Origin of the sequence: Streptosporangium sp. 'caverna' (assembly GCF_003203775.1) — a bacterium.
Taxonomy (GTDB): Bacteria; Actinomycetota; Actinomycetes; order Streptosporangiales; family Streptosporangiaceae; genus Streptosporangium; species Streptosporangium subroseum.
On the sequence record NZ_CP029711.1, the window covers coordinates 5,823,099 to 5,880,769 of the forward strand.

The 57,671-nt window shown below is 69.4% G+C and carries 6 protein-coding genes (2 of these 6 cut by a window edge); all 6 read right to left on the reverse strand.

Features of this window, described 5'->3' with window-relative positions:
- Tightly spaced (at most 46 nt apart), the 6 genes in view from DKM19_RS51950 to DKM19_RS52790 form a layout consistent with a single transcriptional unit that may run on beyond the window.
- Window positions 1-3,117, reverse strand: partial view of a type I polyketide synthase gene (locus tag DKM19_RS51950; RefSeq protein WP_110698987.1) — the beginning only. 7,671 nt of this gene lie to the left of the window's left edge; the window shows 3,117 of its 10,788 coding nt (coding positions 1-3,117); it begins with the start codon at window positions 3,115-3,117; the stop codon falls past the left edge of the window.
- 1 nt (window position 3,118) lies between these two features.
- Window positions 3,119-13,660, reverse strand: a complete 10,542-nt coding sequence (locus tag DKM19_RS25870; RefSeq protein ID WP_110698988.1) for a type I polyketide synthase — start codon at window positions 13,658-13,660, stop codon at window positions 3,119-3,121.
- Window positions 13,661-13,706: 46 nt separating this feature from the next.
- Window positions 13,707-19,994 carry a type I polyketide synthase gene (locus DKM19_RS25875; protein WP_110698989.1) on the reverse strand — a complete coding sequence of 2,096 codons (6,288 nt, stop codon included), beginning with the start codon at window positions 19,992-19,994 and terminating at the stop codon, window positions 13,707-13,709.
- Window positions 19,995-20,028: 34 nt separating this feature from the next.
- Window positions 20,029-29,868 carry a type I polyketide synthase gene (locus tag DKM19_RS52780; RefSeq protein WP_110698990.1) on the reverse strand — a complete coding sequence of 3,280 codons (9,840 nt, stop codon included), beginning with the start codon at window positions 29,866-29,868 and terminating at the stop codon, window positions 20,029-20,031.
- 44 nt (window positions 29,869-29,912) lie between these two features.
- Window positions 29,913-45,221 (reverse strand): type I polyketide synthase, encoded by a 15,309-nt coding sequence (locus tag DKM19_RS52785; protein WP_110698991.1) that lies wholly within the window; start codon window positions 45,219-45,221, stop codon window positions 29,913-29,915.
- A protein-coding gene (locus tag DKM19_RS52790) for a type I polyketide synthase (protein ID WP_162641758.1) crosses the window boundary here: on the reverse strand, window positions 45,218-57,671 show its 3' portion. The gene runs 167 nt beyond the window's last position; 12,454 of the gene's 12,621 nt are visible here — the last part of the coding sequence; its start codon lies off the right edge, out of view; its stop codon occupies window positions 45,218-45,220. Before DKM19_RS52790 ends, DKM19_RS52785 begins: the two co-directional genes overlap by 4 nt.

Below are 57,671 nucleotides of genomic sequence, written 5' to 3' on the forward strand. Positions count from 1 at the left end.
CAGCCCTGCGTCGGCCATCTCCCCGTACAGCGAATCCACGTCAATCTGCTCAGCACCGGCCGGGGGCCAGGCAGCGGGGACGCCGTTCTTGTGGTCGCTGCCCGAGACAGGCCCCAGCCGGCCGGAAGCGTGGTGGGTCCAGGATGAGCCGGTGCCTTCCGGCCGCGAGTGGATGGTCAGGCTCCGGCCCCTGTCGTCGTCGGGAGCGCCGACGGCGATCTGGATCTGGATCGCGTCGGTGTCGGTGATGACCAGCGGCGCCTGAAGGGTAAGTTCTTCCAGACGACCGCAGCCCACCGCGTCTCCTGCGCGGACGGCCAGCTCGATGAATGCGGAGCCGGGGAGCAGGGCCATGTCCATGACCCTGTGCTCCGCAAGCCACGGGTGGGTCGCGAGTGACAGACGTCCGGACAGCAGGTACCCGTCCGATCCCGCCAGTTCCACCGCGGCGCCCAGCAGCGGATGATCGGCCGTTCCGAGCCCGGCAGAGACGATGTCCGCGCCCGAGCGGAGGTTTTCCTCAAGCCAGAAGCGCTCTCCCTGGAAGGGATATGTCGGCAGCCCGTCGGCGAAACGACCGCCCCAGGCGTCGAACAGGGGCTTCCAATCAACCGGGACGCCATGCGTCCACAGCGTGGACAGCGCGCCCAGCAGCGTCTCCGCTTGCGGACGCCCTCGCCGCATCGCCGTCGCGAACACTCCGTCATCGACTATCCGCTGTGCCAGAGCCGTCAGCACCCCGTCCGGTCCGAGCTCCAGCCAGCGGGTCACCCCGTGGGCGGCCAGGTCCGCCACCATGTCGGCGAATCGGACCGGTTCCCGGACATGCGCCACCCAGTAGGCAGGGTCGGTGACCCCTTCCGGCAGTCCGGCGAGCGAGGGTGTGTCAAACGACAGTCCGGTCGCGACCTGGGCGAAGTCGTCGAGCATCGGATCCATGAGCGGCGAGTGGAAGGCGTGGCTGACGTTCAGCGCCTTGACCCGTACGCCGTCGGCGCGCCACCGGTCGGCCAGCGCGGACACCGCCGCCTCATCGCCCGAGATGACCACCGATGAGGGACCGTTGACCGCCGCGATCGAGACCCTCTCGGGCAGCGTCTTCGCGACGACCTTCTCCTCGAGTTCGACGGCCAGCATGGCTCCGCCGGCCGGAAGCGCCTCCATCAGCCGGGCCCGGGCGGCGACCAGGGCGCAGGCGTCTTCCAGCGACAGCACCCCTGCCACGTGGGCGGCGGTGATCTGGCCCACCGAATGGCCGTTCACCGCGTCCGGCCGTACGCCCAGCGACTCGACGAGCCGGAACAGGGCGACTCCGACCGCAAAGATCGCCACCTGCGCGATCCCGGTCCGGTCCAGGGAGCCATCGTCCTCGGTGGCGAAGAGCACTTCGCGCAACGGCAGGCCGGTCAGCCCCGCCACGTCGTCGACGGACCCGGCGAACACGGGGAAAAGTTCGTACAGCTCGCGGCCCATGCCTGCCCACTGACTGCCCTGTCCGGTGAACAGGATGCCAAGCTGTCCGGACAACGCCGTTCCGCGCAGGACCGACTTCCCAAGCACGACGGCCCGCTCGTCGAACACCGAACGACACACCAGCGAGGCGCCCACATCCAGTGCCGAAGCGCCGTCGAACTCGCGCGCCTTCCGGATCGCCTCCTCCACGGCCGCGGGAGTCTTGGCCGACACCGGCCATGGCACGGGGAACGCGGGATCTGGAGTGGCGGCCGCCTCCGTCTCCGGCCAGGCCTCGATCACCACGTGGGCGTTGGTACCGCTGACGCCGAAGGACGACACCGCGGCGCGACGGGGCTCGCCGGTCTCCGGCCACGGTTGTGCCTCTGTGAGCAGCCGGACGGCGCCGCCGTCCCAGTTCACGAAGGTTGAGGGCTCGTCGATGTGCAGGCTGCGCGGCACGGTTCCGCGCCGCATCGCCTCCACCATCTTGATCACGCCCGCCACCCCCGCGGCGGCCTGGGTGTGGCCGATGTTCGACTTGATCGAGCCGAGCAGCACCGGCCGCTGCGGATCCCGATCCTGCCCGTAGGTCGCGATCAGGGCCTGGGCCTCTATCGGATCCCCCAGCGACGTGCCGGTCCCGTGCGCCTCAATGACGTCGATGTCCGATGCGGACAAGCCGGCCGCTGACAACGCCTGCCGGATCACTCGCTGTTGCGAAGGCCCGTTGGGCGTCGTCAGGCCGCTGCTGGCACCGTCTTGGTTGACGGCCGAGCCTCGCACTAGCCCAAGCACCCGGTGTCCCAGGCGCTGGGCGTCCGACAGGCGCTCGACCAGGAGCATCCCGGCCCCTTCGCCCCAGCCCGTTCCGTCGGCCGCCGCCGAGAACGCCTTGCAGCGACCGTCGGACGCAAGCCCGCGCTGGCGACTGAAGTAGAAGAACGCGCGCGGCGTGGCCATCACGGTCACGCCGCCTGCCAGGGCGAGATCGCATTCGCCGTTCCGCAGCGCCTGCACAGCCAAGTGCAGGGCGACCAGCGACGACGAGCAGGCGGTGTCGACCGTGACAGCGGGTCCTTCGAAACCGAACGAGTAGGCGATGCGGCCGGATGCGACGCTTCCCGCGCTGCCGGTACCGAGGTACCCCTCGAGCCCGTCAGGCACGTCGGCGCCCACCGCGTAGTCGTGATAGACGACCCCGGCGAACACTCCCGTGCGGCTGCCGCGGAGCGTGACCGGGTCGATGCCGGCCCGCTCGAAAGTCTCCCACGACGTCTCAAGAAGCAGGCGCTGCTGCGGGTCCATCGCCAGCGCCTCTCGCGGCGAGATGCCGAAGAAATCGGGGTCGAACCGGTCCGCGTCGTGCAGGAAGCCGCCCTCGACGGAGTAGGTCTTGCCCGGGCTGTCAGGATCGGGATCGTAAATCCCTTCGATGTCCCAGCCGCGGTTGACCGGGAATCCGGAGATCGCGTCTTCGCCCGCGAGGACGAGACGCCACAGGTCCTCCGGACTGCGGACGGCTCCTGGATAGCGACAGCTCATCGCCACGATGGCGATAGGTTCCCGGCTGGATGCCTCTACCTGCCGCAGCCGCTGCCGAGTCTCATGGAGATCCCCGGTGACCTTCTTGAGATAGTTGAGCAGCTTCTCTTCGTTCTCCATTTCAGGAATCTCCAAATTCGCTGTCGATAAAGTCAAAGAGCTCTTGGCTGGTGGCTGATTCAAGTTTTTCCGTGATCAACTGCCCCTGCTGTTCATCGGTGGCTGTGCCGGCGAGTTTCGCGACCAGCGCTCTGAGCCGGTCCGCGACCCGTTCGCTCGCCGGGCCGGTGATGCCGCGCTCGATGACCGCTTCGAGCTTCGCAAGCTCCTCCATGAGGGGCTGAACCACGGCGTCATCGGTTCCCAGCAGTTCGGTCCACAGGTAGCCGGCCATCACGACGGACGTCGGATAGTCGAACACCAGGGTGGCGGGCAACCGCAAGCCGGTGAGCGCGCTGAGCCGGTTGCGCAGTGCCACGGCGGCCAGGGAGTCGAGACCGATCTCGGTGATCCCCCGCAGGGGGTCTACCGCGTCGGCGCCCGTGAACCCACCCGCCGTGGCCACCTCGGCGCGAACCAGGTCGACCAGGATCTTGTCTTGCTCCGGCCGCGGCACCACCTCGAGCCGGGAACGCAGTTCCGTCCCGGCGTCGCCGTCCGTCCCGGGCCGACCGGAGACTTTGCGGCGCGCCGGCAGGCGGATCAACCCGCGCAGCGCCGGGTGCAGTATTCCGGCGATCGCGTCAGCGCGCATGTCCGCCGCCGACAACCGGACGGGCAGGTATACCGCCGCGTCATCTCGCGTGCCGCGGACCGCTTCGTCGAAAAGAGCCAGACCCTCTTCAAGGGTCAGTTCCTCAAGGACACCACGGCGGCGCCGATCGTGGCCCTCGCCTTCCTGCGGCGTCCACATCCCCCAGGCCAGGGCCTGCGCGGGCAGCCCGCCGGCTTGACGGAGCTCGGCGAGGGCGTTGCACCACGCGTTCGCGGCGGCACCGCTGCCTTGCCCCGGGCTGCCGAGGACCCCGGCGATCGAGGAGAACACGATGAAGGCCGCGAGGTCGTGGTCCGCGGTCAACTCGTGCAGGTGCCACGCCGCGACGGCCTTCGGGGCAAGCACGCCATCGACGCGCTGGCCGGTGAGCGACGTGATCACACCGTCATCGACGGTACCCGCGGCGTGGATGACCGCGCTCAGCCGCCGTCCGGCGAGCAGGTTGGCGACAGACTGCCGGTCGGACAGGTCACAGGCGGCGAACTCGACCCTGGCGCCCGCGCGGGTCAGTTGTTCGGCCAGCTCCTCGGCCCCGGGCGCCTCACGGCCTCGCCGTGAGGCGAGCAGCAGGTCTCGCACCCCGTGCCGGGTGACCAGATGGCGGGCAATCAGCGAGCCGAACGTCCCGGTGCCGCCGGTGACCAGGACGGTCCCGTCGCCGAGCGCCTGGCCCACGGAGCTGGAGTCTTCCGCCGGCGGTACGCGGATGAGCCGGGGCACGAGCGGCGTGCCTTCCCGAACGGCCAGCTGAGGTTCCTTCGCTGCGATCACGTCGTCCAGCAACGCGGGCACCGCCGCTGCGGAGCGTTCGTCCGCGTCCAGGTCGATGAGAGTGATGCTGCCGGGGAACTCGGCCTGCGCCGCCTTGACCAGGCCCCAGACGGCGCTCGCCGCGAGGTCCTGCGGTCGCGTGGGAGCGACCGCTCCGCGCGTGAGGATGACAAGCCTGGTCTGGCCGTCCGCCGAGATGCCGACGTAATGCTGGAGGTCGGCAACGACATCGCGGACCGAGGACTTCAACCCGCTGATGACGTCCTCGCCGTCGTCCGGCGGCCATGGGAGCAGGATCGCCTCGGGCGCGGGCGCAGCGAGCGCGGCCAGGGAGTCGAAGGCGTCGACCTGCCTTCCCGAGGCGCGCAGGGCCTGCGCGACCCCTGACCAGTCCGCGCCGGCCACCGCCCAGCGCTCCAGGCGCGTGCCGGCCTCGCCCTGCTCGTGAGGCTGCCAGCCGATCCGGTAGAGAGACTCCGCCGGCGGGGCGGGCGGCCGCAATCCCGTCACGGGGCCCAAGGTCAGCGCGCCGATCTCGGCGACGAGCTCGCCTGAGTCGTCCATCAGGACGAGCCCGAAGGAGTCCGCGCTGAGCGGCGTTATCCGTACGCGAAGGCGAGTGGCGCCGGACGCATGCAGCGTCACGCCGCTCCAAGCCGTGGGGAGCCGTGGCTGCTCGTCGTCCAGGCAGGCGGCGTGCGCAGCGGCATCGAGGAGCGCCGGGTGGATGCCGAACCGGCCTGCCTCGGCGATGCGGTCGTCCGAAAGCTCGATCTCGGCGAGCAGATCGCCGCCGGAGCTCCACATACCGGTCAGTCCCTGGAACGCCGCCCCGTAACCGAGCCCGCGATCCAGCGCCCGGCCGTAGAAGTCCCCGATGTCGACCGGCTCGGCGGTCGGCCCCGGCCAGGGGGAAGCGGTGGGAGCGGCGGTGTCTTCCCGCCCTGGGCCCGTGGCCAGCACGCCGACGGCGTGGCGGGTCCACGGCGCCGGCTCCTGGTTGGGCTCGCCGGGCTCGGGCCTGGAGCTGATGGCCAGCGGGTGGCGGCCCTCGGGGTCGGCGGGGCCCACCCACATGTGGAGTCGCAGCGCACCGGCGTCTGGCATCACCAGCGGGCTCTCGACGCTGAGCTCCGCCACCGCCGTGCAGTCCACGGCGTCGCCGGCGTGGATGGCCAGCTCGAGGAGCGCGGACGGGGGCAGCACGGCCGTGTCCATGACCGTGTATTCCGCCAGCCACGGATGAGCGGTGCGGGACAGCCGTCCGGTGAAGATGTGGCCGCCCGTGTCGGGAAGGGCGGAGGCGGCGCCCAGCAGCGGATGCCCTCCGGGCTCCAGCCCGGCCGCGGCGAGACCGGCGGTGCCAGGGCCGGTCTCCAGCCAGAACCACTCGCGCTTGAATCGGTAGGTCGGGACGTCTTCGACCCACCGGCCGCCCAGCGCGCGCAGGAGCATTGCCCAATCGACGGGGGTGCCGTGCGTCCACAAAGTGGCCAACGCGGTGAGCAAGGTGACGGACTCCGAACGCCGCGCACGCATCGCCGGCACGAACACCTGACCCTCGGGATCAACGCTCCGCTGAACCAGCGCGCTCAACACCCCGTCCGGCCCCAACTCCAACCACCGGCCCACCCCCCTGGAATGCAAATCCACGACCGTGTCGGCGAACCGCACCGGCTCCCGTACGTGAGCCACCCAGAACTCCGGCTCGTTGACCCGCGGCGGAAGGCCTGCGATGTCCGGATCATGAAACGACAGCCCCTCCAGTACCGCTGCGAATTCTTCGAGCATCGGCTCCATCAACGGCGAGTGAAACGCGTGACTCACCGCCAGCCGCTTGACCCGCACCCCCTCGGCCCGCCAGCCCTCCACCAGCTCATCCACCGCGCCCTCACCACCGGAGATGACCACCGACGACGGACCGTTGACCGCCGCCAGCGCCACACCCTCCGGCAACCGCCCGATGACCTGGTCCTCTGGCAGCTCCACCGCGGCCATCGCCCCGCCCGCCGGCAACCCCTGCATCAACCGCGCCCGAGCAGTGATCAACACACACGCATCCGCCAGCGACAACACCCCCGCCGCATACGCCGCCGCCACCAACCCCACCGAATGACCACTCACCAACGCCGGCCGCACCCCCAGCCACCCCACCAACCGCCACAACGCCACCTCAACCGCGAAGATCGCCACCTGCGCGACCCCGGTCTGATCCAGCGCACCACCCGGCTCATCGGCGGTGAACACCACCTCGCGCAACGGCAGGCCCGTCAGCCGCTCCACCTCGTCGAACGCCTCCGCGAACACCGGGAACCCCGCATACAGCTCCCGGCCCATCCCCGCCCACTGACTGCCCTGACCGGTGAACAACACCGCCAGCTCTCCAGCCGAGGCCGTCCCCTCAACAACCGCCCCATCCACCAGCACCGCCCGATGCGCGAAAACCGCCCGAGAGGCAAGCGAAGCCCCCACATCCGCAGACGACACACCACCAGAGGAAGACAGCAAGGACCGCACCCGCGCCACCATCTCCGCCACCGCGCCCGGCGTCTTACCCGACACCACCAACGGCACCACAGACGGACCGACAGACACCGGCCCAGCCGCATCCACGGCCACCGCCCCCGGAGGCATCCCTTGCGGGGCCGTCTCTTGCGGGGCCGTCTCGTGCGGGGTCGTCTCTTGCGGGGCTGCCTGCTCGATGATCACGTGCGCGTTCGTCCCACTGATCCCAAACGATGACACCCCCGCCCGCCGCACCCGACCCACCTCCGGCCACGGACGCGCCTCGGTCACCAACTCCACCGCACCCGCCGACCAATCCACATGCGGCGACGGCTCATCCACATGCAACGACGCCGGCACCACCCCACGCGCCATCGCCTCCACCATCTTGATCACACCCGCCACACCCGACGCCGCCTGCGTATGACCGATATTCGACTTCACCGACCCCAGCAACACCGGACACCCCGGATCACGCCCCTGCCCATACGTCGCCAGCAACGCCTGCGCCTCAATCGGATCCCCCAACTGAGTGCCCGTCCCATGCGCCTCCACCACATCGACATCACGCTCAGCCAACCCCGCCTGCGCCAACGCCGCCCGAATCACCCGCTGCTGCGACGGCCCATTCGGCGCCGTCAACCCATTCGAGGCCCCGTCCTGATTCACCGCCGAACCCCGCACCACCGCCAACACCCGATGCCCCAACCGCCGCGCATCACTCAACCGCTCCACCAGCAGCATCCCCACACCCTCAGACCAGCCCGTCCCATCAGCCGCCGCCGCGAACGCCTTACACCGACCATCAGGAGACAAACCACGCTGACGACTGAACTCCACGAACGTCATCGGCGTCGCCATCACCGTCACCCCACCGACCAGCGCCTGGTCACACTCACCCGACCGCAGTGCCTGACTCGCGAGATGCAGCGCCACCAGCGACGACGAACACGCGGTGTCCACCGTGATCGCCGGTCCCACCAGGCCCAGCGAATACGCCACCCGGCCGGAGACCACGCTCCCCGCCCCGCCTATCCCTATGTATCCCTCCAGCTCGTCGGGGAGCTCGGTGAGTCCCGAGGCATAGTCGTGGTACATCACCCCGGCGAACACGCCGGTGCGTGACCCGCGAATCGAGGTCGGATCGATGCCCGCCCGCTCGATCGCCTCCCACGACACCTCCAGCAACAACCGCTGCTGCGGATCCATCGCCAACGCCTCACGCGGCGTGATGCCGAAGAACTCCGCGTCGAATTCACCGGCATCATGCAGGAACCCGCCCTCTCGCGAGTACGACGTCCCTCGGTGGTCCGGATCCGGGTGATAGAGCCCCTCAACGTCCCACCCACGATTGACCGGGAACGCGGTGATGCCCTCGCGGGCCTCCGCCACCAGGCGCCACAGGTCCCGCGGCGACCGGACGCCTCCCGGATACCGGCAGGCCATCCCGACGATCGCGATCGGATCATCCGCCGCCGCGGCCGACACCGCGGCCGATGTGGCGGCCGGCTGCCGGTCGGCGCCGGGCAGCTCGGACCGGAGGAAGGCGGTCAGCTCAGCCGGGCTCGGATGGTCGAACACGAGCGTCGCGGGCAACCTCAAGCCCGTCATCGCGGCCAGGCTGTTGCGCAACTCGACCGCCATCAGCGAATCGAGCCCTAGCTCCTTGAAGGACTGTTCGGCGCCGATCTGGCTGGAGTCGGTGAATCCCAAGGCTCGTGCCGCCTGCGAGAGGACCAGATCGAGCACTTCACGATCACGCCGCTCTGGGGGCAGCGCCGCCAGCCGGGCGATGAACGACCCCGGCTCGGGTCGGCCCGCCGGCGCCCTGCGCCGCGGGACGAGGTCGCGCAGCAGAGCCGCGAGTGCTCCGCGTTCCGCCAGGTCCGCCAGCGCGGTCAGCTCGAAGCGTGCCGGTACCAGCAGTGCCTGACCTTCGTCCCGCGCTCGTTGCAAGGCGGAGTCGAAGAGGGCGAGGGCCTCCTCCAGCGCCATCGGCGCCAGGCCGCCCCGTGCCATTCGGGCGGTGGACTCCCGGTCGAGGTGGCCGGTGATGCCGCCGTCGGCCCAGAGCCCCCACGCGAGCGAGATCGCAGGTAGCCCGGCCGACCGGCGGTGCAGCGCGAGGGCGTCGAGGAAGGCGTTGGCCGCGGCGTAGTTCGCCTGCCCGGGACTGCCGAGCAATCCGGCCGTGGAGGAATATACGACGAACTCTTCCAGGCCGGCGTCGCGGGTCAGCTCGTGCAGGTGCCAGGCCGCCTCGGCCTTCGGGCGTAGCACCGTGGCGAGCAGGTCCTCGGTCAGCCCGCCGATGGGCGTGTCGTTGAGCACCCCCGCGGTGTGAATGACGGAGCGGAGCGGGCGGTCCGGCGCGATCGTGGTCAGCAGTCCGGCGAGGGCATGGCGGTCCGACACGTCGCATGCCTCGATCCGCACGTCCGCGCCGAGCGCCCGCAGGTCTGCCGCCAGCTCCGGGGCCCCGGGCGCGTCAATGCCTCGCCTGCTCGTGAGCAGCAGATGGCGGGCGCCGTGGCGGTCCACCAGATGGCGGGCGAGCGCGGCGCCGAGCAGTCCGGTTCCGCCTGTGATCAAGATGGTGCCCGTCCGTCCCTCCGCCTGCCCGGCTGACGGTGCCGCGGACCGTACCCGCTCCAGCCGGGGGGCGCTCACCTGGTCATCGATGACGGTCAGCTGCGGCTCGCCTGCCGTGAGAAGGCCGGCGAGAACCTGGTCGGACAGGGTTGTGTCCGTGTCGATGAGCACGATCCGCCCGGGATTCTCCGTCTGTGCCGACCGGGCCAGTCCCCACACTCCCGCCGTCACGAGGTCGCGGGCATCCCCCACCAGCACCAGCTGCTGCTGATCACCTGCGAGCCATGCCTGGAATGCCCCGAGCATCGCCGCCGTGGACTTGCGCAGTTCCACAGTGATGTCCCGCGCCGGGGTGGGGCCGATGGTGAGCACCACCGTGGCGTCCGGGGACACCGAACCGCCGCCGATCGCCTCGGTCAGGTCGGCCGCGCTGGTGAAACGCGCGAACGTCGGGACGTCTGCGCCGTCCGGGACCGGAACCGGCACGTGGGCGAGCCGGAACATGCGAGCGTGGCCGGCGACCTGCGTCGAGAGGGGCTGCTGGTCGGTGATGGGCCGCGTCGTCAGGGAGCCCACCGAGATGACAGGCACGTCCAGCTCGTCGGTCATCAACAGGGAGATCGCCTCGGGACCGGCGGACGCGAGCCGGACCCTGAGACGGCCGGTGACTCCGGCCGTGTGCAACTCGACATCCGACCAGGCGAACGGCACTCGCGCCTGCGAGCTGTCATAAGGCAGTCCGCCGATGCCGATCGCGTGCAGCGCCGCGTCCAGCGCCGCGGGGTGCAAGCCGTAGCCCGCCGCGTCGCGCCGTACCTGTTCGTCCAGCTGGATCTCGGCGAGGACCCCGCCCTCGTGGCTCCAGGCCGCCCGCAGGGCGCGGAATGCCGGGCCGTACTCCAGACCGAGCTCCCCCATCCGTTCGTACAGCCCGTCGAGGCTGACGGGCGTGGCGTCTGCGGGCGGCCACTGCGCCCAGCTCGCCCGCGGTGTCGCTGCCGGGGCGGTACGCAGCGCGCCGGAGGCGTGACGAGTCCAGGCGGAGGTCTCGGCGGAGTCCGCCGGACGGGAGTGGACGGCGACCGTCCTGTCCCCCTCCTGATCCGGCGCCGAGACGATGACCTGGATCTGGATCCGCCCCTGCTCCGGGAGCACGAGCGGGATCTCCAGGGTCAGGTCATCGAGGAAGTCACAGCCGACCGCGTCGCCGGCCCGGATCGCCAGTTCCACGAAAGCCGTCCCTGGAAGCAGCACGGCACCGCCGATCCGGTGATCGGCCAGCCATGGGTGGCTGGTCAGCGATAGCGTTCCGGTCAGAATCCGGCCGTCGGTGTCTGCGGGATCAAGCGCGGCCGCCAGCAGCGGATGGTCAAGGCCGACGAGTCCCGCCGAACCGACGGCCGCCCGGTCCGCGCCCGCGTCCAGCCAGAAGCGTTGACGCTGGAACGGGTAACCCGGCACCCCGTCGGCGGGGCGGCCGCCCCAGGGGGCGAACAGCGACCGCCATCCGACTGGCACGCCGTGGGTCCACAACCCGGCCAGCGCGGCGAGGAAGGTCTCCACCTGGGGACGGCCCCGCCGCATCACGGGGAAGAAAACGTGGCCGTCTTCGTCGGCTATCTGCTGGGTGAGGGCGGTGAGCACACCGTCTGGCCCCACCTCCAGCCACCGGGTCACGCCCCGGTCGCGCAGATCGGCCACCATGTCGCTGAAGCGCACCGGCTCGCGGACGTGCGCCACCCAGTACCGGGGATCGGTTACCTGGTCAGGCAGGCCGTCGATGGACGGGGCACGGAATGACAGCCCGTGCACGACGGCGGCGAACTCCTCCAGCATCGGATCCATGAGCGGCGAGTGGAACGCGTGGCTGACTGTCAGCCGCTTGACCCGTACGCCCTCGGCCTGCCAGCGCTCCACCAGCTCATCCACCGCCCCGGCCGCACCGGAGATGACCACCGACGACGAGCCGTTGACCGCCGCTACTGCCACCGTTGCCGGTAGCACCCCGGTGACCTGGTCCTCAGGCAGCTCCACCGCGGCCATCGCCCCGCCAGGCGGCAGCGCCTGCATGAGCCGGGCCCGGGCCGCCACCAGTGTGCAGGCATCCGGTAGCGACAGGACCCCTGCCGCGTGCGCGGCCGCGATCTGGCCGACGGAATGCCCGCTCACGGCGTCGGGCCGTACCCCCAGCGACTCCAGGAGCCGGAACAGCCCGACCTCGACCGCGAAGATCGCCACCTGCGCGATCCCCGTCTGATCCAGCGCGTGCGGATCATCGCTGAAAATCGCGTCGCGCAACGGCACGCCCGTCAGCCGCTCAATCGTGTCGACGCATTCGGCGAAGGCCGGGTACGTCTCGTACAGTTCCACGCCCATCCCGGTCCACTGGCTTCCCTGGCCGGTGAACAGCATCCCCAGGCGGCCAAGTGCGGCGTGGCCGCGCACGACCGTCTCACCGAGCACGACCGCCCGGTGATCGAACACCGTCCGGGACAGCAGCGAGATGCCGACGTCCAGCCGCGAGTCCAGAGACCGGTTGCGCAGCTGCCCGACCAGCTCGTCCACCGCCGGTGCGCTCTTCGCCGACACGACCCACGGCACGACCGGCGGCTCGGTGGACTCCACGACCTCGGGCGCGGTGACTTCCTCGAGCACGACATGCGCGTTCGTCCCGCTCATGCCGAACGACGAGACCCCCGCCCGGCGTGGGCGATCCGTCTGTGGCCACGGCCTGGCGTCGGTCGCCAGCTCGATCGCGCCCGCGGACCAGTCCACGTACGGTGACGGTTCGTCGATGTGCAGGCTCTTGGGCACAACGCCCCGCCGCAATGCCTCCACCATCTTGATCACGCCGCCCACTCCCGCGGCGGCCTGTGCGTGACCGATATTTGACTTCAGCGAGCCCAGCAGCAAGGGCTTATCCGGGTCGCGCCCCTGCCCGTATGTGGCGAGCAATGCCTGGGCCTCGATCGGGTCCCCCAGCCGGGTTCCCGTTCCGTGTGCTTCTACGACGTCCACGTCGCGGCTGGTCAGCCCGGCGAAGGCCAGCGCCCGGCGGATCACCCGCTGCTGAGAGGGGCCGTTCGGCGCCGTCAGGCCGTTGCTCGCGCCATCCTGGTTCACTGCCGAGCCGCGAACAAGGGCCAGCACGCGATGTCCCAGCCGCTCGGCATCCGACAGCCGCTCCACCAGCAGTATTCCGGCCCCCTCGGACCAGTTGGTGCCGTCCGCCGCCGCCGCGAACGCCTTGCAGCGCCCGTCTGCCGCCAGCCCCCGTTGACGGGTGAACTCGATGAAGGGCGCCGGCGTAGACATCACCGTCACTCCACCGGCCAGCGCCATGTCGCACTCGCCGGCGCGCAGAGCCTGGCCGGCGAGGTGCAATGCCACCAGCGATGACGAGCAGGCCGTGTCCACCGTCACAGCCGGGCCCTCGAACCCGAACACGTACGAGATCCGGCCGGACGCGACGCTTCCGGCGCTGCCGGTGCCCATCAGGCCGGTTAGGTCGTCCGGGATGTCTTTCACGCGAGACACGTAGTCGTGATGGATGAGCCCGGCGAACACGCCGGTACGGGATCCGCGGAGCGTCACCGGGTCGATCCCGGCTCCTTCGATGGCCTCCCAGGAGATTTCCAGCAGCAGGCGCTGCTGCGGGTCCATCGCCAGCGCCTCACGCGGGGATATCCCGAAGAACGCGGCGTCGAAAAGGTCAGCGTCATATAGGAACCCGCCCTCGCGCTGGCCGGAGGTACCAGCCGACTCAGGATCGGAGTCGAAAAGGGTGTCAAGGTCCCAGCCGCGGTTTGCGGGGAACGGGGAGATCGCGTCCTTGCCCCCGCCGGCTAATCGCCATAGGTCCTCGGCGGAGCCGACACCTCCGGGAAAACGGCACGCCATGCCGACGATGGCGATGGGCTCCCGATTCTTGTCGTCGAGCTCCTTCAGCCGCAGACGGGCGTCCCGGGCGTCGGCGACGGCACGCTTGAGGTAATCGCGAAGCTTGTCCTCGTTCGTCATAATCGTTCCTCGCAGCTCTCGCGTAGCGTGTCTCGTAGGGTGTGGGTCAGCGCACGCCGAAATCCTTGTCGATCAGTTCGAAAAGCTCGTCGTCCGTGGCCGTCTCGAGGTCTTCGGCTTGCGATGCCATGGAGCCCCGGGCATGCTGCCACCTGGCCGCAAGGTCTTGCAGGCGCTGAAGGATCATCGGCAGTTCGGATTCGTCGATCTCCCCGCGTGCGATGGTCTCGTCGAGCCGGTCTATCTCGGCCAGCACGAAGGGGGCGGCGGCCGGCAGATCCTTGAACATCTGATCGGACAGGTACTCGATGAGGATCTGCGGTGATGGATAGTCGAACACCAGCGTCGCCGGCAGTCGCACGCCGGTCGTCGTTTGCAGCTCGTTCCTCAGCTCCACGGCGGTCAGTGAGTCGAAGCCAAGCTCGCTGAACTGACGCTCCGAATCGACCGTCCCGGAGTGGCCGAGTACGGCGACCACCTGCGTAAGCACCGCGTCGGTGAGCGCGCGTCTACGTTCCGCCGGGGGGAGCGTCTCCAGCCTGGCGGCCAGATTCCCCCCGGCCGGCCCCGCTGCGGCGCGTCGCATGCCGGGCCTGGCGAGCGCCCGCAGCACGGGCGGGATCCGCTCAGGCTCCAGCCGACCCGCGTCGACGCGCACCGGAGCCGCCAGCGCATACGGCGCCCCGAGCGAGGTATCGAACAGGCTCAACGCCTCGTCCACCTGAAGAGGTACCAGCCCGCTTTTGGACATGCGGGCCAGGTCGGTCTGGGACAGATGACCGGTGATCGCCGAGTCCACCGCCCACAGGCCCCACGCGAGCGACAGGGCGGCCTTGCCGCACCGGCGACGGTAGGCGGCCAACCCGTCGAGGAACGTGTTCGCGGCGGCGTAGGAGGCCTGGCCGGGTCCGCCGATGATGCCTGTCACGGAGGAGAACAGGATGAACGCCGCGAGGTCCCGGTCCTTGGTCAGCTCGTGCAGATACCATGCCCCGTCGGCCTTCGCACGCAACACCGCGCTGATCCGCTCCGAGGTCAGCGAGCTGATCACTCCGTCGTCGGAGATGCCGGCCGCGTGCACGACGGCGGTGATGGGCCTGTCCTTCAGTAGCGTCGCCAGCGCGTCCCTGTCGGCTACGTCGCAGGCGGCGAACTCGGCGCGGCACCCCAAGTCGGCCAGGTCCGCCGCCAGGTCCGCCGCGCTGGGAGCGTCTACGCCGCGCCGCGATACCAGCAGGAGGTCCGCGACGCCCCGCGCCGCGAGATGCCGAGCCACCAGGCCCCCGAGGACACCGCTGGCCCCGGTCACCAGGACCTGACCAGAACCGAAGCCGGCGGGCTCGGGAATGGAGACGACGACCTTGCCGATGTGCTTGGCCGCTGAGACGTAGCGCAGAGCCCGCGGTGCCTCCCGCACGTCCCAGATTTTCCTCGGCATGTGTTCGAGCACTCCTGCCCGGAAGAGCCGGAGCAGCTCGGCGAACATCTCCGCGATCCGGTCCGGCCCGGCCTCCATCAGGTCGAAGGCCTGGTAGCGGACCCCTGGATGATCGGCTGCGACCTGTGCAGCGTCGCGGATGTCCGTCTTGCCCATCTCGATAAACCGTCCCCCTCTCGGGAGCAGCCGCAGCGAGACGTCCACGTACTCGTGGGCGAGCGAGTCCAGGACCACGTCGACCCCGGCCCCGGCAGTGGTCTGGAGAAACTCGGTCTCGAAGTCCAGCGTCCGCGAGTTCGCGAGGTGGTCCGCATCGATCCCGCTCGCGAGGACGGCGTCCCACTTTCCCGGCGACGCGGTCGCGAAGATCTCAGCGCCGAGATGGCGGGCGAGTTGCACGGCCGCCATGCCGACCCCACCGGCCGCGCTATGTACCAGCAGCCGCTCTCCCGACCGCAGCCCCGCCAGGTCGACAAGCGCGTAGTAGGCGGTCAGGAAAGCCATCGGGACCGATGCCGCCTGCTCGAACGACCAGTCGTCGGGCATCTTGGCCAGCAGCCGCCTGTCGGCCACGGTCACCGTCCCGTACCCACCCTCGACGACGCCCATCACGCGATCGCCGACGCTGAGGTCGTCCACCCCGGCCCCGGTCTCGAGCACCACGCCCGCCGCTTCGCCGCCCATGACCACTCGGCCGGGATACATGCCGAGCGCGAAGACCACATCGCGGAAGTTCACACCGGCCGCGCGGATTCCCACCCGCACCTGGCCGGGTTCCAGTACTCGCCCGGCCTCCGGCGCGGGGACGAACGCTAGGCCGTCCAGCGAGCCTGGCCGCACAGAATCGAGCCGCCACAATCCGCTTGCGGGCGCGATGAGGCTACCGCCGGAGGAGCCGCGCACGAGCCGCGGGATGAGCACCTGGCCGTTGCGGACAGCGAACTGAGGCTCCTCGGCCCCGGACGCCGTCGACAAGACCGCCGACAGCGTGCCGTCGTCGCCGTCCGCGATAGTTTCATCCACGTCCGCCAGGACGATCCGCCCCGGATTCTCCGACTGAGCCGACCGGACCAAGCCCCATACGGCACAAGCCGCGAGATCCGGAAGCGTTCCTTCCAGATCGCTGTCCGTCATCCCGTTCCTGGTCACGATGACGAGGCGGCCGGGAGACTCGTCGGCCAGCCACGACTGCAGCCTGCCCAGTGCCCACTCCGTCGCCTCATGCGCCGCCTGTACCGGGTGCCCGCCGGCAACGGGGCACCAGGCGAACACGTCGTCCACGGCCGCGGTGCTGCCCGTCGCATCGTTCCCCGTCGTGTCCCGCGCCGGGGCCGGTATCCAGTCCAGGCGGAAGATCGACTCGTCATGACCCGCGGATGGAGCACCGGACGCGGCGGGACGCAGCGTCAGCGACTCGATCGTCGCCAGCGGCGTCCCCTCGTCATCGGCCAGGTCCATCGTGACCGCGCCGACGCCGGCGGGCCCGAGCCGGACCCGTAGGGCCGTCGCGCCGGAAGCGAGCAGTTCGACTCCGGACCAGGAGAACGGCAGAAGCGTCTGAACCGATTCGGAGCCGGTGTCCCGCAGCCCGATCGAATGCTGCGCGGCGTCGAGGATCGCGGGATGGATGCCGAATCGACCGGCGTCCTCTCTCCCGTCCTCAGGCAGAGCCACCTCCGCCAGGACGGTCTCCCCATGTCGCCACGCCCGGGTAAGGCCGCGGAACAGCGGCCCATACGGCAAGCCCGCGGCGGCGAGATCCGGGTAGAGCGAGTCCGTCTCCAGCGGCTCGGCTCCGGTCGGAGGCCAGGACAGGAAGTCGAATCGCTCGCGAGCACCGTTCCGCGCGACCTCGCCGCCGGCCAGCATCCCCGTCGCGTGCTGGGTCCAGGAGGACAGTCCGTCGGTGTCGGGGCACGAGTGGATGCTCATCGCGCGCCGGCCCGTCTCGTCTGCGGCGGTCACCGCCACCTGGATCCGCATCCCGCCGGAGTCCGGGATGATCAGCGGAGTAAGGATGGTCAGCTCGTCCACCCGAGCGCAGCCCACGGCGTCGCCGGCGCGGATGGCCATTTCCACGAACGCCGTGCCCGGCAGCAACGTGCGGCCCTGAACGATGTGGTCGGCCAGCCAGGGATGTCTGCTCAGTGAGAGGCGGCCGGTCAGCAGGTATCCATCGGATCCCACGAGTTCCATCGCCGCGCTCAGCAGGGGGTGGTCGACGGCGGTCAGTCCGGCAGACGTGACGTCCGCCGTCTTGCCTGTCGCATCGAGCCAGAACCGCTGACGCTGGAACGGGTAGCTGGGAAGTCCGCCGATCGGGCGGCCGCCCCAGGCGTCGAACAACTTGGCCCAGTCCACGCCGATCCCGTGCGCCCACAGGGTGCCGACCGCGCTCAACAGCGTCTCGACCTGCGGACGGCCCGAGCGCATGCACGGCACGAACACGCCGTCGTCGACGATCCGCTGTGCCAGCGCCGTCAGGACGCCGTCGGGCCCCATCTCGAGCCACCTGGTCACGCCCTGGTCGCGCAGGCCGGCCACCATGTCGCTGAAGAGGACTGGCTCCCGCACGTGCCGCACCCAGTATCCGGGTTCGGTGACCTCCTTGGGCAATCCACCGATCGAGGGCCGCTGGAAGGTCAGGCCGGCGACGACCGTTGCGAATTCCGTCAGCATCGGGTCCATCAACGGCGAATGGAACGCGTGGCTGACCGTCAACGGCTTGACCCGGACGCCGTCGTCTCGCCACCGCTGTGCCCATCGGTCCACGGCGCCGCGCTCGCCCGAGATGACCACCGACGACGGGCCGTTGACCGCCGCGATCGCCACCGCCTCGCCCGGCGCCCGGTTTCCTAGCGTCCGCTCTACGGCGTCGGCGGACAGCTCCACCGCGAGCATGGCGCCGCCGGGCGGTAGTTTCTGCATGAGGTCCGCCCGGGCTCTGACCAGCGCGCAGGCGTCCGGAAGCGACAGCACCCCGGCCACGTGCGCGGCGGCGATCTGTCCGATCGAATGGCCCGCCACAGCGTCGGCTCGAACCCCCAACCATTCGACAAGTCGAAACAGGGCGACCTCGATCGCGAAGATCGCAACCTGCGCGACGCCGGTCTGGTCCAGAGACTCGTCTGGTTCGGAGGCGAATACCAGCTCGCGCAGCGGCTGCCCCGTCAGCTCCTCGACCGCGTCGAAGGCGTCCGCGAAAACGCCGAAGGCGTCGTAAAGCTCCCGCCCCATGCCGGCCCACTGACTGCCCTGGCCGGTGAACAGGATCGCCAGTCGCCCCGGTGCCGCGCGCCCCGCGACCACCGACTCCCCGACGGCCACGGCCCGATGCTCGAACACGGCCCGCGACAGCAGCGAGGCGCCGATGTCCAGAGGTGCGCCCGCGTCGCAGGCGGCGAGCCGGTCGATCAGCTGGTATGCCGCCTCTGCGGTCTTGCCGGATACCGGCCATGGCACCGCCGGCGTTTCCGCCGGATCCGACAGGTCAGCCGGGCGAGGCGGGGAGTCCTCCCGGGCCGCCTCAAGGATCACGTGCGCGTTCGTCCCGCTGACGCCGAACGACGAGACCCCCGCCCGGCGTGGGCGATCCGTCTGCGGCCACGGCGTGGCCTCCTTCACCAGCTCGACGGCCCCGGAGGACCAGTCCACATGCGGCGACGGCTCATCGATATGGAGGCTCTTGGGCACCACGCCCTGCCGTAGCGCTCCCACCATCTTGATCACGCCGCCTACCCCGGAGGCCGCCTGTGCGTGTCCGATGTTCGACTTAAGCGATCCGAGCAGCACCGGCCGGGCGGCGTCGCGCTGCCCGTAGGTGGCCAGCAGGGCCTGCGCCTCGATCGGGTCCCCCAGCGACGTGCCGGTCCCGTGGCCCTCTATCACGTCCACGTCCCGGACGGTGAGTCCGGCGGACGCGAGCGCCGCCCGGATCACCCGCTGCTGAGAGGGGCCGTTGGGTGCGGTCAGGCCGTTGCTGGCGCCGTCCTGGTTCACCGCCGATCCGCGCACCACCGCCAGCACCCGATGTCCGAGCCGCTCGGCGTCCGATAACCGTTCCACCAGCAGCATTCCCGCGCCCTCGGCCCATCCGGTGCCGTCCGCGGCGGCGGAGTAGGCCTTGCATCGGCCGTCTGGCGACAGCCCCCGCTGGCCCGCGAACTCCACGAAAGAAGCAGGAGTGGTCATGACCGTGACACCACCGGCCAGCGCCAGAGAACACTCACCGGTACGGAGCGAGTGAGCGGCGAGATGAAGCGCGACGAGTGACGACGAGCAGGCCGTGTCGACCGTCACCGCCGGGCCTTCCAGACCGTAGAAGTAGGAGATCCGCCCGGCGATCACGCTCGCTGCGGCGCCGGTGATGGCGTATCCCTGGACTGCCTCGGGGATTGCAGCCTGAATGTTCGAGTAATCCTGACCGCTGGTTCCTGCGAATACCGCCATACGACTTCCCCGCACCGAGTCGGGCGATATTCCGGCATACTCGAAGGTCTCCCAGACGACTTCCAGAAGCAGCCGCTGCTGAGGATCCATCGCGATAACCTCGCGCGGCGAGATGCCGAAGAATTCGGCGTCGAAATCACCGGCGCCATAGAGGAATCCGCCCCGGCGGGTGTACGTGGTTCCCGGGTGGTCAGGGTCGGGATGATAAATGCGGTCGGTGTCCCAGCCCCGGTTCGTCGGGAAGTCTCCTATAGCGTCGGTGCCTTCGGCGGCCAGCCGCCATAGGTCCTCCGGCGAACCGACCCCGCCGGGGAAACGGCATGCCATGCCGATGATGGCGATCGGCTCAGTCTGCCGCTGCTCAAGTTCTTCCACGCGGCTACGCGCATTTCGAAGCTCGGTGCTGACCCATTTCAGACTTTCGAGAAGCTCTTGCTGGCTCGCCATTCTCTCTCATCCTGTCCAGCTACACACGGGTCGATCAGGACTTACCAAATTCCTTTTCAATAAATTCCAGCATTTCGTCAGCAGACGCGGATTCGAAGCCATTCTCGGCGCCCGGATCGGGCCGAACGCGTAGGGCCGAATCGACCTGCCCCATCAGCGCGCGCAGCCGATCGGCGATCTGCCGCAGCTCGTCGCTGTCCGGCGGCAGCGACGACACCGCGGCCTCCAGCCGGTCGATCTCGGCTGCCGGGCCGGCTCCGTCACCCTGCCAGTGACGGAGCACTTCTCCGAGCAGGAACCGCGCGAGCGAGGCCGGCGCGGGATGATCGAAGACCGCCGTCGCCGGGAGCTTCCGGCCCGAGGCGCTGGACAGGCGGTTTCTCAGTTCGACGGCCATGAGGGAGTCCATGCCGAGTCTTTGGAACGCCTCCTCCGGGGAGACTGACTCCGCACCAGAGCGACCGAGGATCCCCGCCGTCTCCGCTCGTACCAGCTCCAATACCAGTGCCTCGCGTTCGGCGGGATCGGCGGCGTGAAGCCGCCGCGCTAGCTCTTCCCCGGCCCTCGATTCGCGCGCGGACGTCGCGCTCACGCCGGACAACGGCGCGGCTACCTCGGCGACTTCCGTGAGCAATCGCGCCGCAGGAGTCCCGGCGAACAACGGAGCGAAGCGAGACCAGTCGACGTCGGCGATGACGAGGCCCGGCCCGGCGTCCTTGAGCGACCGCCGGAACGCGGCTCCAGCGAAGCCGTCGGGCATCGGCGGCAGGCCGATGCTGCGCAAGTGCTCCGGTGTCGCACCGTCCGGCTCGGTGCCGACGCACGGCCCCCAGGCCAGACAGGCGGCGGGCAAGCCTGCCTGGCGACGCTGGGCCGCCAGCGCCTCCAGGCAGGCGTCGGCGACAGCGACGTCACCACGGTCTCTTCCGCCCCAGACGCTGTCCGCCGAGGAGAACAGCATGAACACCGAGAGGTCGTGGCCGATGGTGAGCTCGTGAAGGTTGATCGCGGCGGTGAGCCGGTCCTCGGGTGCGCCGCCCGCCAAGTGGATGATGCCGGCCAGCGGCCGGTCAGCCGGTATCTTGCCTATCAAGGCGGCAAGTGCCGCGCGATCCGTTGTGTCGCACCGCATCAGAGTCGTCGTGGTCTGATCCAGGGTCGGCGGCAGGTCAGCCTCAGGGACCTCCTCGTCGGCCACCAGCAGGAGATGCTTGGCACCGCTGTCGACCAGCGCGCGGACCACGACTCGCGTCAGCGGGTTCCGGTCGACGGTGACCAGGACCGTACCGTCCGGGTCGATCCCGGAGGTGACATCCGGATGCTCCCGGTCGGCGCGCACCAGTCGGCGCGCGTAGAGGGCGGGATCACGGAGGGCTATCTCGCTCTCCGCCTCGTCCCCGGCCTGTACTTGCGCCATGAGGACTGCCCACACTCGTCCCCAGTCCAACGAGCCGTCGGGGAGGTCGACGACTCCGCCCCAGCGGTCGGGGTGTTCAAGGACCGCGCCCCTTCCGAAGCCCCAGACCTGGGCCCGGTAGATGTCGCTGATCTGGTCCGAAGGCGTGGCGGCGACGGCCGACCTGGTCAGCGTCCACAGCGGAGCGATGATGCCAGATCCGGCGACGGTATCAAGCAGGGCGGAGGCTTGGGCTGCGCCGGTGAGAAAGGAGACCACGCCGACGACACGGGACGGAGCCGCCACATCATCCGCGATCGTCTTGGGCGGCCCGCAGACGGGTGACCTGATGACGCGGATGTCGGCCCGCAGAGCAGCGGCGGCCTCCGCCAGGCCTTGCAGGTCGGCCTCGGGGGTGTCCGGATCCGCCAGCACAAGCCACGTTCCGGTCGTGCTCGCCACTGCGGGTTCCGGTATGACCCGCCATTCGACTCGATATCGGAGCTCGTCCGCCGGCATCCCGTTCTTGCTCGCGGGGCCGCCCTCCAGCCAGAACCATTCGTGTTGGAAGGGGTAGGTGGGGAGGTCGGGTGCGGGGCAGGCGTTCCAGAAGGCGAACAAGGCAGCCCAATCAACGGGGGTGCCATGCGTCCACAAAGTGGCCAACGCGGTGAGCAAGGTGACGGACTCCGAACGCCGCGCGCGCATCGCCGGCACGAACACCTGACCCTCGGGATCAACGCTCCGCTGAACCAGCGCGCTCAACACCCCATCCGGCCCCAACTCCAACCACCGGCCCACCCCCCTGGAGTGCAAATCCACGACCGTGTCGGCGAACCGCACCGGCTCCCGTACGTGGGCCACCCAGAACTCCGGCTCGTTGACCCGCGGCGGAAGGCCTGCGATGTCCGGATCATGAAACGACAGCCCCTCCAGTACCGCTGCGAACTCCTCGAGCATCGGCTCCATCAACGGCGAGTGAAACGCATGACTCACCGCCAGCCGCTTGACCCGCACCCCCTCGGCCCGCCAGCCCTCCACCAGCTCATCCACCGCCCCGGCCACACCGGAGATGACCACCGACGACGGACCGTTGACCGCCGCCACCGCCACACCCTCCGGCAACCGCCCGATGACCTGATCCTCGGGCAGCTCCACCGCGGCCATCGCCCCGCCCGCCGGTAACCCCTGCATCAACCGCGCCCGAGCAGTGATCAACACACACGCATCCGCCAGCGACAACACCCCCGCCGCATACGCCGCCGCCACCAACCCCACCGAATGACCACTCACCGCGTCCGGCCGCACCCCCAACCACCCCACCAACCGCCACAACGCCACCTCAACCGCGAAGATCGCCACCTGCGCGACCCCGGTCTGGTCCAGCGCACCGCCCGGCTCCTCGTCGGTGAACACCACCTCGCGCAGCGGCAGGCCCGTCAGCTGTTCGACCTCGTCGAACGCCTCCGCGAACACCGGGAACCCCGCATACAGCTCCCGGCCCATCCCCGCCCACTGACTGCCCTGGCCGGTGAACAACACCGCCAGCTCTCCAGCCGAGGCCGTCCCCTCGACAACCGCCCCATCCACCAGCACCGCCCGATGCTCAAACACCGCCCGCGCCGCCAACCCCGCCCCCGCATCCGCCACCGCGGCCAACCCCGCACCCGCGGTGAACGCACGCACCCGCGCCGCCATCTCCGCCACCGCGCCCGGCGTCTTACCCGACACCACCAACGGCACCACAGACGGACCGACAGACACCGGCCCACCCACACCCACGGCCACCGCCCCCGGAGACATCCCTTCCGGGGCCCTCCCTTGCGGGGCCGTCTCTTGCGGGGTCGTCTCGTGCGGGGCCGTCTCGTGCGGGGTCGTCTCGTGCGGGGTCGTCTCTTGCGGGGTCGTCTCTTGCGGGGTCGTCTCTTGCGGGGTCGTCTCTTGCGGGGCCGCCTGCTCGATGATCACGTGCGCGTTCGTCCCACTGATCCCGAACGATGACACCCCCGCCCGCCGCACCCGACCCACCTCCGGCCACGGCCGCGCCTCGGTCACCAACTCCACAGAGCCCGCCGACCAATCCACATGCGGCGACGGCTCATCCACATGCAACGACGCCGGCACCACCCCACGCGCCATCGCCTCCACCATCTTGATCACACCCGCCACACCCGACGCCGCCTGCGTATGACCGATATTCGACTTCACCGACCCCAGCAACACCGGACACCCCGGATCACGCCCCTGCCCATACGTCGCCAGCAACGCCTGCGCCTCAATCGGATCCCCCAACTGAGTGCCCGTCCCATGCGCCTCCACCACATCGACATCACGCTCAGCCAACCCCGCCTGCGCCAACGCCGCCCGAATCACCCGCTGCTGCGACGGCCCATTCGGCGCCGTCAACCCATTCGAGGCCCCGTCCTGATTCACCGCCGAACCCCGCACCACCGCCAACACCCGATGCCCCAACCGCCGCGCATCACTCAACCGCTCCACCAGCAGCATCCCCACACCCTCAGACCAGCCCGTCCCATCAGCCGCCGCCGCAAACGCCTTACACCGGCCATCAGGAGACAACCCACGCTGACGACTGAACTCCACAAAGGTGCCCGGGGTCGCCATCACCGTGACCCCACCCGCCAGAGCGAGATCGCACTCGCCGCTGCGCAGCGACTGCACCGCCAGGTGCAGCGCCACCAGTGATGACGAACATGCGGTGTCCACCGTCACCGCCGGACCCTCCAACCCCAGCGAATACGCCACCCGCCCCGACGCCACACTCCCCGCGGTTCCGGTTCCGATATAGCCTTCGAGTTCGTCCGGAATTTCGTGAAGGCCCGAGGCATAGTCGTGGTACATGACCCCGGCGAACACGCCGGTGCGTGACCCGCTCAGTGAGGTCGGATCGATATCGCCACGCTCGATGGCCTCCCAGGAGGTCTCCAGCAACAGCCGCTGCTGCGGATCCATCGCCAACGCCTCACGCGGCGAAATACCGAAGAACTCCGCGTCGAAATATCCGGCGCCGAGCAGAAAGCCACCGTCTTTCGTGTAGGTCGTTCCGTGATGCTCCGGGTCCGGGTGGTAAAGACGGTCGATATCCCATCCGCGGTTGTCTGGGAAGTGGGAAATTCCGTCCCGGCCGTCCATGACGAGTTGCCATAGATCTTGCGGTGATGTCACATCACCGGGATACCGACACGCCATCCCGACGATCGCGATCGGATCATCGGCCACCACCCGAGCCACCGCGGTAGGCCGCGCCACCCGAACCCGCCCGGCCAGCTGCCCCAGAACATACTCAGCGACCGCCTGCGCCGTGGGGTAATCAAAAACCAGCGTCGCCGGCAACCGCAACCCGCTCACCTCGGCCAAGCTGTTGCGCAACTCGACCGCCATCAACGAATCGAACCCCAACTCCTGAAAAGGCCGCTGCGCCGGCACCAACACCGCCGACGAATGCCCCAACACCGCCGCGACCCGCTCCTGAACAACGGCAAGCACCAACGCCTGCTGCCCCGCCGCGTCACGACCCGCCAACCGGCCCGCCAACCCCGAACCCACCACCCGAGCCACCCGGCCACCCGCCCGACCAGCCAACCCACGCAACAACGCCGGCAACTCCCCCTCCCAACGCCGCAACACCGCACCATCCACCCGCAACGGCACCACCACCGCCCGGCCCCCACCCACCCCGGCATCGAACAACGCCAGCGCCTGCCGCTCCGCCAACGGCGGCAACCCCTGACGACGCATCCGCCCGCGATCGACCTCGCTCAACCCCCGCGCCATCCCGGTGTCGATATCCCACAGCCCAAACGCCAGCGACACCGCCGGCAAACCCCGCGAACGGCGATACTCCGCCAGCCCATCCAAGAAAACATTCGCCGCCGCATAACTGCCCTGACCCGCCGCCAGCACCAACCCCCCCGCCGACGACACCATCACAAACGCCGCCAACTCCATCCCGGCCGTCAGCTCATGCAAATGCCACGCCGCGTCCGCCTTCGGACCCAACACCTCCGCCAGCTGCCCAACCGTCAGCGCCTCGACCAGCCCAGGACCACCAACCCCGGCCGCATGCACCACCCCCGACAACGACACACCCGACAGCACCGCCGCCAGCGCGTCCCGATCAGCCACGTCACACGCGGCCACCACCGCCTCCGCGCCCAGGCCCGCCAGCTCCGCCACCAGCTCCGACGCACCAGCAACATCCAGCCCCCGCCGGCTCACCAGCAACAACGACCGCACCCCATGCACCACCACCAGATGCCGCGCCAGCACCGCCCCGATCCCGCCGGTGCCCCCCGTCACCAGCACCGTCCCCGAACCGAACACCCCACCCACCGATGCCCCACCCGCGGCCTCCACCCGCGCCAGCCGCGGCACCCACACCTCCCCGCCACGCACCGCCGCCTCCGACTCGGCCACCCGCGCCACCAGCCGCCACGACTCCACCGCATCATCCACATCCACCAGCACGATCCGCCCTGGATGCTCCGCCTGCGCCGCCCGCACCAACCCCCACACCGGCCCGACCCCCGGAACCACACCGGCCCCGCCAGCCGACACCGCACCCCGCGTCACCACCACCAACCGCGACCCCGCGAACCGCTCATCGGCCAGCCACCCCTGCACCGCACCCAGCACCGCGGCCGACTCCGCCCGCAAACCCCCCAGCACATCCCCGGCCTCACCCCACCCAGCACCCACCACCACACACCCACCAGCACCCGCGACCACCCCCGCCGCGTCCGCTATCGCCTCAACCAACACACCACCCACCACACCCGCCAAACCCTCACACCCACCCCCCACCACAACCACCGAACCATCCGGCTCCCCCAACCCAGCCACACCCGACACCCACTCCACCCCGAACAAACCACCACCGGCACCACCACCCAACTGCTCAACCGACACCGGACGTAGCGATAGGGAGCCGATCTCAAGGACGGGGTCTCCGTTCACGTCGGCGACGACCAGAGACGCGGTGTCCCGAGTGGCACACGTGATCTTGACGCGCACGACCGTCGCCCCGGTGGCGCGCAAGGTCGTCTGGTTCCAGGCGAAAGGAAGGTAGGGAAGCCCGGATTCCCGGTCGCTGATGAAGTCGCCTAACCCGATCGCCTGCAGGGCCGCGTCGAGGAGCGCGGGGTGGATGCCGAACCCCCCGGCATCCGACCAGGCCGACTCCGGCAGCGCGACCTCGGCGAACACCTCACCGTCCCGCTCCCACACCCCCCGCAACCCGCGGAAGACCGGCCCGTACTCCAGCCCGACGCCGGCGAGTTCGTCGTAGTACGCGTCGCCGGTCTCCAGGGGGATGGCGTCGGTGGGCGGCCAGACACTCAGATCCACAGCCGTCACCGCGGCCGTCGCATCCGTCAGCGACCCCTCCGCATGCAACACCCACGCCCCAGGCCCCTCATCACCCTCAGCACAGGAAAACACCCGCACCGGCCGTCGATCCCCCGTATCCCCACCCACCACCACCTGCACCACACGCGCACCCGACTCCGGCAACACCAACGGAGCCCGCAACAACAACTCCTCCACCACCGAACAACCGACCTCCACCCCCGCCCGCAACACCAGCTCCACCAACCCCGCACCCGGAAACAGCACCGTCCCCAAAACAGCGTGATCCGCCAACCACGGCTGCGCGGCCAACGACAACCGCCCCGTCATCACCCGCTCCCCCGAACTGGCCAGCGTCACCACCGCACCCAGCAACGGATGACCCACAGCCCCCAACCCCGCCGACGCCACATCCACCGCCCCGGCACCGGCCTCCAACCAAAACCGCTCCCCCGCAAACGCATACGTCGGCACATCCACCGACCCACCGGAACCCAGCAACGGCCGCCAATCCACCACCACCCCCGCCACATGCAACCGCGCCAACCCCTCCACCAACCCACGCACCCCGTCCCTGCCCCGCCGCATCACCGGCACGAACACCTGACCCTCGGGATCAACGCTCCGCTGAACCAGCGCGCTCAGCACCCCATCCGGCCCCAGCTCCAGCCACCGGCTCACCCCCCTGGAATGCAAATCCATGACCGTGTCGGCGAACCGCACCGGCTCCCGTACGTGGGCCACCCAGAACTCCGCCGACGCCACCCCCGCGGGCAGACCACCCATCAACGGATCAGCAAACTCCAGACCCGCGATCGCGGCCGCGAACTCCTCCAACATCGGATCCATGAGCGGCGAGTGGAACGCGTGGCTGACTGTCAGCCGCTTGACCCGCACCCCCTCGGCCCGCCAGCCCTCCACCAGCTCATCCACCGCCCCGGCCGCACCGGAGATGACCACCGACGACGGACCGTTGACCGCCGCCAGCGCCACACCCTCCGGCAACCGCCCGATGACCTGGTCCTCGGGCAGCTCCACCGCGGCCATCGCCCCGCCCGCCGGCAACCCCTGCATCAACCGCGCCCGAGCAGTGATCAACACACACGCATCCGCCAGCGACAACACCCCCGCCGCATACGCCGCCGCCACCAAGCCCAAGGAATGGCCGGTCACCGCGTCCGGCCGCACCCCCAGCCACCGCACCAGCCGCCACAACGCCACCTCGACGGCGAAGATCGCCACCTGCGCGACCCCGGTCTGATCCAGCGCACCACCCGGCTCCTCGGCGGTGAACACCACCTCGCGCAGCGGCAGGCCCGTCAGCTGTTCGACCTCGTCGAACGCCTCCGCGAACACCGGGAACCCCGCATACAGCTCCCGGCCCATCCCCGCCCACTGACTGCCCTGACCGGTGAACAACACCGCCATGACCGGATCGACCCCCGACCCCATCACCACCGACGGAGCCGCCTCCCCCGCGGCCACCGCCTGCAACCCCGCACGAATCGTCTCCACCTCAGCGCCCACCACCACCGCACGGTGCTCCAGCACCGCCCGGCCCGTCGCCAGCACCGCCGCCACCTCCCGCACATCAACCCCCGGATCAGCCGCCAGCCAACCCGCCAACCGCCCGGCCTGCGCCCGCAACGAGCTCTCATCTCGGCCCGAGACAACCCACGGCCACACCGAAAGCGAACAACCCACCTCAGCCGGAGCCATTTCTTCCGGGGCCGCCTCGAGCACCACGTGCGCGTTCGTCCCGCTGAACCCGAACGATGACACCCCCGCCCGCCGCACCCGACCCACCTCCGGCCACGGCCGCGCCTCGGTCACCAACTCAACAGAGCCCGCCGACCAATCCACATGCGGCGACGGCTCATCCACATGCAACGACGCCGGCACCACCCCACGCGCCATCGCCTCCACCATCTTGATCACACCCGCCACACCCGACGCCGCCTGCGTATGACCGATATTCGACTTCACCGACCCCAGCAACACCGGACACCCCGGATCACGCCCCTGCCCATACGTCGCCAGCAACGCCTGCGCCTCAATCGGATCCCCCAACTGAGTGCCCGTCCCATGCGCCTCCACCACATCGACATCACGCTCAGCCAACCCCGCCTGCGCCAACGCCGCCCGAATCACCCGCTGCTGCGACGGCCCATTCGGCGCCGTCAACCCATTCGAGGCCCCGTCCTGATTCACCGCCGAACCCCGCACCACCGCCAACACCCGATGCCCCAACCGCCGCGCATCACTCAGCCGCTCCACCAGCAGCATCCCCACACCCTCAGACCAGCCCGTCCCATCAGCCGCCGCCGCGAACGCCTTACACCGACCATCAGGAGACAACCCACGCTGACGACTGAACTCCACAAAAGTGGTCGGAGTGAGCATCACCGTGACCCCACCCGCCAGAGCGAGATCGCACTCACCACTGCGCAGCGACTGCACCGCCAGGTGCAACGCCACCAGTGACGACGAACACGCGGTGTCCACCGTCACCGCCGGACCCTCCAACCCGAAGACGTAGGAAACCCGGCCAGAAGCCACACTCCCCGCGCTCCCCGCGCTCAAATGCCCCTCGACGATCTTGGGCGGGTGCGGGACCCGGCTCCCGTAATCGTGATACATGACCCCCGCGTACACGCCCGTACGGGACCGGTGAAGCGAGGAGGGATCAATGCCCGCCCGCTCGATGGCCTCCCACGACACCTCCAGCAACAGCCGCTGCTGCGGATCCATCGCCAACGCCTCACGCGGCGAAATACCGAAGAACGCGGGATCGAAGAGGTCCGCGTCGTGCAGGAAACCACCCTCACGCGTATAGGAAGTACCTGAATGATCAGGGTCCGGGTCATAGAGCGCATCGACGTCCCAGCCGCGATTCACCGGGAACGGCGAGATCACCTCTTGTTCCTCCGACACCAGGCGCCACAGGTCCTGTGGTGATCGCACCCCGCCCGGGTAGCGGCAGGCCATCCCGACGATCGCGATCGGCTGCGCCGCGGCCTCGGCGTACTCGCGGTTCTGCCGCTTCAGCCGCTCGTTCTCCTTGAGCGAGGCGCGCAGCGCCTCAACAATCTGGTCAACGGACCTTGCCATGTTTCCTCCGCGAGTTCTCGGGCGTTACAAGACAGTGCGTGAGGTCAGGAATCGGTATCGCCGAGCGCCCTGTTCACCAGTTCGTCGATGTCCATGTCATCGAGGAAGTCCGACTCCCCGGCCATGCCGGGGGAAGCGTCCTCGTCGGGTGCAAGGCGCGTCATGGGAGTTATGTCGATGCCGATGCGCGCGGCAATCTGCTCGGTAAGCAGCTCCACGCTCGGGTAGTCGAACATGAGGGTGACCAGAAGCCGCAGGCCCGACGCCTTTTCGATCCTGTTCCGCAGATCCACGGCCATGAGCGAGTCGAACCCCAGCTCCTGGAAGCTGACCCGGAGCCCGATTTCCGTTCCGTCCGAGTGGCCCAGCACGATAGCGACCTCCGTGCGCACGAGATCTGCCAGGATTCGCCCACGATCTGCGTGTGGCGTCGTGTCGAGCAGTGTGCTCCAGGTCCTGGGCGTGCTGAGCCGGCGTGGCGACTGCTGGGATGTCGGGGAAGCGGCCAGTGAGGCCAGCAGCGCGGGAACAGGTTCCTCGCGGTCGATGAGGCGGGAACGATCGATCTTCATCGCGACCACGACAGGGGGAACGCCGCCCGCCGTTGTGAGGTCGAACAGCTCGAGGCCCTCGCGTCCGCTCACGGCGATGATTCCATCGCGGCTTGCCCTCTTCCGATGCGCGGCTCCGAGCCCGTCAGCCATCGATGCTTCCAGGTCCCATGGACCCCAGGCCAGCGAGACGGCGGGCAGACCACGGGTGCGGCGGTAGTGAGCCAGCATGTCTAGATAGCGGTTGGCCGCCGAGTAGGCCGCCTGGCCTGCCGAACCGATGGTTCCGGCGAATGAGGAGAAGAGGATGAACGCCTGCAGGTCCATATCGGCCGTAAGCTCGTGCAGGTGCCACGCCGCTTCTGCTTTGGGGCCGAGCACCGCGCTCAGCCGATCCGCTGTCAGGCCATCCACCAGGCCGTCATCGAGAACCCCGGCAGTGTGGATGACCGCTGACAGACTGCGCCCGGTCAGTAGCTCAGCCAGTGCCCCGCGATCCGACACATCGCAGGCGACGATTTCCGCCCGCGCCCCCAGCTCCGCCAGCTCCGCCTTGAGCTCGTCGGCGTAGAGAGCCTCCGGGCCCCGCCGGGATACCAACAGTAGTTCCTTGACGCCATGCGCCTGTGCTAAGTGACGAGCCAGCAGGCGGCCGATCGCGCCAGTCGCGCCGGTTATCAGCACCGTTCCGCCTACCCAACCCGGCGTCCGGCGGGCTGGCGTCGCTCGGGCCAGCCTCGGCACGAGCAGCCGGTCGCCGCGCCGCGCGAGCTGGGGCTCCCCCTCCGGCAGGCGGGCAGGAACATCGCCGTCGACAAGCGTGAACCTGCCAGGGTGCTCCGACTGAGCCGAAGCCACCAGGCCCCATACCGCACCCATCGCCGGATCAATCGCCCCTTCGACCGCCACGGCGCCGCGGGTCGCCACTACCAGCGTTCCCGCGCTCGGATCGGCGAGGTGATCCTGGACGACGCGCAGTGCCCAGCAAGCCGCCTGCAGAACGTCAAGATCCGGCGGACACTTCACCAGCGTTGCAGAGGCCGACTCGGTGGCGCCCTTCGGCTCAGCGGCGACCCATTCCACGGTGAAGAGCGAGTCGGAGGATGCCGGGTCGACCTCGTCCGGCCAGCTGGGAAGCGGGCCGAAGGCGAGTGAGTTGACCCAGATGACCGGGGTACCGTCGTCAGCCACCGCCAGCAGCGAATAGGTACCGTCCTGTGCAGGGGAGATCTTCACCCGGAGGTGGTCGGTTCCAGCGGCCCGCAGCGACACCCCCGACCAGGAGACCGGGATGCCGGCTTCTGTCTCGTCCTCGGTGGCGCTCTTCAGGGCAATGGCGTGGAGCGCGGCGTCCAGCAGGGCTGGATGCAAGCCGAACTGGGAGGCCTCCTTGGCCTGGTCTTCATCGAGGTCCACCTCGGTGAAGAGATCCTCGCCATTCCGCCATACGGCACGTACCCCGGTGAAAGACGCGCCGTGCCACAGTCCAGCCCGGCGCAGCTGCGTGTAAAGCTCCTCGGGTAAGATCTCCCGCTCTGCCCCTGGGGGCGGCCATGCCCCCGGAGGTTCCGTCACGCACGGGCCGTCTTCGGACAGGACACCCGCGGCATGCCTTACCCATTCGTGCGCTGACCCGTTGGCCGGCCTCGCATGGATTTCCACGGCGTACCGCCCGCCCTCGCCGTCGGCGGTGACCCACACCTGCAAGTCCACTCCGGTGCCTACGCGCAGCGGAGAGTCGATCGTCAGCCAGTCGATCGCCGCGCACCCGACCAGATTGCCCGCCTGGACAGCCAGCTCGACGAAGACCGAGCCCGGGAGCACGATCGTGTCGCCTATTCGGTGATCGGCCAGCCACGGATGGGTCGCCGGCGAGATGCGGCCGGTCAGCACGTGGCCCTCGGCTCTGGGGAGATTCAATGCCGCCCCGAGCAGGGGGTGCTCCGCACGGTCCAGCCCTGCCGTCGTGACATCAGCCTGTCCGCCGGCACCGTCTACCCAGTAGCGCTGATGTTGGAAGGGGTAGGTGGGGAGGTCGGGTGCGGGGCGGGCGTTCCAGAAGGCGAACAAGGCAGCCCAATCGACGGGGGTGCCGTGCGTCCACAAAGCGGCCAACGCGGTGAGCAAGGTGACGGGCTCCGAACGCCGCGCACGCATCGCCGGCACGAACACCTGACCCTCGGGATCAACGCTCCGCTGAACCAGCGCGCTCAACACCCCATCCGGCCCCAGCTCCAACCATCGGCCCACCCCCCTGGAATGCAAATCCACAACCGTGTCAGCGAACCGCACCGGCTCCCGCACATGCGCCACCCAGAACCCCGCCGACGCCACCTCGGCAGGCAACCCACCCAGCACCGGCGGACGAAACTCCAGACCCGCGATCGCGGCCGCGAACTCCGCCAACATCGGCTCCATCAACGGCGAGTGAAACGCATGACTCACCGCCAGCCGCTTGACCCGCACCCCCTCGGCCCGCCAGCCCTCCACCAGCTCATCCACCGCCCCGGCCGCACCGGAAACCACCACCGACGACGGACCATTGACCGCCGCCACCGCCACACCCTCCGGCAACCGCCCGATGACCCGGTCCTCAGGCAACTCCACCGCGGCCATCGCCCCACCCGCCGGCAACCCCTGCATCAACCGCGCCCGAGCGGTGATCAACACACACGCATCCGCCAGCGACAACACCCCCGCCGCATACGCCGCCGCCACCAACCCCACCGAATGACCACTCACCAACGCCGGCCGCACCCCCAGCCACCCCACCAACCGCCACAACGCCACCTCAACCGCGAAGATCGCCACCTGCGCGACCCCGGTCTGATCCAGCGCACCACCCGGCTCCTCGGTGAACACCACCTCGCGCAGCGGCAGGCCCGTCAGTCGCTCGACCTCGTCGAACGCCTCCGCGAACACCGGGAACCCCGCATACAGCTCCCGGCCCATCCCCGCCCACTGACTGCCCTGACCGGTGAACAACACCGCCAGCTCTCCAGCCGAGGCCGTCCCCTCGACAACCGCCCCATCCACCAGCACCGCCCGATGCGCGAAAACCGCCCGCGAGGCAAGCGAAGCCCCCACATCCGCAGACGACACACCACCGGAGGAAGACAGCAAGGACCGCACCCGCGCCACCATCTCCGCCACCGCGCCCGGCGTCTTACCCGACACCACCAACGGCACCACAGACGGACCGACAGACACCGGCCCACCCACACCCACGGCCACCGCCCCCGGAGACATCCCTTGCGGGGCCGTCTCGTGCGGGGTCGTCTCGTGCGGGGCCGCCTGCTCGATGATCACGTGCGCGTTCGTCCCACTGATCCCAAACGACGACACCCCCGCCCGCCGCACCCGACCCACCTCCGGCCACGGCCGCGCCTCGGTCACCAACTCAACAGAGCCCGCCGACCAATCCACATGCGGCGACGGCTCATCCACATGCAACGACGCCGGCACCACCCCACGCGCCATCGCCTCCACCATCTTGATCACACCCGCCACACCCGACGCCGCCTGCGTATGACCGATATTCGACTTCACCGACCCCAGCAACACCGGACACCCCGGATCACGCCCCTGCCCATACGTCGCCAGCAACGCCTGCGCCTCAATCGGATCCCCCAACTGAGTGCCCGTCCCATGCGCCTCCACCACATCGACATCACGCTCAGCCAACCCCGCCTGCGCCAACGCCGCCCGAATCACCCGCTGCTGCGACGGCCCATTCGGCGCCGTCAACCCATTCGAGGCCCCGTCCTGATTCACCGCCGAACCCCGCACCACCGCCAACACCCGATGCCCCAACCGCCGCGCATCACTCAACCGCTCCACCAAGACAAGACCCACCCCCTCACCCCACCCCGTCCCATCAGCCGCCGCCGCGAACGCCTTACACCGGCCATCAGGAGACAACCCACGCTGACGACTGAACTCCACGAACATCCCCGGCGTCGCCATCACCGTGACCCCACCCGCCAGAGCGAGATCGCACTCACCCGACCGCAGCGACTGCACCGCCAGGTGCAACGCCACCAGTGACGACGAACACGCGGTGTCCACCGTCACCGCCGGACCCTCCAACCCCAGCGAATACGCCACCCGCCCCGAGACGATGCTGCCGCCACTGGTAGCGGCGGGCGCCGCGCCCAGCGCATAGTCGTGGTACATGACCCCGGCGAACACGCCGGTGCGTGACCCGCTCAGCGAGGTCGGATCGATGCCCGCCCGCTCGATGGCCTCCCAGGAGGTCTCCAGCAACAGCCGCTGCTGCGGATCCATCGCCAACGCCTCACGCGGCGAAATGTTGAAAAACGCGGGATCGAATTCGGCGGCGTCATAAAGGAACGCGCCGTTCAGTGTGTAAGTTTTGCCGGCAACGCCCATCTCGGGGTCGAAGATGCGGTCGATATCCCAGCTCCGGTCAGCCGGAAACTCAGCCACCGTGTCGGTTTCGTCCATGACGAGTTGCCATAGATCTTGCGGTGATGTCACATCACCGGGATACCGACACGCCATCCCGACGATCGCGATCGGATCATCGGCCACCACCCGAGCTACCGCGGTAGGCCGCGCCACCCGAACCCGCCCGGCCAGCTGCCCCAGAACATACTCAGCGACCGCCTGCGCCGTGGGGTAATCAAAAACCAGCGTCGCCGGCAACCGCAACCCGCTCACCTCGGCCAAGCTGTTGCGCAACTCGACCGCCATCAACGAATCGAACCCCAACTCCTGAAAAGGCCGCTGCGCCGGCACCAACACCGCCGACGAATGCCCCAACACCGCCGCGACCCGCTCCTGAACAACGGCAAGCACCAACGCCTGCTGCCCCGCCGCGTCACGACCCGCCAACCGGCCCGCCAACCCCGAACCCACCACCCGAGCCACCCGGCCACCCGCCCGACCAGCCAACCCACGCAACAACGCCGGCAACTCCCCCTCCCAACGCCGCAACACCGCACCATCCACCCGCAACGGCACCACCACCGCCCGGCCCCCACCCACCCCGGCATCGAACAACGCCAGCGCCTGCCGCTCCGCCAACGGCGGCAACCCCTGACGACGCATCCGCCCGCGATCGACCTCGCTCAACCCCCGCGCCATCCCGGTGTCGATATCCCACAGCCCAAACGCCAGCGACACCGCCGGCAAACCCCGCGAACGGCGATACTCCGCCAGCCCATCCAAGAAAACATTCGCCGCCGCATAACTGCCCTGACCCGCCGCCAGCACCAACCCCCCCGCCGACGACACCATCACAAACGCCGCCAACTCCATCCCGGCCGTCAGCTCATGCAAATGCCACGCCGCGTCCGCCTTCGGACCCAACACCTCCGCCAGCTGCCCAACCGTCAGCGCCTCGACCAGCCCAGGACCACCAACCCCGGCCGCATGCACCACCCCCGACAACGACACACCCGACAGCACCGCCGCCAGCGCGTCCCGATCAGCCACGTCACACGCGGCCACCACCGCCTCCGCGCCCAGGCCCGCCAGCTCCGCCACCAGCTCCGACGCACCAGCAACATCCAGCCCCCGCCGGCTCACCAGCAACAACGACCGCACCCCATGCACCACCACCAGATGCCGCGCCAGCACCGCCCCGATCCCCCCGGTGCCCCCCGTCACCAGCACCGTCCCCGAACCGAACACCCCACCCACCGACGCCCCACCCGCGGCCTCCACCCGCGCCAGCCGCGGCACCCACACCTCCCCGCCACGCACCGCCGCCTCCGACTCGGCCACCCGCGCCACCAGCCGCCACGACTCCACCGCATCATCCACATCCACCAGCACGATCCGCCCTGGATGCTCCGCCTGCGCCGCCCGCACCAACCCCCACACCGGCCCGACCCCCGGAACCACACCGGCCCCGCCAGCCGACACCGCACCCCGCGTCACCACCACCAACCGCGACCCCGCGAACCGCTCATCGGCCAGCCACCCCTGCACCGCACCCAGCACCGCGGCCGACTCCGCCCGCAAACCCCCCAGCACATCCCCGGCCTCACCCCACCCAGCACCCACCACCACACACCCACCAGCACCCGCGACCACCCCCGCCGCGTCCGCTATCGCCTCAACCAACACACCACCCACCACACCCGCCAAACCCTCACACCCACCCCCCACCACAACCACCGAACCATCCGGCTCCCCCAACCCAGCCACACCCGACACCCACTCCACCCCGAACAAACCACCACCGGCACCACCACCCAACTGCTCAACCGACACCGGACGCCCGGTCAGCGATTCGACCCAGGCGACCGGGGCGCCCGTGGAGTCCGCGATCTGCAGGGACACGGAGTTGTTGGCGGAATGGGTGATCCTCACGCGAAGTGAGGTCGCTCCCGAGGCAGTGAGAGAGACACCTGCCCATGAGAAGGGAAGGACGGTCTGGTCGCGTTGCTGCTCGCTCTCCTGACCGTCGAGCATGGTCGCGTGCAGGGCGGCGTCGAGGAGCGCGGGGTGGATGCCGAACCCCCCGGCATCCGACCAGGCCGACTCCGGCAGCGCGACCTCGGCGAACACCTCACCGTCTCGCTCCCACACCCCCCGCAACCCACGGAACACCGGCCCGTAGGCATAGCCCCGGTCATAGAGCCTGGCATACGCGTCGCCGGTCTCCAGGGGGATCGCGCCGGTGGGCGGCCAGACACTCAGATCCACAGCCGTCACCGCGGCCGTCGCATCCGTCAGCGACCCCTCCGCATGCAACACCCACGCCCCAGGCCCCTCATCACCCTCAGCACAGGAAAACACCCGCACCGGCCGTCGATCCCCCGTATCCCCACCCACCACCACCTGCACCACACGCGCACCCGACTCCGGCAACACCAACGGAGCCCGCAACAACAACTCCTCCACCACCGAACAACCGACCTCCACCCCCGCCCGCAACACCAGCTCCACCAACCCCGCCCCCGGAAACAGCACCGTCCCCAAAACAGCGTGATCCGCCAACCACGGCTGCGCGGCCAACGACAACCGCCCCGTCATCACCCGCTCCCCCGAACTGGCCAGCGTCACCACCGCACCCAGCAACGGATGACCCACAGCCCCCAACCCCGCCGACGCCACATCCACCGCCCCGGCACCGGCCTCCAACCAAAACCGCTCCCCCGCAAACGCATACGTCGGCACATCCACCGACCCACCGGAACCCAGCAACGGCCGCCAATCCACCACCACCCCCGCCACATGCAACCGCGCCAAACCCTCCACCAACCCACGCACCCCGTCCCTGCCCCGCCGCATCACCGGGATAGCCGTGAGCTCCTCCGACAACGTCTCCACCAGCGCGCTCAGCACCCCATCCGGTCCCAGCTCCAGCCACCGGCTCACCCCCCGCTCCCGCAGACCCACGACCAGGTCCGCGAACCGGACCGGCTCCCGCACATGCGCCACCCAGAACTCCGCCGACGCCACCTCGGCAGGCAGACCACCCAGCACCGGCGGACGAAACTCCAGACCCGCGATCGCGGCCGCGAACTCCTCCAACATCGGCTCCATCAACGGCGAGTGAAACGCATGACTCACCTTCAGCCGCTTGACCCGTACACCTTCCCGCTGCCACCGCTCCGCCAGACCGGCTACGCCGTCCGCCTCGCCGGAGATGACCACCGACGACGGACCGTTGACCGCCGCCACCACCACCCCGCCGGGCAGCTCCCCAATCACCCGGTCCTCGGGCAGCTCCACCGCGGCCATCGCCCCGCCCGCCGGCAACCCCTGCATCAACCGCGCCCGAGCAGTGATCAACACACACGCATCCGCCAGCGACAACACCCCCGCCGCATACGCCGCCGCCACCAAGCCCAAGGAATGGCCGGTCACCGCGTCCGGCCGCACCCCCAGCCACCGCACCAGCCGCCACAACGCCACCTCGACGGCGAAGATCGCCACCTGCGCGACCCCGGTCTGATCCAGCGCACCACCCGGCTCCTCGGCGGTGAACACCACCTCGCGCAGCGGCAGGCCCGTCAGCTGTTCGACCTCGTCGAACGCCTCCGCGAACACCGGGAACCCCGCATACAGCTCCCGGCCCATCCCCGCCCACTGACTGCCCTGACCGGTGAACAACACCGCCATGACCGGATCGACCCCCGACCCCATCACCACCGACGGAGCCGCCTCCCCCGCGGCCACCGCCTGCAACCCCGCACGAATCGTCTCCACCTCAGCGCCCACCACCACCGCACGGTGCTCCAGCACCGCCCGGCCCGTCGCCAGCACCGCCGCCACCTCCCGCACATCAACCCCCGGATCAGCCGCCAGCCAACCCGCCAGCCGCCCGGCCTGCGCCCGCAACGAGTTCTCATCTCGGCCCGAGACAACCCACGGCCACACCGAAAGCGAACAACCCACCTCAGCCGGCCCAGCCGCATCCGCGGTCACCGCATCCGGGGTCGTCTCTTGCGGGGCCGCCTGCTCGATGATCACGTGCGCGTTCGTCCCACTGATCCCAAACGATGACACCCCCGCCCGCCGCACCCGACCCACCTCCGGCCACGGCCGCGCCTCGGTCACCAACTCCACAGAGCCCGCCGACCAATCCACATGCGGCGACGGCTCATCCACATGCAACGACGCCGGCACCACCCCACGCGCCATCGCCTCCACCATCTTGATCACACCCGCCACACCCGACGCCGCCTGCGTATGACCGATATTCGACTTCACCGACCCCAGCAACACCGGACACCCCGGATCACGCCCCTGCCCATACGTCGCCAGCAACGCCTGCGCCTCAATCGGATCCCCCAACTGAGTGCCCGTCCCATGCGCCTCCACCACATCGACATCACGCTCAGCCAACCCCGCCTGCGCCAACGCCGCCCGAATCACCCGCTGCTGCGACGGCCCATTCGGCGCCGTCAACCCATTCGAGGCCCCGTCCTGATTCACCGCCGAACCCCGCACCACCGCCAACACCCGATGCCCCAACCGCCGCGCATCACTGAGCCGCTCCACCAGCAGCATCCCCACACCCTCAGACCAGCCGGTCCCATCAGCCGCCGCCGCGAACGCCTTACACCGGCCATCAGGAGACAACCCACGCTGACGACTGAACTCCACGAAGGTGCCCGGGGTCGCCATCACCGTGACCCCACCCGCCAGAGCGAGATCGCACTCACCACTGCGCAGCGACTGCACCGCCAGGTGCAATGCCACCAGCGAGGACGAACACGCGGTGTCCATCGTCACCGCCGGACCCTCCAACCCCAGCGAATACGCCACCCGCCCCGACGCCACACTCCCCGCGGTTCCGGTTCCGATATAGCCTTCGAGTCCGTCCGGAATTCCGTGAAGGCCCGAGGCATAGTCGTGGTACATCAACCCGGTGAACACGCCGGTGCGTGACCCGCGAATCGAGGTCGGATCGATGCCCGCCCGCTCGATGGCCTCCCAGGAGGTCTCCAGCAACAGCCGCTGCTGAGGATCCATCGCCAACGCCTCACGCGGCGAAATACCGAAGAACGCGGGATCGAAGAGGTCCGCGTCGTGCAGGAAACCACCCTCACGCGTATAGGAAGTACCTGAATGATCGGGGTCCGGGTCATAGAGCGCATCGACGTCCCAGCCGCGATTCACCGGGAATTCCCCGATCGCGTCCTTCCCGTCGGCGACAAGCCGCCACAGGTCTTCCGGTGATTTCACCCCGCCGGGGTAGCGGCAGGCCATCCCGACGATCACGATCGGATCTCCGGTGCTGATGGCGGCGGCTTGTGTCGCCTGGCGGGAACGGGCCCGCGGCACCAATTCCTCTTCCAGGAACCGCACCAGGTCCGCGGGCGTCGGGTAATCGAAGACAAGGGTGGCGGGCAACCGCACACCGGTCACCGAGCTGAGACGATTCCGCAATTCGACGGCGGTCAGCGAGTCGAAACCCTGGTCACGGAATGCCTGGTCCGCCGGGATCGAATCCGGCTGAGGATTATCCAGCACCGCGGCGACTTCCTGGCGAACCAGGCGCAGAAGCGCGATAGCCCGCTCGTGATCCGGAAGGTCCGCGATCGGGGTGCGCGTGATGCCGCTGGTGATCGCTGACAGCGTGCCACGGCGGGGGCGGTGTACCAGGTCCCGCATTATCGGGGGAATGTTCTGGGCATTGCGCAGGGCGACCGAATCCAGGTGCGCCGGGACGAGCAGCGCCGTGTCCTGCGCCGTTGCAATGTCGAACAGGGCGAGTCCCTCGTCCACGCTGAGTGGCAGCATTCCGGACCGGGCCATTCGGGTCTTGTCGATTCCGGCCAGCTTGCCGGCCATGGCGCCGTCGCCATCCCATACGCCCCAGGCGAGCGATATCCCCGCGAGCCCCTGAGCTCGCCGGTATTCGGCCAGCGCGTCCAGGAACCGATTCGCGGCCGCGTACGCCCCCTGGCCCGGCGCGCCTACGATGCCCGCGGCGGAGGAAAACATGATGAAGGCCGACAGGTCCATGCCGATGGTCAGCTCGTGCAGGTGCCAGGCCGCCTCGGCCTTGGCGGCAAGCACGCCGGCGATCCGCTCCGGGGTGAGCGCGGTGACCACGCCGTCATCGAGTACGCCGCTGGCGTGGATGACCGCTGACAGATGCCGTCCGGCCAGGATCGCGGCTACCTCGTCCCGGTCAGACAGGTCGCATGCCTCGAAGCACACACTGGCCCCAAGCGCAGTCAGATCGGCTCCGAGCTGCGCGGCGCCAGGCGCGTCGGCGCCGCGGCGGGACACCAGGAGAAGGTCGCGAACTCCCCGCTGGGTGACGAGGTGGCGGCACAACCGTGCCCCGAGAGCACCGGTCGCCCCCGTCACCATGACCGTCCCCGAGCCAAGGTCACCAGGAGTGCCATCCGTCACTCCGCGGAACCGGGTGAGCCGCGGCACGAAGGTCCGGCCATCGCGCAAGGCCAGTTGCGGTTCACCAGCCCGCAGTCCCGTCGACGCGGCCTGCGCGGCGGCCGTGTCCGGATCGGCGTCCACCAGCACGAAGGACCCTGGGTTCTCCGTTTGAGCGGAGGCGGCAAGCCCCCAAACAGCGGACATCGCCGCGTCCACGACGTCTCCGGCGCGGAACGCACCGCGCGTCACGATGACCAGCGTGCCCTCTGAGTCCTTCAGGTGGCGTTGTATCTCGGCCAGCGCCCAGGTGGTGGCGTCGCGGACGCCGAGACCCGTGGGGCATTCGGCCACTGCCGGCTCGGAACCTGCGGCGGGCAAGGCCTCGGTGCCCTCCCATTCGACCCATTCGACGCCGTACAGCATGGTCGCGCTCGTGGTCCTGGCCTGCGTTCCCAGTTCCTCCCACGGGACCGGAAGCAAGACCAGCGACCGTACGGTGATGACCGGCTCGCCGCTGTCATCTACCGCGGCCAAACCAAATTTTCCCTGGCCGGCTGGCGTTAGGCGCACTCGCAGACTTGGGGTTGCCGACGCGGCCAATTCGACTCCGGACCAGGAAAAGGGCAACAGGTCCGCACTATCCGCCCCGGCGGCGCTGGTCAGCCCGATCGCGTGCAGCGCGGCGTCAAGCAGGGCCGGATGCAGCCCGAACCGCGCGTGTTCGTCGCTTGCCTCGTCCGGGAGCCTTACCTCGGCGAAGATCTCATCGCCGCGTCGCCATGCTCTGCGCAGGCCCCGAAACACCGGGCCATACTGGAATCCACGTGCCGCCAGGTCTCCGTAGTGGTCGTCCATGGGCACTTCGGTCGCGTCCGGCGGCGGCCAGGTACCGAGGTCGAAGGGCTCAGCCGTGGTCGCCTTTCCCAGCACGCCCGTGGCGTGGCGGATCCAGTCCGGCTCAGTACCGGTGACCGCCGGATCCATGATCCTTGAATAGATCCGCAGGTTTCGCCTGCCGCTGTCATCGGGAGCCGTCAGGCGGACCTGGAGCTGCACGTCTCCCTCCTCGGGAAACACGCACGGCCGCTCGATCGTCAGCTCCTCGACGCGCCTGCAGTCAGCAAGATCGCCGATCTGGATGGCCAATTCGACGAATGCCGTGCCAGGCAGCAGGACGCGATCGGCTACCACGTGATCGGCGACCCACGGCTGCGCGCGAGTGGACATGAGCCCGGTCACGACGAGCTCGCCGGCCTCGGCGAGCACGATAAGCGCGCTCAGGAGGGGGTGGTCGACGGAGGTGAGCCCGGCCTGCGCGATGTCGGTCGCGCCGGTATCCGCGCCGTCCAGCCAGAACCGCTGGCGCTTGAACCGGTACGTGGGGATGTCATCGGCCAGCCGACCGCCCCACGCGACCAGCAGCGCAGTCCAGTCGACCGTCACCCCGCTGACCCAAAGCTCCGCCATCGCCGCGAGCAGCGTGTCCACCTCGCGGCGTCGTGAGCGCATCGCAGCAGTGAACAGCTGTCCTTCCGGCTCAACCGCCTGCTGCGCGAGCGCCGTCAAGGTGCCTTCCGGCCCCAGTTCCAGCCACTGGCGCACTCCCCTGGAGTGCAAATCCACGACCGTGTCGGCGAACCGGACCGGCTCACGCACATGCGCCACCCAGAACTCCGGCTCGTTGACCCGCGGCGGAAGGCCTGCGATGTCCGGATCATGAAACGACAGCCCCTCCAGTGCCGCTGCGAACTCTTCGAGCATCGGCTCCATCAACGGCGAGTGAAACGCATGACTCACCTTCAGCCGCTTGACGCGTACACCTTCCCGCTGCCACCGCTCCGCCAGACCGGCTACGCCGTCCGCCTCGCCGGAGATGACCACCGACGACGGACCGTTGACCGCCGCCACCACCACCCCGCCGGGCAGCTCCCCAATCACCTGGTCCTCGGGCAGCTCCACCGCGGCCATCGCCCCGCCCGCCGGCAACCCCTGCATCAACCGCGCCCGAGCAGTGATCAGCACACACGCATCCGCCAGCGACAACACCCCCGCCGCATACGCCGCCGCCACCAAGCCCAAGGAATGGCCGGTCACCGCGTCCGGCCGCACCCCCAGCCACCGCACCAGCCGCCACAACGCCACCTCGACGGCGAAGATCGCCACCTGCGCGACCCCGGTCTGGTCCAGGGCACCGCCCGGCTCCTTGGCGGTGAACACCACCTCGCGCAGCGGCAGGCCCGTCAGCTGTTCGACCTCGTCGAACGCCTCCGCGAACACCGGGAACGCCGCATACAGCTCCCGGCCCATCCCCGCCCGCTGGCTGCCCTGGCCGGTGAACAGGATCCCCAGCCGCCCTGGAAGAGTGGTCCCGCGGACCACATCGTCCCCCAAGACCACCGCACGTTGGTCCAAGGTCGCCCGCGCCGCCAGGGACGCTCCGACATCGGCCGCAGAAGCACCACTGAACTCCCGCAACGTGCCGATCAGCGCGTCCACCGCGTCCACCGACTTGCCGGACACGACCCAGGGCACGAACGGTTGGTCACCGGCGGCACCGGTCTCATCCTCGAGCGCGGCCTCTTCCAAAATAACGTGCGCGTTGGTCCCGCTGAACCCGAACGAGGACACCGCGGCTCGCCGTGGCCGGTCCACCTGGGGCCACGGCCGCGTCTTGGTCACCAGCTCAATCGCGCCGGACGACCAGTCCACATGTGGCGACGGCTCGTTGATGTGCAAGCTCGCGGGCACGATGCCGCGCCGCAGCGCCTCCACCATCTTGATTACACCTGCCAGGCCGGCCGCCGCCTGAGTGTGACCGATGTTCGACTTCACCGACCCCAGGAGCGCCGGCTCAGTTCCCTCGTGGTCCTGACCGTAGGTGGCGATCAAGGCCTGGGCCTCGATCGGGTCACCCAGCCGAGTGCCTGTCCCATGCGCCTCGATCACGTCGATATCGCGCCCGGTCAGCCCCGCGGAAGCCAGCGCATGCCGGATCACCCGCTGCTGTGCGGGACCGTTCGGTGCCGTCAGCCCGCTACTCGCACCATCCTGGTTGACGGCGCAGCCCCGCACGACGGCAAGGACACGATGGCCGAGCCGCTGTGCCTCCGAAAGCCGCTCCACCAGGAGCACCCCGGCGCCCTCGGACCAGTTCGTACCGTCCGCGGCAGCCGCGAACGCCTTGCACCGCCCGTCCGCCGCCAGTCCTCGCTGCCGGCTGAAATCGACGAAAGCCCGTGGCGTGCCCATCACCGTGACACCGCCGACTAGCGCCATCTCGCACTCACGGTCGCGCAGGGCCTGGGACGCGAGATGCAGCGCCACCAGCGACGACGAGCAGGCCGTGTCCACCGTCACCGAAGGGCCCTCGAACCCGTAGACGTATGACAGCCGCCCGGACAGTACGCTGCCCGCTCTGCCGGTACCGGAATATCCCGCCGTACGCCGCTCGGCACGGTGGATCAGCTCGCCGTAATCCTGACCGTTGGTCCCCATGAAGACACCGATCTGGTGACCTCTCAGGGCGGTCGGTGATACTCCCGCGTGCTCGAACGCCTCCCACGCCGTTTCCAGCAGCAGCCGTTGCTGCGGGTCCATGGCGAGTGCCTCGCGCCGGGAGATGCCAAAGAAATCCGGATCGAAATCAGCGACATCATCGATGAAACCGCCGACGGTCACATCCGAGGAACCAAGGCTTCCTGGATCGTCGAAGAGCCTACGGAGATCCCACCCCCGGTCGGCGGGGAATGCCGTGATGGCGTCCTTGCCCTCGGCGACCAGTCGCCACAAGTCGCCACCAGACCTGACACCACCGGGGAACCTGCAGCTCATACCGATGATGGCGATGGGCTCGCTGGATGACGCGGACAACTCGGCGACTCGCCGACGGAGCCGCTGGATTTCCTTGAGCGAGTCCCGCAGCGCACCGACGACCTGCTCTCCGGCTTTCCCGGTCACCTCGTCCGTTGTCATCGAGCAAGTCCTTCCGTGTTGCGCGCCAGTTTCAGCAAGCCCTGGAGGTCTAGAGCATCGATCTCGTCGTCGCTGGCAGCCGGAACGCTGACCTCCGCAACCGACTGGACGAGGTCATCTGCGTGGCTCTCGCGGCCATCGCCCGCGAGACGGTGGGAAACGAAATCGGCCAGGGCCGCCGGTGTCGGGTAGTCAAACAGCACGGTGGTCGGTAATCGGAGGCCGGTGAGGACGATGAGCCGGTTCCGCAGGTTCACTGCCGCCAGCGAATCGAATCCGAGCTCAAGGAATCCCCGGTCGATCACGATGCGATCGGCGGCTGCGTGGCCGAGAATGGCCGCCGCTTCCGTCCGCACGGTCTGCAGCACCAGCTCAAGCTGTTCTGGATCACCAGCCAGCTCCGCGAACTTCGACGCCAGCGACCATTCGCCCGTGGGGCGCGCTCCGGCCCTATTTTCCGCCTCGGCGGTGAGCCCGGTCAGCAGCGGACTCGAACGGATCGCCGTGAAGTGCCGCCCGAACACGGCCCAGTCCACGTCGGCTACCGCTACCACGCCGCGACGGCCGCTGCCCAGCAGCCGGCTCAGCATGGCGATAGCGTTGTCTGGAGTCAGCTCGGCAAGGCCATCGGTTGAACGGTGTCCGACCTCGGCGGATGCCAGGCCGGGTCCGGCCCAGGGCCCCCATGCGACCGACAGCCCGGGGAGCCCGTCGGCACGCCGGCACTCGGCGAGCGCGTCGAGGTAAGCGTTGGCCGCGGCATAGTTAGCCTGTCCGGCGTTGCCGAGGAAGCCGGCCAGAGAAGAGAACAGCACGAAGTCCGCGAGCTCACCGCAGCGCTCCCTGGTCAGCTCGTCAAGATGGCGAGCTCCTTCCGCCTTGGCGGCGAGCACTCGTTCGAATCTGGATGCACTCATCCTGTCCAGCACCCCATCGTCGGCGAGGCCCGCAAGGTGGACCACGGTGCGAAGCGGGCGGTCAGCGGGAACCGCGTCAATGACGCGTGCCAGGGCTTCCCGGTCGGCGATGTCGCACGCGACCACGCTGACCTCAGCGCCCAGCCGACGTACCTCCTCAGCGAGCTCGGCCGATCCCGGAGCGTCCGGGCCAGTTCGCGAGACCAGCAGCAGGTGGTCCGCGCCCTTGGCGGCGAGGACACGTGCGAGCTGTGCGCCGAGCGCGCCCGTCCCCCCCGTGATCAGGACCGTCCCAGGCGCCGGACGCCAGGTTCCCGCGGAGGGCTCGGCCATCCGGTCCATCCGCCTGACGAACAATCCTGAGGCCCGCACCGCGATCTGATCTTCGTGGCCCGGACCGGCGGGAAGCCCCGACAGCGCCATGCACAGGCGGGACAGGATCCGGCTAGCCGGTCGCGCCGGGAGGTCTACCAGGCCGCCCCATCGACTGCCCAGCTCCAATGCGGCGACCCGGCCAAGCCCCCAGGTTTGGGCCGCGAGCGGCGAGAGGATCCGGTCGGTCACCGTGACGGCGACCGCCTCTGAGGTCACACACCACAGCGGCGTATCGATGTCCTTCAGCGCCTGGATGAGAAGAAGGTTGATGGCGAGCCCCAGAGGGAGTCCGCCGCCAGATGGCCTCTCCTGATCTTGCAGCGCTGCGAGGGATACCACGCCCGCCAGCCGGCCGGAATCCGGGACGAGGCGCAGCTTGCTGACCAGCCAGCTGGGGTCTTCCATGTCCGCGCGGGCAGGAACCTCGAGCGTGTGGACGGTCGCTCCGCTCTTGGCCAGCATCCGGGTGATCTGGGCCGCCCACTCCGGCTCGTTGCTGTGGCTCACTTCCGGGACCACCACCAGCCAGGCGCCGGACAGCACAGGGGTGGCGCTATCGGCGACGTTTCGCCAGGTCGCCGCGTAGCATCCGGAACGCGCGGCGGGCTCGCTCCAGTCGCCCTGAGCTGCCCTCATCTCCGGCTTGGCGTCCACCTCCAGCCCGGCATCGGTGGCCGTCGGCCAGAACCGTTCGTGTTGGAAGGGGTAGGTGGGGAGGTCGGGTGCGGGGCGGGCGTTCCAGAAGGCGAACAAGGCAGCCCAATCAACGGGGGTGCCGTGCGTCCACAAAGCGGCCAACGCGGTGAGCAAAGTGACGGACTCCGAACGCCGCGCGCGCATCGCCGGCACGAACACCTGACCCTCGGGATCAACGCTCCGCTGAACCAGCGCGCTCAACACCCCATCCGGCCCCAACTCCAACCACCGGCCCACCCCCCTGGAATGCAAATCCATGACCGTGTCGGCGAACCGCACCGGCTCCCGCACATGGGCCACCCAGAACTCCGGCTCGTTGACCCGCGGCGGAAGGCCTGCGATGTCCGGATCATGAAACGACAGCCCCTCCAGTACCGCTGCGAACTCCTCGAGCATCGGCTCCATCAACGGCGAGTGAAACGCATGACTCACCGCCAGCCGCTTGACCCGCACCCCCTCGGCCCGCCAGCCCTCCACCAGCTCATCCACCGCCCCGGCCACACCGGAGATGACCACCGACGACGGACCGTTGACCGCCGCCACCGCCACACCCTCCGGCAACCGCCCGATGACCTGATCCTCGGGCAGCTCCACCGCGGCCATCGCCCCGCCCGCCGGTAACCCCTGCATCAACCGCGCCCGAGCAGTGATCAACACACACGCATCCGCCAGCGACAACACCCCCGCCGCATACGCCGCCGCCACCAACCCCACCGAATGACCACTCACCGCGTCCGGCCGCACCCCCAACCACCCCACCAACCGCCACAACGCCACCTCAACCGCGAAGATCGCCACCTGCGCGACCCCGGTCTGGTCCAGCGCACCGCCCGGCTCCTCGTCGGTGAACACCACCTCGCGCAGCGGCAGGCCCGTCAGCTGTTCGACCTCGTCGAACGCCTCCGCGAACACCGGGAACCCCGCATACAGCTCCCGGCCCATCCCCGCCCACTGACTGCCCTGGCCGGTGAACAACACCGCCAGCTCTCCAGCCGAGGCCGTCCCCTCGACAACCGCCCCATCCACCAGCACCGCCCGATGCTCAAACACCGCCCGCGCCGCCAACCCCGCCCCCGCATCCGCCACCGCGGCCAACCCCGCACCCGCGGTGAACGCACGCACCCGCGCCGCCATCTCCGCCACCGCGCCCGGCGTCTTACCCGACACCACCAACGGCACCACAGACGGACCGACAGACACCGGCCCACCCACACCCACGGCCACCGCCCCCGGAGACATCCCTTCCGGGGCCCTCCCTTGCGGGGCCGTCTCTTGCGGGGTCGTCTCGTGCGGGGCCGTCTCGTGCGGGGTCGTCTCGTGCGGGGTCGTCTCTTGCGGGGTCGTCTCTTGCGGGGTCGTCTCTTGCGGGGTCGTCTCTTGCGGGGCCGCCTGCTCGATGATCACGTGCGCGTTCGTCCCACTGATCCCGAACGATGACACCCCCGCCCGCCGCACCCGACCCACCTCCGGCCACGGCCGCGCCTCGGTCACCAACTCCACAGAGCCCGCCGACCAATCCACATGCGGCGACGGCTCATCCACATGCAACGACGCCGGCACCACCCCACGCGCCATCGCCTCCACCATCTTGATCACACCCGCCACACCCGACGCCGCCTGCGTATGACCGATATTCGACTTCACCGACCCCAGCAACACCGGACACCCCGGATCACGCCCCTGCCCATACGTCGCCAGCAACGCCTGCGCCTCAATCGGATCCCCCAACTGAGTGCCCGTCCCATGCGCCTCCACCACATCGACATCACGCTCAGCCAACCCCGCCTGCGCCAACGCCGCCCGAATCACCCGCTGCTGCGACGGCCCATTCGGCGCCGTCAACCCATTCGAGGCCCCGTCCTGATTCACCGCCGAACCCCGCACCACCGCCAACACCCGATGCCCCAACCGCCGCGCATCACTCAACCGCTCCACCAAAACAAGACCCACCCCCTCACCCCACCCCGTCCCATCAGCCGCCGCCGCGAACGCCTTACACCGACCATCAGGAGACAACCCACGCTGACGACTGAACTCCACGAACATCCCCGGCGTCGCCATCACCGTGACCCCACCCGCCAGAGCGAGATCACACTCACCCGACCGCAGCGACTGCACCGCCAGATGCAACGCCACCAGTGATGACGAACATGCGGTGTCCACCGTCACCGCCGGACCCTCCAACCCCAGCGAATACGCCACCCGCCCCGACGCCACACTCCCCGCGGTACCGACCAGCCTGTAGCCCTCTGACTCGGCTGACCCGCGAAGCAGGTCGTTATAGTCGTGACTGATCAATCCGGTGAACACGCCGGTGCGTGACCCGCCCAGCGAGGTCGGATCGATGCCCGCCCGCTCGATGGCCTCCCAGGAGGTCTCCAGCAACAGCCGCTGCTGAGGATCCATCGCCAACGCCTCACGCGGCGAAACACCGAAGAACTCCGCGTCGAACTCGGCGGCGTCGTAAAGGAACGCGCCCTCGCGGACGTAACTGCGGCCGTATCGGTCGGGATCCGGGTCGTAGAGATCGTCGAGGTCCCAGTTCCGGTCTGACGGCAGTCCGGCGACAGCGTCGCCACCATCGGCGATCAGTCGCCATAGCTCTCCTGGCGAACGCACTCCTCCCGGGTAGCGGCAGGCCATCCCTACGATCACGATCGCATCGCTGTCGGAAGCCACCGGCGCCTGTGCAGGCGGTGCAACGGGGGCGGACACCACCTGAGGCATGTCATCGGCGGCTTCCGACAGCAATTCCCGCAGACGGGGGGCAAGGCCTGCGGGAGTCGGGTAGTCGAACACCAGGGTTGCGGGCAGCCGCAGGCCGGTCGCGGCGGCGAGAGCGTTGCGAAGGTCGATCGCCGTCAGCGAGTCGAACCCCAGCTCCTTGAACGTGTTGCTCAGCAGGCGGGCGGAGTCGAGTTCCGCGTATCCGAGGACTTCGGCGATCCGCTGGCGTATCAGTTCCAGTAGCAGATCGTCGCGTTCCCGGACCGCGAGGCCTGTGAGCCTGCGCGCCAGGCGCCGACCCTCACTCTGGGCGGAACCGGAACCATCGGCCGCACCCTGCCGGACGGCGGGCTTGCGATACAGCCCGGCCAGCAGCGGCGACCGCGAGGCGGCGTCGCCGGCGAGCATCGCCCTGTCAAAACGGGTGGCGACGAGGGCTGGGTGCGTCGGGTCGGCGACGGCACCGTCCAGCAGCGTCAGCGCGGCCTCGGGGGACAGCGCGACCATGGCATCTCGCCTGGTCCGGTGCGCGGAGGCGGCGTCCAGTTCCCTCGTCATGGCGCTGTCGGCGGCCCACAGACCCCATGCGATCGCGGTCGCCGGAAGGCCCGCCGAGCGGCGGAGACGGGCCAGCGCGTCGAGGAATGTGTTGGCGGCGGCGTAATTGCCTTGCCCTGGATTGCCGAAAACTCCCGCGGCGGAGGAGAACAGCACGAACGCCGACAGGTCCATGCCGGAGGTGAGCTCGTGAAGATACCAGGCCGCGTCCACCTTCGGCCGCGCCACGGTGTCGAATCGGTCCGGCGTCAGCGAGGTGATCACACCGTCGTCCACAATGCCCGCGATATGGACCACGGCCGACAAGGAACGCCCAGCCAGCAGCCGCTCGAGAGCGGAGCGGTCCGCGGTGTCGCATGCCGCGAACTCGACGCGTGCTCCTCCCCCCGTGAGCTCCGCCGCGATGTCAGCCGCACCCGGCGCCTTGGACCCGCGCCGGGACGCCAGCAGGAAATCCCGGACGCCGTGGGTGACTGCCAGATGACGCGTGACCAGCTTGCCCAGGGCACCGGTCGCTCCCGTGACCAGCACGGTGCCGGTTCCGAACATCAGATCGCCGGGAATGGTGAGCACCACTTTTCCGACATGCCGGCCCGCGGACACGAATCGGAACGCCTCGACGGCGCTCCGCACATCCCAGGCGCGCACCGGCGGCGGCTCCAGGGCGCCTTCGCGGAACAGTCGGAGAAGTTCGCCAAGCATGGCGCGGATCCGTTCGGGTCCCGCCTCGGAGACATCAAATGCCTGGTAGCTCACACCGGGGTACGATGCTGCGATCACGCCGGGATCACGTATGTCGATCTTCCCCAGTTCCAGGAAGCGTCCCCCGCGCGGAAGCAGCCGGAGGGTGGCGTCGGTGTACTCGTGCACCAGCGAGTTGAGAACCACGTCAACGCCCTGGCCGGCTGTCTCGCTGAGGAACCGGTCTGCGAACTCGATCGTGCGCGAGCTGGCGATGTGCCCCAGGCTCACGCCGAGGTCCGCGACCTTGCCCCATTTGCCGGTCGATGCCGTCGCGTACACGTCCGCGCCGAAATGGCGGGCGAGCTGAACGGCGGCCATCCCCACCCCACCAGCGGCCGCGTGGACGAGCAGGCGCTCGCCTTCCCGCAGGTCGGCCAAGTCGGTGAGGGCGTAGTACGCGGTGAGGAATGCGACCGGGACGGAAGCGCCCTGAGCGAATGTCCAGCCGTCGGGCAGGTGCGTGATCAGGCGGGCGTCGGCGACCGCCACCGGGCCGAATCCACCTTCGACGATGCCCATGACGCGGTCGCCAGGGGCGAACTCGGTGACGTCCGGACCGGTTTCGATGACGATGCCGGCCCCTTCACCACCCATCGTGATCTCGCCGGGGTACAGGCCAAGGGCATAAAGGGCATCGCGGAAATTCACTCCCGCGGCCCGCAGTGACACTCTGACTTGACCGGGCTCCAGGTCGCGGCCGGCTTCCGGCGCGGGGACAAGCCCGAGCCGGCTCTCCAGCGCCCCGGTGCCCACGACATCCAGCCGCCACCGTCCGCTGCCGGCGGGCGGGACGAGTTCAGGACCGCCACCGGCGGCTACCCCGGACAACCGCAGGACGAGCGCCTGGCCGGCGCGGATCGCCAGTTGCGGCTCGCCCGCGCGCAGCGCCGCCGCCACCGCGCCGGGGACCGCACGATCGGAGGCCGCGTCGCCGTCCACGTCGACCAGCATGTACCGCCCGGGATTCTCCGATTGCGCCGAGCGCACCAGGCCCACGACGGCGGCCATGGCCAGATCGATGTCGTCACCGGGGATGGCGGCCACGGCCTTGCGCGTGACGATCACGAACGGGCGGCCGGCGCGGTCGGCGTCATCGGCGAGATCCCGCTGGATCTCACCGAGCGCCCACGTGATGGCGGCACGAGCGGCGACGGTCGGGTCCGTCCCGGTGGCGGCTGGACAGCGGGCAACCTCGGCCTCGACTTCGATGGCGTCGAAGGGCAGCGGTTCCCACGTGACGTCGAACAACCCGCCGTCATCGGCTTGCCCGGTCCAGCCTGGCTGCAGCGTCCGGAGGGTGAGCGCGGCGATGGTCGCGACCGGCTGGCCGTCCTCGTCCGCCATCGACACACGGACCGGTCCGTGGCCATCGCCGACCAGCTTCACCCTGAGCGTGCGGGCGCCCGAAGCCAGGAGGCGGACTCCGGTCCAGGCATAGGGCAGCGCGAGATCGTCGCCGTTGCGGCGCATGTACTCCAGCGAGTGCAGGGCACTGTCCAGCAGTGCCGGATGGAGACCGAAGAGCCGCGCCTCGGCGTCGTTGCCGGGGAAAGCGACTTCGGCGTAGACGTCGTCACCCGACCGCCAGGCCGCTCGCAGTCCCCGGAACAGCGGACCGTAGGCGATTCCCGCCGCGGCCCGCCGTTCGATGAACCCCTCGATGTCGATGGGCACGGCCGAAGCCGGCGGCCACTCGGTCAGCGGTTCGGCGTCGGGGCCTCCGACGTTGCCGACCGTGCCGGTGGCATGACGCAGCCATGGCATCGTTTCACCGACATCGGCCGGCCGGGAATGGATGGTCACCGGCCGGCGGCCTGTCTCGTCCGCGGCCCCGACAGCGAGCTGGATGTACACCGCGCCAAGCCGCGGGATCACCAGCGGCGTGTGCAGTGTCAGCTCCTCGACGAAGGAGCAGCCAACGGCGTCGGATGCCCGGATGGCCAGTTCCACGAAGGCGGTGCCGGGGAACAGAATGTGTCCCTCGACTACATGATCGGCCAGCCACGGATGGGACTCCAACGACAGCCGGCCGGTCAGTAGATGACCGCCGGAAGCGGCTAGTTCCGTCGTCGCTCCCAGCAGCGGATGGTCGGCGGCCGTCAGGCCCGCCGCCGCGGCGTCCGGCTTTCCGCCCGCCGCCAGCCAGAACCGCTGGTGCCGGAAAGGGTAGGTCGGAATGCTGGTGAGGTGGCGGCCGCCCCATGCACCGAGCAAGGTGGGCCAGTTCACGTGCGTTCCCGCGGTCCACAGCGTGGAAAGTGCGGTCAGCAGTGTCTCCACCTCGGAGCGTCCTGACCGCATCGCCGCGGCGAAAGCGTGGCCGTCCGCATCGACGATCCGCTGGGCCAGCGCGGTAAGCACGCCGTCAGGGCCGAGTTCCAGCCATCGAGTCACCCCGCGAGAGCCGAGCTCCTGGACCATGTCGGCGAACCGCACCGGCTCGCGCACGTGCGCCACCCAATAGGCCGGATCGGCGGCCTCCGCCGGCAGCCCGGCAATGACCGGATCGCGGAAGGACAGGCCCGCCACTACCTGGCCGAACTCCTGGAGCATCGGTTCCATCAAGGGCGAATGGAATGCGTGACTCACCGCGAGGCGCTTGACCCGTACTCCCGCCGCGCGCCACCGGTCCGCCAGCGCGGTAACGGCGCCCTCTGGTCCCGAGATCACGACATCAGCGGGGCCGTTTACCGCGGCTATCGTCACCCCGTCGGGCAACGCGTCAGCCACCTCCTCCTCCGGAAGCTCGACCGCCGCCATTCCCCCGCCGCCCGGCAACGCCTGCATCAGCCGGGCCCGTGCCGTCACCAGCGCACACGCGTCCGGCAAGGAGAGCACTCCCGCCGCGTGCGCCGCTGCGATCTGCCCGACCGAATGTCCGTTGACGAAGGTGGCCCGCAGGCCCAGCCACTGCGTCAGGCGGAACAGCGCCACCTCCACGGCGAAGATCGCAACCTGCGCGATCCCCGTCTGGTCGAGCGGGCCGTCCGCGTGATCAGCGAAGACCATCTCCTGCAGCGGCAGGCCGGTCAGCCGCTCAACCTCGTCGAAGGCCTCGGCGAAGATCGGGAATGCCGTGTACAGTTCCCGGCCCATGCCGGGTCTCTGGCTTCCCTGACCGGTGAAGAGGATGGCCAGGTCGCCTGGCTCAGCCGTTCCTCTGACGAGCAGTTCCCCAAGCAGAACCGCCCGATGCCCGAACACCGCCCGTGAGGCCAGTGACATCCCGACGTCCGCACTCAGCGCTTCGGGCGCCTGCCTGGCGAACTCCCGCACCCGCGATGTCATCGCGTCCACGGCCGCCGCGGACTTCCCGGACACCACCCACGGAACAAGCGGAGAGCGACCGTCACCCTCGGCCTCGTCCTCGGCCGGTACACCTTCCAAAATCACGTGCGCGTTGGTGCCGCTGACTCCGAACGACGACACCGCGGCCCGACGCGGCCGCTCCGCCGCCGGCCACGGCCGCGCCTCGGTCACCAGCTCCACTGAGCCCGCTGACCAGTCCACGTGCGGCGATGGCTCGTCAACGTGCAGCGTCGCGGGCACCACGCCCCGCCGCATCGCCTCCACCATCTTGATCACGCCGCCTACCCCGGCGGCAGCCTGCGCGTGGCCGATGTTCGACTTCAGCGAGCCTAAGTACACCGGCAAGCCGGCGTCGCGATCCTGCCCATAGGTGGCGATCACTGCCTGCGCCTCGATCGGATCGCCCAGCGTCGTCCCCGTCCCGTGCGCCTCGACGACATCGACGTCACGCCCCGACAGCCTTGCCTGATCGAGAGCCTGGCGGATGACGCGCTGCTGGGAGGGGCCGCTCGGAGCTGTGAGGCCGTTGCTCGCTCCGTCCTGGTTCACCGCGGTGCCGCGAACCACCGCGAGCACCCGATGGCCCAGCCGGCGCGCATCGCTGAGCCGCTCCACCAGCAGCATCCCCGTGCCCTCCGACCAGCCCGTCCCGTCTGCCGCCGCCGCGAACGGCTTGCACCGCCCGTCTCTTGACAGCCCCCGTTGCCGGCTGAACTCCACGAACGCCGAGGGCGTGGACATGATGGCCACCCCACCCGCGAGTGCCAGGTCACATTCGCCCGACCGCAGTGCCTGAGCCGCGAGGTGCAGCGCCACCAGCGACGACGAACACGCCGTGTCCACCGTCACCGCCGGACCCTCCAGTCCGAAGACATAGGAAACCCGGCCGGAGGCCACGCTCCCCGCGCTCCCGGTACCTAGGTATCCCTCCAGGTCAGCCGGCAGGTCCACGCCGCCGGTCGCGTAGTCATGGAACATGACCCCCGCGAAGACTCCGGTCCGTGATCCGCGCAGCGAGGTCGGGTCGATTCCGGCACGTTCGATCGCTTCCCACGAGGTCTCCAGCAGCAGCCGCTGCTGCGGATCCATCGCCAGCGCCTCACGCGGCGAGATGCCGAAGAACTCCGCGTCGAAATCACCCGCGTCGTAGAGGAAACCGCCCTCGCGCACGTACGAGGTACCTGGCGTCTCCGGATCCTCGTCGTAAAGGGCAGCAAGATCCCATCCGCGGTCGGCCGGGAAGGGCCCCACGGCGTCAGTCGAGTTTTCCACCAGGCGCCACAGATCCTCTGGCGACCGCACGCCACCGGGATACCTGCACGACATCCCAACGATCGCCACCGGCTCGGCCGACCAGGTCCCGGTTCGTGTCCGGCGCCGTTCCCGGGATTTCACCTCGGCCCGCTCGCCGGTAAGGCGATGCAGGAGCTCAGCGGCAAGCTCGGCCGGTGTGGGGTGGTCAAAGGCGATCGTCACCGCGAGTTCCAGCCCCGTGAGAGCGGCCAGCCGGTTACGCAGGCTGACCGCCGCCATGGAGTTGAGGCCAAGGGACCTGAAGTCGCGCAGCGGATCGACCTCTCCGAGGCCGCTCAGGCCCTTGACCGCCGCGGTGGCGGCCCGGACCAGGTCCGATACGACCGAAAGCCGATCGCTGTAGGCAAGCAGCCGCCCCAGGCTCGCGAGAAGCCCGGCACGGACCGCGGGAACGTCGTTTTCCCCGGTGTCGACGGGAACGGAGATCTCCGCATCGGAGATCAGCAGGTCCGCCTTCTTTCCGGCCAGTGCGCGTCGCATCGGCTTACCGGAACCGGTCCGCGGGACCGCGTCGATGGCGTAGATCTCAGCGGGCACCTTGTGCGGTGCAAGCCGCCGGCGGCACAGGTCAAGGAGCACTCGTCCGTCCGGATCGCCGTCTGGCGCGGGCACCACGTAGGCGACCGGGACTTCGCCCAGCCGGTCGTCCAGTCGTCCCGCCACGATGACGTCGCTGACGCCAGGCGCGCCGAGCAAGGCCTTCTCGATCTCGCCTGGATGAATGTTCTCGCCGCCACGGATGATCAGCTCCTTGAGTCTGCCCGTGATGGTGAGGAAGCCGAGCTCATCACGACGCGCCACGTCGCCCGTGCGATACCAGCCGTCCTGGAGCGCCTCCGCGGTCGCGTCCGGACGATTGTGGTAACCGGCCATGACGTTGGGCCCGCTGACCCAGACCTCTCCCTCAGTGCCAGGGGTGACCACGTCACGTCGGCTCTCGGGATCGACCAAGCGGACCGCGAGACCCGGCACAGGGATTCCGCAGCTGCCTTGAGGAGCGCCGCCGGGCGCCGTCATGGTGATCGCTCCGGACGTTTCGGTGCTTCCGTAGCTGTCGAGGAGGGGTATTCCGAAGGTCTCTTCGAACGCGAGCCGGAGGTCGGGAGTGGTTACCGCACCGGTCACGAGGCACGCGCGAAGCGCCGGCGCGTGCATCCCGTCCGCGGCGGCCTCCAGGAGGTGACGGTACATCGTGGGCACGCCGGCGAGCATGGTGAAAGGCTCGGCGCGCATCGCGCCGAGAACGTCAGCCGCCGAATAACCAGGGAGAATATGGGCAGTGGCACCGGTGGCGACGACGCCGACCACGCACAGCACGTGAGCGAGGCTGTGGTACAGCGGCAACGGCCACAGCAACAGCTCGTTTTCGGAAAGGCCGAGCTGGGGCGCGTAGCACGCCGCGACCGACCAGAGCGCGTTGCGCTGGGTCGCCAGCACCCCCTTGGGTTCGCCCGTGGTTCCCGACGTGTAGAGCGACCATGCGATCTCGTCCAGCCCCAGGTCGTCCCGGGCCGGATATGGCGGTTCGGTCCCGATGAGGTCCGCGTAAGGGTATTCCGCGGCAGAATCGTCGACGACGACGAGAGGTGTTCCGGACGCACCGCAGCGATCCAGCACAGCCGCGAGCCGCTCCGCCCGCGGGCGGTCCGTGATGACGGCGTTGGCGGCGCTGTCACGGAGGACGTGCGTCAGCTCATCCGGCGAACTGTGCGGATCAACGGGGATGGCGACCGCGGCGGCCCGCAGGACAGCCAGATAGCTCTCCGGGACCTCCACGCTGTTGCCGAGGCAGATGAGCACGCGGTCACCA

Coding starts and splice junctions, on each gene's coding strand:
- DKM19_RS25875 (WP_110698989.1), bottom strand. CDS start 19,994: ATGGCGAGCCAGCAAGAGCTTCTCGAAAGTCTGAAATGGGTCAGCACC.
- DKM19_RS25870 (WP_110698988.1), bottom strand. CDS start 13,660: ATGACGAACGAGGACAAGCTTCGCGATTACCTCAAGCGTGCCGTCGCC.
- DKM19_RS52785 (WP_110698991.1), bottom strand. CDS start 45,221: ATGACAACGGACGAGGTGACCGGGAAAGCCGGAGAGCAGGTCGTCGGT.
- DKM19_RS52780 (WP_110698990.1), bottom strand. CDS start 29,868: ATGGCAAGGTCCGTTGACCAGATTGTTGAGGCGCTGCGCGCCTCGCTC.